This is a genomic window from Hafnia sp., from assembly GCF_036648275.1.
Taxonomy (GTDB): domain Bacteria; phylum Pseudomonadota; class Gammaproteobacteria; order Enterobacterales; family Enterobacteriaceae; genus Hafnia; species Hafnia alvei.
The window spans coordinates 1-55068 of the sequence record NZ_JAVXIQ010000010.1; the positions used below are offsets into that span (position 1 = coordinate 1).

65 protein-coding genes (1 of these 65 only partly in view) are annotated in these 55068 nt (G+C 49.8%); 34 read left to right on the forward strand and 31 right to left on the reverse strand.

The annotated features are described in order from the left end of the window. Positions 1-1018 (reverse strand): phage major capsid protein, P2 family (locus tag RSC70_RS10910; protein WP_332542413.1); only part of this gene is annotated, 1018 nt, incomplete at its 3' end. A gap of 15 nt (positions 1019-1033) precedes the next feature. Next, a complete protein-coding gene (locus RSC70_RS10915) occupies positions 1034-1861 on the reverse strand; it encodes a GPO family capsid scaffolding protein (protein ID WP_332542415.1) in 828 nt (275 codons plus the stop codon). 143 nt (positions 1862-2004) lie between these two features. Between RSC70_RS10915 and RSC70_RS10920 the strand changes: the two genes are divergently transcribed. Together RSC70_RS10920 and RSC70_RS10925 are read left to right on the forward strand one after the other, a co-directional pair. Continuing rightward, a complete protein-coding gene (locus RSC70_RS10920) occupies positions 2005-3777 on the forward strand; it encodes a terminase ATPase subunit family protein (protein ID WP_332542416.1) in 1773 nt (590 codons plus the stop codon). A gap of 3 nt (positions 3778-3780) precedes the next feature. After that, entirely contained in the window at positions 3781-4815 is a 1035-nt protein-coding gene (locus tag RSC70_RS10925) for a phage portal protein (protein ID WP_332542417.1), read from the forward strand. 49 nt (positions 4816-4864) lie between these two features. Here RSC70_RS10925 and RSC70_RS10930 read toward each other — a convergent pair whose 3' ends face one another. From RSC70_RS10930 to RSC70_RS11000, 15 genes are all read right to left on the reverse strand, one after another. Further along, complete coding sequence (locus tag RSC70_RS10930; RefSeq protein ID WP_332542418.1) at positions 4865-5203, reverse strand: STAS-like domain-containing protein; 339 nt, start codon at positions 5201-5203, stop codon at positions 4865-4867. Beyond that, positions 5203-6177 (reverse strand): hypothetical protein, encoded by a 975-nt coding sequence (locus RSC70_RS10935; RefSeq protein ID WP_332542419.1) that lies wholly within the window; start codon positions 6175-6177, stop codon positions 5203-5205. Before RSC70_RS10935 ends, RSC70_RS10930 begins: the two co-directional genes overlap by 1 nt. 263 nt (positions 6178-6440) lie before the next feature. Continuing rightward, a complete protein-coding gene (locus tag RSC70_RS10940) occupies positions 6441-7091 on the reverse strand; it encodes a hypothetical protein (protein ID WP_332542420.1) in 651 nt (216 codons plus the stop codon). A 92-nt stretch (positions 7092-7183) separates the two neighbouring features. Next, the gene (locus RSC70_RS10945; protein ID WP_332542421.1) at positions 7184-7426 is read right to left on the reverse strand and encodes a hypothetical protein; all 243 of its coding nucleotides are present in this window, start codon (positions 7424-7426) and stop codon (positions 7184-7186) included. A gap of 10 nt (positions 7427-7436) precedes the next feature. Continuing rightward, the gene (locus RSC70_RS10950; protein WP_130974404.1) at positions 7437-7676 is read right to left on the reverse strand and encodes a DinI-like family protein; all 240 of its coding nucleotides are present in this window, start codon (positions 7674-7676) and stop codon (positions 7437-7439) included. Between the two features lie 36 nt (positions 7677-7712). Then, complete coding sequence (locus RSC70_RS10955; protein ID WP_070714860.1) at positions 7713-7910, reverse strand: hypothetical protein; 198 nt, start codon at positions 7908-7910, stop codon at positions 7713-7715. Positions 7911-8083: 173 nt separating this feature from the next. Beyond that, positions 8084-10561: a replication endonuclease gene (locus RSC70_RS10960; protein ID WP_332542422.1), complete on the reverse strand. Its 2478-nt coding sequence runs from the start codon at positions 10559-10561 to the stop codon at positions 8084-8086. Next, positions 10558-11040 (reverse strand): hypothetical protein, encoded by a 483-nt coding sequence (locus RSC70_RS10965; RefSeq protein ID WP_332542424.1) that lies wholly within the window; start codon positions 11038-11040, stop codon positions 10558-10560. Before RSC70_RS10965 ends, RSC70_RS10960 begins: the two co-directional genes overlap by 4 nt. Continuing rightward, on the reverse strand, positions 11033-11944 hold the full coding sequence (locus tag RSC70_RS10970) for a DNA adenine methylase (protein ID WP_332542425.1): 912 nt from the start codon (positions 11942-11944) through the stop codon (positions 11033-11035). The genes RSC70_RS10965 and RSC70_RS10970 overlap by 8 nt, the downstream gene beginning before the upstream one ends. Beyond that, entirely contained in the window at positions 11941-12168 is a 228-nt protein-coding gene (locus tag RSC70_RS10975; protein ID WP_130974401.1) for a TraR/DksA family transcriptional regulator, read from the reverse strand. Before RSC70_RS10975 ends, RSC70_RS10970 begins: the two co-directional genes overlap by 4 nt. Next, the gene (locus RSC70_RS10980) at positions 12168-12392 is read right to left on the reverse strand and encodes a DUF2732 family protein (RefSeq protein ID WP_070714871.1); all 225 of its coding nucleotides are present in this window, start codon (positions 12390-12392) and stop codon (positions 12168-12170) included. The genes RSC70_RS10975 and RSC70_RS10980 overlap by 1 nt, the downstream gene beginning before the upstream one ends. 64 nt (positions 12393-12456) lie before the next feature. Then, the gene (locus RSC70_RS10985) at positions 12457-12798 is read right to left on the reverse strand and encodes a DUF5347 family protein (protein ID WP_131000506.1); all 342 of its coding nucleotides are present in this window, start codon (positions 12796-12798) and stop codon (positions 12457-12459) included. Further along, on the reverse strand, positions 12762-12959 hold the full coding sequence (locus RSC70_RS10990) for a phage filamentation protein Fil family protein (protein WP_227660092.1): 198 nt from the start codon (positions 12957-12959) through the stop codon (positions 12762-12764). The genes RSC70_RS10985 and RSC70_RS10990 overlap by 37 nt, the downstream gene beginning before the upstream one ends. A 7-nt stretch (positions 12960-12966) precedes the next feature. After that, on the reverse strand, positions 12967-13482 hold the full coding sequence (locus RSC70_RS10995) for a phage regulatory CII family protein (RefSeq protein ID WP_070714875.1): 516 nt from the start codon (positions 13480-13482) through the stop codon (positions 12967-12969). Positions 13483-13518: 36 nt separating this feature from the next. Beyond that, positions 13519-13755: a regulator gene (locus RSC70_RS11000; RefSeq protein ID WP_332542427.1), complete on the reverse strand. Its 237-nt coding sequence runs from the start codon at positions 13753-13755 to the stop codon at positions 13519-13521. 98 nt (positions 13756-13853) lie between these two features. Here RSC70_RS11000 and RSC70_RS11005 point away from each other — a divergent pair, with 98 nt between their 5' ends. Together RSC70_RS11005 and RSC70_RS11010 are read left to right on the forward strand one after the other, a co-directional pair. Next, positions 13854-14468 carry a phage repressor protein CI gene (locus RSC70_RS11005; protein WP_332542428.1) on the forward strand — a complete coding sequence of 205 codons (615 nt, stop codon included), beginning with the start codon at positions 13854-13856 and terminating at the stop codon, positions 14466-14468. 257 nt (positions 14469-14725) lie between these two features. Beyond that, positions 14726-15739, forward strand: a complete 1014-nt coding sequence (locus tag RSC70_RS11010) for a phage integrase (RefSeq protein WP_332542429.1) — start codon at positions 14726-14728, stop codon at positions 15737-15739. Between the two features lie 247 nt (positions 15740-15986). On the opposite strand, the gene RSC70_RS11015 is transcribed toward RSC70_RS11010, so the two are convergent. Further along, on the reverse strand, positions 15987-16517 hold the full coding sequence (locus RSC70_RS11015; protein WP_442904288.1) for an isochorismatase family protein: 531 nt from the start codon (positions 16515-16517) through the stop codon (positions 15987-15989). 203 nt (positions 16518-16720) lie between these two features. On the opposite strand from RSC70_RS11015, the gene RSC70_RS11020 reads away from it, so the two are divergent. Further along, positions 16721-16879: a hypothetical protein gene (locus RSC70_RS11020; RefSeq protein WP_332542430.1), complete on the forward strand. Its 159-nt coding sequence runs from the start codon at positions 16721-16723 to the stop codon at positions 16877-16879. On the opposite strand, the gene RSC70_RS11025 is transcribed toward RSC70_RS11020, so the two are convergent. Further along, positions 16876-17490, reverse strand: coding sequence for a Fic/DOC family protein (locus tag RSC70_RS11025; RefSeq protein ID WP_332542431.1), 615 nt, complete (start codon positions 17488-17490; stop codon positions 16876-16878). The two genes, RSC70_RS11020 and RSC70_RS11025, sit on opposite strands and share 4 nt — an antisense overlap. Before the next feature lie 317 nt (positions 17491-17807). Here RSC70_RS11025 and RSC70_RS11030 point away from each other — a divergent pair, with 317 nt between their 5' ends. Continuing rightward, positions 17808-19829 (forward strand): NADPH-dependent 2,4-dienoyl-CoA reductase, encoded by a 2022-nt coding sequence (locus RSC70_RS11030; RefSeq protein WP_332542432.1) that lies wholly within the window; start codon positions 17808-17810, stop codon positions 19827-19829. Positions 19830-19906: 77 nt separating this feature from the next. On the opposite strand, the gene RSC70_RS11035 is transcribed toward RSC70_RS11030, so the two are convergent. Continuing rightward, positions 19907-20311: a YgiW/YdeI family stress tolerance OB fold protein gene (locus tag RSC70_RS11035; RefSeq protein ID WP_103008985.1), complete on the reverse strand. Its 405-nt coding sequence runs from the start codon at positions 20309-20311 to the stop codon at positions 19907-19909. Between the two features lie 228 nt (positions 20312-20539). Here RSC70_RS11035 and qseB point away from each other — a divergent pair, with 228 nt between their 5' ends. Together qseB and qseC are read left to right on the forward strand one after the other, a co-directional pair. Beyond that, entirely contained in the window at positions 20540-21202 is a 663-nt protein-coding gene (qseB, locus tag RSC70_RS11040; RefSeq protein ID WP_149227057.1) for a quorum sensing response regulator transcription factor QseB, read from the forward strand. Beyond that, positions 21199-22554, forward strand: coding sequence for a quorum sensing histidine kinase QseC (gene qseC / locus RSC70_RS11045; RefSeq protein ID WP_234619975.1), 1356 nt, complete (start codon positions 21199-21201; stop codon positions 22552-22554). The genes qseB and qseC overlap by 4 nt, the downstream gene beginning before the upstream one ends. Positions 22555-22899: 345 nt before the next feature. On the opposite strand, the gene RSC70_RS11050 is transcribed toward qseC, so the two are convergent. Together RSC70_RS11050 and rlmG are read right to left on the reverse strand one after the other, a co-directional pair. Beyond that, a complete protein-coding gene (locus tag RSC70_RS11050) occupies positions 22900-24063 on the reverse strand; it encodes a pyridoxal phosphate-dependent aminotransferase (protein WP_332542433.1) in 1164 nt (387 codons plus the stop codon). 153 nt (positions 24064-24216) lie between these two features. Further along, positions 24217-25383: a 23S rRNA (guanine(1835)-N(2))-methyltransferase RlmG gene (rlmG, locus tag RSC70_RS11055; RefSeq protein ID WP_040046260.1), complete on the reverse strand. Its 1167-nt coding sequence runs from the start codon at positions 25381-25383 to the stop codon at positions 24217-24219. A gap of 156 nt (positions 25384-25539) precedes the next feature. Between rlmG and RSC70_RS11060 the strand changes: the two genes are divergently transcribed. Then, the gene (locus RSC70_RS11060) at positions 25540-26043 is read left to right on the forward strand and encodes a M48 metallopeptidase family protein (RefSeq protein WP_040046261.1); all 504 of its coding nucleotides are present in this window, start codon (positions 25540-25542) and stop codon (positions 26041-26043) included. A gap of 75 nt (positions 26044-26118) precedes the next feature. Next, positions 26119-27156: a Gfo/Idh/MocA family protein gene (locus RSC70_RS11065; RefSeq protein WP_234620109.1), complete on the forward strand. Its 1038-nt coding sequence runs from the start codon at positions 26119-26121 to the stop codon at positions 27154-27156. A gap of 37 nt (positions 27157-27193) precedes the next feature. Here RSC70_RS11065 and RSC70_RS11070 read toward each other — a convergent pair whose 3' ends face one another. Further along, a complete protein-coding gene (locus tag RSC70_RS11070) occupies positions 27194-28117 on the reverse strand; it encodes a DMT family transporter (RefSeq protein WP_130933335.1) in 924 nt (307 codons plus the stop codon). A 180-nt stretch (positions 28118-28297) separates the two neighbouring features. Here RSC70_RS11070 and RSC70_RS11075 point away from each other — a divergent pair, with 180 nt between their 5' ends. Together RSC70_RS11075 and RSC70_RS11080 are read left to right on the forward strand one after the other, a co-directional pair. Then, complete coding sequence (locus RSC70_RS11075; RefSeq protein WP_332542435.1) at positions 28298-29020, forward strand: glutamine amidotransferase; 723 nt, start codon at positions 28298-28300, stop codon at positions 29018-29020. Positions 29021-29427: 407 nt separating this feature from the next. Continuing rightward, positions 29428-30399, forward strand: coding sequence for a TerC family protein (locus RSC70_RS11080; RefSeq protein ID WP_025798939.1), 972 nt, complete (start codon positions 29428-29430; stop codon positions 30397-30399). Positions 30400-30442: 43 nt separating this feature from the next. Here RSC70_RS11080 and RSC70_RS11085 read toward each other — a convergent pair whose 3' ends face one another. After that, positions 30443-31303 carry a DMT family transporter gene (locus RSC70_RS11085; RefSeq protein ID WP_332542437.1) on the reverse strand — a complete coding sequence of 287 codons (861 nt, stop codon included), beginning with the start codon at positions 31301-31303 and terminating at the stop codon, positions 30443-30445. A gap of 28 nt (positions 31304-31331) precedes the next feature. Continuing rightward, positions 31332-32228, reverse strand: coding sequence for a LysR family transcriptional regulator (locus tag RSC70_RS11090; RefSeq protein WP_332542438.1), 897 nt, complete (start codon positions 32226-32228; stop codon positions 31332-31334). 110 nt (positions 32229-32338) lie between these two features. Between RSC70_RS11090 and RSC70_RS11095 the strand changes: the two genes are divergently transcribed. From RSC70_RS11095 to nrdG, 3 genes are all read left to right on the forward strand, one after another. After that, on the forward strand, positions 32339-33031 hold the full coding sequence (locus tag RSC70_RS11095; RefSeq protein ID WP_025798935.1) for a pirin family protein: 693 nt from the start codon (positions 32339-32341) through the stop codon (positions 33029-33031). Positions 33032-33430: 399 nt separating this feature from the next. After that, the gene (nrdD, locus tag RSC70_RS11100; protein ID WP_040046268.1) at positions 33431-35569 is read left to right on the forward strand and encodes an anaerobic ribonucleoside-triphosphate reductase; all 2139 of its coding nucleotides are present in this window, start codon (positions 33431-33433) and stop codon (positions 35567-35569) included. Positions 35570-35712: 143 nt separating this feature from the next. Further along, entirely contained in the window at positions 35713-36177 is a 465-nt protein-coding gene (gene nrdG, locus RSC70_RS11105) for an anaerobic ribonucleoside-triphosphate reductase-activating protein (RefSeq protein ID WP_332542441.1), read from the forward strand. A gap of 5 nt (positions 36178-36182) precedes the next feature. Here the strand turns inward: nrdG and RSC70_RS11110 are convergent, their stop codons facing one another. Both RSC70_RS11110 and parS read right to left on the reverse strand, forming a co-directional pair. Next, on the reverse strand, positions 36183-36641 hold the full coding sequence (locus tag RSC70_RS11110; protein WP_130970631.1) for an RES family NAD+ phosphorylase: 459 nt from the start codon (positions 36639-36641) through the stop codon (positions 36183-36185). Then, positions 36638-37084 carry a type II RES/Xre toxin-antitoxin system antitoxin gene (parS, locus tag RSC70_RS11115; RefSeq protein ID WP_040046271.1) on the reverse strand — a complete coding sequence of 149 codons (447 nt, stop codon included), beginning with the start codon at positions 37082-37084 and terminating at the stop codon, positions 36638-36640. The genes RSC70_RS11110 and parS overlap by 4 nt, the downstream gene beginning before the upstream one ends. 359 nt (positions 37085-37443) lie before the next feature. Between parS and phnC the strand changes: the two genes are divergently transcribed. The 14 genes from phnC (at position 37444) to phnP (ending at position 48428) form a co-directional block, all read left to right on the forward strand. Next, positions 37444-38244 carry a phosphonate ABC transporter ATP-binding protein gene (phnC, locus tag RSC70_RS11120; RefSeq protein ID WP_040046272.1) on the forward strand — a complete coding sequence of 267 codons (801 nt, stop codon included), beginning with the start codon at positions 37444-37446 and terminating at the stop codon, positions 38242-38244. Positions 38245-38279: 35 nt separating this feature from the next. Further along, positions 38280-39296: a phosphonate ABC transporter substrate-binding protein gene (gene phnD, locus RSC70_RS11125; protein WP_282807426.1), complete on the forward strand. Its 1017-nt coding sequence runs from the start codon at positions 38280-38282 to the stop codon at positions 39294-39296. A gap of 75 nt (positions 39297-39371) precedes the next feature. Next, positions 39372-40166 (forward strand): phosphonate ABC transporter, permease protein PhnE, encoded by a 795-nt coding sequence (phnE, locus tag RSC70_RS11130; protein WP_025798923.1) that lies wholly within the window; start codon positions 39372-39374, stop codon positions 40164-40166. Between the two features lie 20 nt (positions 40167-40186). Further along, complete coding sequence (phnF, locus tag RSC70_RS11135) at positions 40187-40912, forward strand: phosphonate metabolism transcriptional regulator PhnF (protein ID WP_025798921.1); 726 nt, start codon at positions 40187-40189, stop codon at positions 40910-40912. After that, complete coding sequence (gene phnG, locus RSC70_RS11140) at positions 40913-41386, forward strand: phosphonate C-P lyase system protein PhnG (RefSeq protein ID WP_332542443.1); 474 nt, start codon at positions 40913-40915, stop codon at positions 41384-41386. It begins immediately after the preceding gene. Beyond that, positions 41386-41985 carry a phosphonate C-P lyase system protein PhnH gene (phnH, locus tag RSC70_RS11145; protein ID WP_332542444.1) on the forward strand — a complete coding sequence of 200 codons (600 nt, stop codon included), beginning with the start codon at positions 41386-41388 and terminating at the stop codon, positions 41983-41985. Before phnG ends, phnH begins: the two co-directional genes overlap by 1 nt. Then, positions 41969-43054: a carbon-phosphorus lyase complex subunit PhnI gene (locus tag RSC70_RS11150; RefSeq protein WP_332542445.1), complete on the forward strand. Its 1086-nt coding sequence runs from the start codon at positions 41969-41971 to the stop codon at positions 43052-43054. Before phnH ends, RSC70_RS11150 begins: the two co-directional genes overlap by 17 nt. Further along, on the forward strand, positions 43047-43910 hold the full coding sequence (locus tag RSC70_RS11155) for an alpha-D-ribose 1-methylphosphonate 5-phosphate C-P-lyase PhnJ (protein ID WP_332542446.1): 864 nt from the start codon (positions 43047-43049) through the stop codon (positions 43908-43910). Before RSC70_RS11150 ends, RSC70_RS11155 begins: the two co-directional genes overlap by 8 nt. Continuing rightward, positions 43907-44713, forward strand: a complete 807-nt coding sequence (phnK, locus tag RSC70_RS11160) for a phosphonate C-P lyase system protein PhnK (RefSeq protein WP_046359410.1) — start codon at positions 43907-43909, stop codon at positions 44711-44713. Before RSC70_RS11155 ends, phnK begins: the two co-directional genes overlap by 4 nt. Before the next feature lie 10 nt (positions 44714-44723). Next, on the forward strand, positions 44724-45413 hold the full coding sequence (gene phnL, locus RSC70_RS11165) for a phosphonate C-P lyase system protein PhnL (protein WP_332542447.1): 690 nt from the start codon (positions 44724-44726) through the stop codon (positions 45411-45413). A 12-nt stretch (positions 45414-45425) separates the two neighbouring features. Further along, positions 45426-46562 (forward strand): alpha-D-ribose 1-methylphosphonate 5-triphosphate diphosphatase, encoded by a 1137-nt coding sequence (gene phnM, locus RSC70_RS11170; RefSeq protein ID WP_332542448.1) that lies wholly within the window; start codon positions 45426-45428, stop codon positions 46560-46562. After that, entirely contained in the window at positions 46562-47119 is a 558-nt protein-coding gene (gene phnN / locus RSC70_RS11175) for a ribose 1,5-bisphosphokinase (RefSeq protein ID WP_332542449.1), read from the forward strand. The genes phnM and phnN overlap by 1 nt, the downstream gene beginning before the upstream one ends. Before the next feature lie 32 nt (positions 47120-47151). Further along, on the forward strand, positions 47152-47610 hold the full coding sequence (phnO, locus tag RSC70_RS11180) for an aminoalkylphosphonate N-acetyltransferase (protein ID WP_332542450.1): 459 nt from the start codon (positions 47152-47154) through the stop codon (positions 47608-47610). Between the two features lie 2 nt (positions 47611-47612). After that, on the forward strand, positions 47613-48428 hold the full coding sequence (gene phnP / locus RSC70_RS11185) for a phosphonate metabolism protein PhnP (RefSeq protein ID WP_332542451.1): 816 nt from the start codon (positions 47613-47615) through the stop codon (positions 48426-48428). 76 nt (positions 48429-48504) lie between these two features. Here phnP and RSC70_RS11190 read toward each other — a convergent pair whose 3' ends face one another. Further along, positions 48505-49137: an NAD(P)H-binding protein gene (locus RSC70_RS11190; RefSeq protein WP_130985449.1), complete on the reverse strand. Its 633-nt coding sequence runs from the start codon at positions 49135-49137 to the stop codon at positions 48505-48507. 116 nt (positions 49138-49253) lie between these two features. Further along, positions 49254-49694: a YhbP family protein gene (locus RSC70_RS11195; RefSeq protein ID WP_332542453.1), complete on the reverse strand. Its 441-nt coding sequence runs from the start codon at positions 49692-49694 to the stop codon at positions 49254-49256. 68 nt (positions 49695-49762) lie between these two features. On the opposite strand from RSC70_RS11195, the gene RSC70_RS11200 reads away from it, so the two are divergent. From RSC70_RS11200 to RSC70_RS11215, 4 genes are all read left to right on the forward strand, one after another. Then, positions 49763-50062, forward strand: a complete 300-nt coding sequence (locus RSC70_RS11200; protein WP_332542454.1) for a GIY-YIG nuclease family protein — start codon at positions 49763-49765, stop codon at positions 50060-50062. A gap of 343 nt (positions 50063-50405) precedes the next feature. Further along, on the forward strand, positions 50406-50816 hold the full coding sequence (locus tag RSC70_RS11205; protein WP_025798895.1) for a GNAT family N-acetyltransferase: 411 nt from the start codon (positions 50406-50408) through the stop codon (positions 50814-50816). A gap of 25 nt (positions 50817-50841) precedes the next feature. Next, complete coding sequence (locus RSC70_RS11210) at positions 50842-51531, forward strand: helix-turn-helix transcriptional regulator (RefSeq protein WP_040046285.1); 690 nt, start codon at positions 50842-50844, stop codon at positions 51529-51531. Positions 51532-51552: 21 nt separating this feature from the next. Then, a complete protein-coding gene (locus RSC70_RS11215; protein ID WP_332542456.1) occupies positions 51553-52857 on the forward strand; it encodes a cytosine permease in 1305 nt (434 codons plus the stop codon). A 59-nt stretch (positions 52858-52916) separates the two neighbouring features. Here RSC70_RS11215 and RSC70_RS11220 read toward each other — a convergent pair whose 3' ends face one another. Both RSC70_RS11220 and ubiT read right to left on the reverse strand, forming a co-directional pair. Then, positions 52917-53420 carry a GNAT family N-acetyltransferase gene (locus RSC70_RS11220; RefSeq protein ID WP_043490735.1) on the reverse strand — a complete coding sequence of 168 codons (504 nt, stop codon included), beginning with the start codon at positions 53418-53420 and terminating at the stop codon, positions 52917-52919. Then, entirely contained in the window at positions 53414-53935 is a 522-nt protein-coding gene (ubiT, locus tag RSC70_RS11225) for a ubiquinone anaerobic biosynthesis accessory factor UbiT (RefSeq protein WP_025798883.1), read from the reverse strand. The genes RSC70_RS11220 and ubiT overlap by 7 nt, the downstream gene beginning before the upstream one ends. A 301-nt stretch (positions 53936-54236) precedes the next feature. On the opposite strand from ubiT, the gene ubiU reads away from it, so the two are divergent. Then, positions 54237-55068, forward strand: partial view of a ubiquinone anaerobic biosynthesis protein UbiU gene (gene ubiU, locus RSC70_RS11230; protein ID WP_040046288.1) — the 5' portion only. The gene runs 164 nt beyond the window's last position; 832 of the gene's 996 nt are visible here — the first part of the coding sequence; the start codon lies at positions 54237-54239; its stop codon lies off the right edge, out of view.

The window sequence follows — 55068 nt, forward strand, 5'->3', positions numbered from 1 at the left end:
TCACGATATTTTCAATCAGCGCCACGCAGCGGTAATCCTCTACCACATAGGCTTCGTTGACCGATTCAAGGTTTTCGATACGGTCACGTTTTGGATTATCAATCACCGAGCGGCGGCGGGTGTCTTCTTGCCAGTAGATAGACAGGTTATCCAGTCGGGTGATCATCAACGCATTCGGCGGGAAGTATGGCGCACGTACCGCTTGCAGTCCGCCCATGCGTTTCTGGCTAATGATCATATCCGCGGCTAGCGCTTCACTGTTTTCCTGCTCTTTGTTGACCAGCGGGAAATACTTGTCAGCAAGTAGAGCACGGCCACAAATCACCACCAGACCATCATCATCCTGATAAACCGGATCGATAATCTCATCAACGGCGTTCATCACCAGCGCGTCAAGGTTGGCATAGGTGCCACCTTTACCCACATTAATGACGTCCTTCACGCTGCCATCTTCGTCCGTCACGCCTGCCATGACGTGCGCCGGTGCGTCTTTGCGGATCTTTTCCAGCCAACCCACGTTCACATCCTGCAGCATGGTGTTTTCCGCACGATTAGAGGTTTTTTCGCGCTTCAAGCCGTTAAACCCGATCATGATGCGGTCCAGTGCCTGACGCTTGATAATGGCGTTACGGATACGCAGCTGGAAGTCTTGGAACTTGGCCCACATATCCAATTTGGCGTAAGTCAGCGCGGTGTCGAAATTGGTCTGCTCACACTTGTACTCAATATCACTGAACGCCGTCGGGTCGGTGGGTTCGCGCTCTTTGTCTGCGGTATTGGTGGTGCCTGCAATGGTGGTCCCGACGCCCAGACCGAGCAGCTGGCCCGATTGTTCCGGCACAGGGACAACATTGACCAAGGTCAGGAAAGCGGCGGACTGCTGGATCTCATCTTCCAGCGTCTGGTTCACCGTCGGCTCTACGGTGAACTTGGCGGACAGGTCGTCCATTGCCACACCGTTGAGTTCCGCCAATCGGCTTAGAAAGGCGTTAAAAGCAAAGCGGGTATTCTTTTTCATGCAGATGTTGCTCCGTTAGCAGTTAGTTTGTTCTGACGCGGAATGACTGCCACCGGCAGAGAATGGACGGCGATTTTGATTGCCGTCTTCGTTACTCAGGCGCGTGGTCAGGTCGTCCAACTTCTGGCCGTACTCCGCCAGCCGTTCTTCCAGCTCGCCCACTTTGGCAACCTCTGCGGATAAAGTGGCGACCTGCTCCGCCGTTCCCTGCGTTTCCTTCGCGCACAGCTCTACCGCCTTATGCACGTTGTTAAAGCGGGCTTCGTCGCTCACCTGCTTTTTACTAAAGATGTCCATAACGCGGTTGAAGATGTTGGGCTTCGATTCCCCCACCTCTTCGAACTCAATCACGGTTTCTTCTGCCACGGTGAACAGGTTGTGCGGGTTGGCTTTACGCTGGGCTAGCGTGCTTTCACCGCTGGCGCTAAAGCTCAGACGCTGGGTGCCAAGACTGGCGGGATCGTCAGTGACGGCAAGGCCGACCAAGTAAGCAAAGCCAAAGTCTGAAAACTCGGGATCAACCTCCATCGAGGTATAAACCTTTTGGCTTTTCTTATTGAGTGCGACCAGCTCCGGCGTGGGTTCGATTTCGGCATACAGCGCCATGCGTCCAGCCAGCGCACCGTCTTCAATCTCTTCGGCAAAAAGTCCGGTGACATCGCCATAACGGCCAAATGAACCATCGGGGGAATAGGATTTGATGTGCTCAACGTTAACCCGTGCGCCATAGACCTCTGGGTCATAGTTTTCCGCCATCTGGGTCAGCCATTCGCGCTGGATTTTGCGGCCGTCAGTGGTTGCCCCCTCCACCCCGACACGAAAACGCTTTGATTTTGTTGCCATCTGTCAGGCTCCATTCTTGTGAACGTATTAGAGCCACTATGTTTGCGGTGATGGGGGTATGGAGACAACGCGGGGGAATTGTGGGGACGCTGGCACAATCAGCGGCAGCGGTGCAGGCGTGATTGGGTCGGTAATCTGGCCGCATGAATACAACAACGGTAAAAACTGACCTCGATCCCCGCCGTCAGGCTATGTTCCTGTACTTTCAGGGGTTACGCATCGCCCGCATTGCTGAAATGCTGGGAGAGAAGCCTGCAACCGTACACAGTTGGAAAAAGCGTGACAAGTGGGGCGACATTGGACCACTGGATCAGATGCAGCTGACTACCGCCGCACGCTATTGCCAGCTCGTTATGAAGGAGCAGAAAGAAGGAAAAGACTTTAAAGAAATTGACCTGCTGGCGCGCCAGTCCGAGCGCCACGCCCGCATTGGTAAATTTAACAACGGCGGTAATGAAGCCGATCTGAATCCCAAAATCCGTAGCCGAAATAGCGGCGAGCGCAAGCAACCTGAAAAGAACGCGTTCACTGATGAGCAGTTGGAAAAGCTGCAGCAAATATTCCATGAAACGCTGTTTGATTACCAAAAGCACTGGTATCGAGCAGGTATCGATCCCGATATTCGTATTCGTAACCTGCTCAAATCGCGCCAGATTGGAGCCACCTACTATTTTGCCCGTGAAGCGTTACTGGATGCGCTGACCACGGGCCGCAATCAGATTTTCTTGTCCGCCAGTAAAGCGCAGGCGCACGTATTTAAACAATACATTATCGAATTTGCCCAAGAAGTGGACGTGGAATTGAAAGGCGATCCCATGACGCTGGGCAATGGGGCCTGCCTGTATTTTCTCGGCACTAACGCCCGCACCGCGCAGAGCTACCACGGCAATCTGTATCTGGATGAGTATTTTTGGATACCGAAATTCCAAGAGCTACGCAAAGTGGCATCGGGCATGGCGTTGCATAAGAAATGGCGTCAGACCTATTTTTCTACCCCTTCCAGCCTCACCCACAGCGCCTACCCGTTTTGGTCGGGTGCCTTGTATAACCGTGGGCGCGCAAAAGCAGACCGCGTAGACATTGACCTAACCCACAACCATCTGGCGCGCGGCGTTCTCTGCCCTGATGGGCAATATCGTCAGATTGTCACCGTAGAAGATGCGGTAAACGGCGGTTGTAACCTGTTCGACCTCGACCAGCTGCGCCTTGAATACAGCCCGCCAGAATATCAAAACCTGTTGATGTGCGACTTTATCGACGATCTGGCCTCGGTGTTTCCGCTGGCCGATCTGCAGGCGTGCATGGTGGACAGTTGGGAAGTGTGGGACGACGTACAGCCGCTGGCGATCCGGCCCTTCGGTTATAACCCCGTATGGATCGGCTATGACCCCGCCAAAGGGACGGCCAACGGTGATAGCGCCGGTTGCGTTGTCGTGGCTCCGCCACCTGTTGCCGGTGGCAAGTTCCGCATTCTGGAGCGTTTCCAATGGCGCGGCATGGACTTCCGTGCACAAGCTGAATCTATCCGCCAACTGACTGATATCTATAACGTGACCTATATCGGCATTGACTCCACCGGCATCGGTCACGGGGTCTATGAAAACGTGAAAGCCTTCTTCCCTGCCGCGCGGGAGTTTGTTTACAACCCGAATGTAAAAAATGAACTGGTCCTGAAAGCCTACGACGTGATAAGCCACCGCCGTCTGGAATTCGACGCTGGACACACCGACATAGCCCAATCGTTTATGGCGATCCGTAAATCCGTCACCGCCAGTGGCAACCGCCCGACCTATGAAGCAAGTCGCAGTGAAGAAGCCAGCCACGCCGATCTGGCGTGGGCCACCATGCACGCCTTACACCATGAACCGCTGGAAGGCATGACCGCCACTAACACCAATATTGTGGAGATTTTCTAACTCATGAGCCGTAAGCATAAAATCAAAACCCAGCCAGTGGTCACCGCCACCCAGCAAGCACCGGCAGCAGAAGCCTTCACCTTTGGCGACCCGATCCCTGTACTGGACCGCCGAGAATTATTGGATTATCTGGAATGCTCCCGCGTCGAACAATGGTATGAACCGCCGATTAGTCTGGATGGGCTAGCACGTACGTTCCGCGCAGCAACACATCACAGCTCGGCCATTTACGTAAAACGCAATATTCTGACCAGCACCTTCATTCCGCATAAGCTACTTAGCCAGCAGGCATTCAGCCGCTTTGCGCTGGATTATCTGGTGTTCGGCAATGCCTATCTGGAAAAGCGGAAAAATCGACTTGGTGACACGCTTTCGCTAGAGCCTACGCTGGCAAAATACATGCGCCGAGGTGTCGATCTCGATACTTACTGGTTTGCCCAATATGGCTTTAACACCCAGCCGTACTCGTTTGAAACCGGCTCAGTATTTCATCTGTTCGAACCCGACCTAAACCAAGAAATTTATGGACTACCCGAATATCTGGCAGCTATCCCGTCGGCGCTGCTCAATGAGTCCGCCACCCTATTCCGCCGCAAGTATTACCTGAACGGAAGCCATGCAGGCTTCATCATGTATATGAGCGACCCCGCACAAAACCAGTCTGATGTGGACAATATCCGTACCGCATTAAAGCAGTCGAAAGGACCCGGCAATTTCCGTAATTTGTTTATGTATTCGCCCAGCGGGAAAAAAGACGGCATTCAGATCATCCCACTCAGTGAAGTGGCCGCAAAAGATGAATTCCTAAACATCAAGAACGTCAGCCGTGACGACATGCTGGCCGCTCACCGCGTTCCACCGCAAATGATGGGGATAATGCCTAATAACGTAGGAGGATTTGGGGATGTTGGTAAAGCCAGTAAAGTATTTGTGCGCAATGAACTGATGCCACTGCAGCGGCAAATGCTAGAGCTAAACACATGGGTAGGGGAAGAAGTGATCCGCTTTGAAGCTTATGCCTTAAATATTCAGGAATAAAATAGAAAAAAGGCGCCCATCTGGGGCGCCTTTTCATTCTGATAAAGTATCAGCAAAGAGCATACAGGCTATCAAATCCAACAGAATGCACCTTCTTTGATGCTATCTCATTACTACGACGTTGAATCACTTTTGCAATACTTTTCAAAATTGAAGGGGATGCGTTCCGAATTTTTACTTGACTCAAAACCTTGGTAATACCGAACTTAACAACCAGTACACCAAAAATCTCATCAGAGTATGACTCGGAAATTGAATAAACTCCGCTTAAATCTAAATCGACAGAGTCCCCATCATTTATAAAAACTTCAATCTTGTGCCGTTGGTGGATAGCCTGATTGCGCGAAGCCAGGTCACCCTCGGGCAACTTGTATGCGATTTTATTCATTACTCTCCTCCTAACGCCCGCAGGATTTCCATAAGCTGAGGGTCATTCTCTTCGTTATCTTTATCAGCTGCCAGTTCATGAATCTTAAAGCGGCACGAAATAGCTACACCCTGCCACTCGTTACGTAATTCAGTGTAGCTCACTTCATCACCAGTTGCCTCTAAGCATACATTTCCTGTAGCCAGTTGCAATTCCCCATTATAAGTTTTTACCAATTTCATCAAGTGATACAATCCAAGCCCTTGATGATTATTGTCTTTTTCTTTTACCGCAACACCGTTACCAAACATATTTCCCCCGATGAAGTCTTGGGGGAGCTGCTGCGCCCAATCGTCCTGTAAGTCAGCGTGCTTAGAGGAATGCCCTTCCTGAATACACCATTCGATCGCATTCTGATGCGTTTCAATATTGGGTATACCTGCACGCCGCAATTCCCTTAGAAATCCGAATCCACAATCAGCCAAAGAGAACTCTAAAAAATGCTCTCTTTTTTGCGTATAGGGCACTGCATACCGCTGTGCAAAAGAGAAGCCAGTCGATTTGCCATGCGACCATACGTTGTCGTGAAGTTCACCGATAACATGCGTAAGATCCGTAAGTCCTTTAGGGTACTCAGTTGGGCCACGATCAGGGAACGTTAATTTCCTCACGCAACTGTTGATGCTGCTAGTTGCAATATCAACAGCTTCTACGTTTGTTAACGCAGTGACAAGGCTATAATTTCGTCCGACGTTAACACGCTCTTGCTGGTATTGGTCTTCCCCCCAAAGCGCCCCCTGCAGATTTATAGCGCGCATATAATCAGGAGAAGGTAACGTGCAATCATCTTCTGTAATTTTATGGTGATTCACATACGCAGCTAAAACCGTTATGAAACCGGGATGGCAATGATTATTCGGCAAATGCAGCATGTTAGTTTCTTTTTGATGGAAAGCAGCTGTATGCAAAATACCATCCTTTAATCCTAATCCCATTCGCTGAGCCTTTTTTGATCATTTTTGCTCATGATATAACTTAGGCGTTTACAGGGCAAAGCTAAACCGTAGATATTGTCGGAGACGGCAGCTGATTTTCATCATTTCTACCGGTTGCGCGCTCTCGTATCCCCGCCACGCCTGCCCGCTTGATCTATGGCTTTTCATGCAATTGCATGAACTCTGCCAGCCCGCACCAGCAATGGAGCCTGCAGACGTTTTAGATCCATTTTCGCTCATGCAGATCCATGCAGGTAAATGCGTTATTGTATTTTTCTATCTTGTAAAAAATCTTGGTAAGCTTTTAGAATAAGGTGTTGAACATCTGCAGAAAGACGAACTTTATATTCTTTGGTTGTTGAATAGATAACAAGTTCAGGAACTCCTATATTCCCATCCTCGAATTTTTCCTCTACCAAGGTGAAAAAAGCCCAATTATGCGGAATGTTAAAGCGGAAAAGGAATGAATGGTTTTGACCTCTATCTGACAGAACTACCCTTTCACGTCTTACGTTTATGTTAATCAGATCCATATCAAATTCATGTGCTTTATTCGTTGAAAAACGCATAAACACCCCCTGAATTTCACACCTAACATTATTAACATTGACAACTTTAGCTTCTATTATTTTGATTTCAGTTCCGAACTCATAGAGGCTTTGTGCTGGGGCACGTTTAACGGTAGTGCTTATCTGTTCTGTATTTTCTCTACGGGCCTTCATAGCTAAGAAGAGGGAAACAACGACGGCCAAAATAGTACCAAAAGCAGAAAACCACGAGCCAAGCATTGATAGAAAAGGGATTGTGATATCCTTAAACTCAGGTACATCAACTATGCCAAACCTAACGTATCCCAACAAACATCCGGCAGCAAACGCTGCAATAATAGCTACTAACCAGATAATGATCTTCAAACTAATTTCCTACCTTTATTTTTTATAACTAAATATTTTTCTGACATCATATACATTAAGGACCGCTATATGCAGTCCTTATTTTCAGTAAGTTACCATGCGGCACGGTTAAATTGGTGATAAGTGTGCAGCCCGTTTTTGTCCTCTTCGAAAATCGCCCATCCTAATTTATATTGTCGAATGTAACCATTAACAATCGCAGGACTCACATCCTCATAATCCAAGTTTCGTGCAGCATTCAGGATTGATTTAATTTTTACTACTCTGCGCCCATTACTTTGGTGCTCGATAACAGAGTTAAAAATCATCTCAATACGGTCTAGATGTCTCGGCATAAATTCCCCACTAATTCACCGGCACCCAGCTGTCATCCTCCCAAATTTCTTGGATTATCGACTGGATAGATTGATATTCTGTTTCGTCTTTGGTGCCCGTCACCTGCAGCAATGTGCTGCTACTGCTGGCAACACGAAAACGCGCATTTGGGAATTGCGGACTAATTTTCTTTTGTAGTTCATTAGCAAGCGCGGCCATAACAGGCTGCGACACCTTAGCCTGTTTATCAAAAAGGACCTCTACTCTCATGCTCCCCCCTCGATTTATTGCATAGCATATTTGAATTTACTGGTACGACACTGGCGCTCTTCGGCGTTCTTCATCGTCATAATTATCCAGCTTGTCGATCAGCTGCGTGGTCAGTTCATTAATCCAGACCAGTGCCAGTTCTTTATCATCCCCACTACATACGTCCATCGACACAACCCGTGCGATGAGTTGGATACGCTGCAATGCGAGAGACTCCGTGAGAAGATCAGACACAATTCCTCCCTCTTCACTATTTACTGTGTATTTATACAGTATATCAATAGATTTTAAACGGGAAGAAGTTTTTGACCAAAATATGATACCGATTAAGAGTTACCGTAAATAATCCCCATCTGTTCACGGGGATTTAACGAATAGACAACGTAATAGCCTGTTAGATAACCGCTTTATCTTCGGCTACATACTATTAGCTTTTGAATTTTGCTCAGATTAATACGTGCTTTCTCTAACCTTTCTTTATCAGCAACACTTTGACTCTGTTCTGCTTGTTCCCTGACATAATCGGCCAAATAGCGTTTAAGACATTTTTGTTGATGGCGCATATTAGCGACATTGCCGCGCTGGTCGATCATCTCAGCAATCTTGAGAGTTTGCCGTTTATCTTTCGCCTTGCGCTGAAAAATTGCCCCCGTACTATCTCCTCGATAGATTGCATCCCCCACCTGAACGGTGTGGCCTGATGCCATGCGCCATGCTTCTGTTTGTGTCAGTTCTATGCCGTAAATCGCCATATCCTCTGTAATTCTTCCCATGGCATCACCTGCAGCGGCCAATGCAGCCGCTCTTTTTTTCATACGGCGTTGAATAGTTGCGGCGGATTTACGGTGCGCCTCTTCCAAGTCAGGGCTATCCGTAAAGCCTTCACGCTGATTTTTCGGTTTAATTCGACCTTCGGCCCTAATTCTGCGCAACATCTGCCGCCGTTCTTTCGGGGTAATGTTGTCAAAATCCAGCGTTATCGGTTCTGTTATGTCCGGTGTCGGGTCTAGCGATCCAGATCCTCCCGTACAGTTATTGACAGAACTCCGAGAGGGCGCAGGAGCGCCCAAAAGGTCAACGGCCAAATCAAGGGCACGCTTCGGCACAATCTTCCACTGCACCGTGCGGGTAATAATTGGGATGTCCATGCCAACAGAAGGAGAGAAAACACCTTTAATGCGTGTCGTTTCTTCGCCGTACTCGTTCAAATCCTCAGCCTGTTCGTAATAAGTACGCACCACCAGATCGTCACGGCGAACAAATGGACCACCCTGCGCGTTGATATATCCCGCCCAGTCGCCCACATCAGCCGCATCATGCACAGCCGCAAACTCAACGCTTAGACCAAGCGCAGTTTCAGAATCAGCCATGCGACGCAGTTCACGATAAACCGATACCGGCGCACCACCGATAAACTGAAACTGACGGATACGCCAACGTGTAGCCCAAGCCGATACGGCGGGGGCCATTTCTTTTAACGGCTGTTTGGTTTCGTCGTCCAGCTCATCGTCTAGCGCGAAACCATCAATGTTTTTACTGATGTATTTCGCCACATAACCGGTAGCACTGCCTTTATTAGGGTCGATGGCTTCCGCATGAAAACGGGCTTTTCTGGCTTTATCGCTGTTCAGTTCTTTGCTGTCTTCTTTAAGGGCATAATCACGCAAAATCTCACGCACGCGATCCACGTTTTCTGGCTCCATAAACATCAACATGTGCCAGTGTGGGGTCCCATCATGATGGGGTTCGGCAACGCGAATGCCGAAAATCCGCAAGTCTTCACGATGCAACTTGGCTCGTACACGTTCCCATACGCTACGTAGATAACGCTGCGTATCGGCAGGGCTTGAGCCATCCCACTTACTATTGCTGTAACCGGCCTTGGTGGTAGCGTGATACTTAGACGGCGCTGTCAGGGTGTAAAACTCCCCGATATAACCGAGTTGATTGCAGATGTTTTCAAAACCACGGATACGCGTCATAAGCTCACAGCGTTGCACCGCAGGGTTAGACACACTCGCATCATATTTGTCGATCAGGCTGATGCGGTTGCCTACTTCATCTTCTAACTCCATACCCTTCAAAAACTCTCGGGTACGGCGCTTCTGCTCGCGCCATTCACCAATCGTGGTACGGCTAGCATAAGGACTGCCCTTCTTACTGACGTTACGCAGTGCGATCTGCAGGTGTTCACACCATTCATTCGCCTTACGCCGCAAGTGACTACGCCACCATGTCGGTGACGTCATTTTGTAAATGGCTGTACTGGCTTCTGCTTCAATGAACACTTTATTATTGATGCGATCCCACAGCGGTGGTGTTCGTCCCAACTGAAAAGTGATCGCCGCTGCACGTTGATACATCGCCCAACCCAGACGCAGATCACTGGCCTCTGGCATTTGGTCACTAATAAATCCCAGCTCAAGCCGCATATAAGTAGCCGTGTCTTCCGCCAGCAATTCAACATCTGCGCGGGACATATCAGGGAGTTTATTAAAACGGCCAAACAGGGAGGCATTCCCCTCCATCATTTTTGGCAGGCGGTAGCGCTTAGTGACTAATTCAAGGCGTGGCAATGTGCGCTTAACAAATGAATTGATTAAGTACGCATTGGCTCGCTGAATTCCGTGCAGGCGTTCAAGATTATCAACACGGCGGGAAATATCCCTGCGCACGCAACTGGCCTGCTTCTCCAGTTTTTTATGCGCATGTGACAACGCCGCGATCAGGCGATCACGGCGGTTAGCTTCTTCAATAGCAAGTTCGTAGGCTTCGCTTTGGCTCAGCGGCTTATTTCTAAGCCGCTGGTAAAACTCGTAATACGGTGACTCAATGGCTGGACGTGGTGCGTTCCACGGGTAAGGCCATTCAACTGCATCTTTCATTCAGATTCACCAAAGCAGACAGCAACACGGTGCATAAGTTGCCGCCGCATTTCTTCTGGTGTTGTTGGTTCGCTTGGCTGTCCGAATGCAGAAAAAAAATCATCAATTTCACTCATCACCAAAAACTTCGCATTGGATTGTTGCGGTGCTAAAGGCGCTATGGTGAATAATTCTTTTATTAATGAATCGCGCCATACCCAACTAGATTTATTTGGCTTAGTCAGAAATAGAGGTACCAAACCCGACGCATTTTCTGACGCCCATGCGTAAGGTTTAGATAGCGCTGATACTTCCCCCTTTGCTGCTGACTCAAGACAAACACAAGCAGACTCTAGGAAATAAATGGCACGTTCCATCTCCTCACAATATTTTTCATTTCCAGATTCACCAATAACTGAATTGATGCGCTGAATAGAACTTTCTATATCTAGTCCAGTTTTATCTGCAAACTCAGCTAGTTTTCCAAAATAGTTATCCATGGCATTTCTCTCCTTTAGCAAAATCCACGCCCACCCAAACTTCATCGCCATTCATGTCAATATGCAGAGGCTCAAGGCCTAGCTTAATAATCAACTCGTCAGCAGACTTTCGGCTGCTCCCAACTCCGCCACAGCTACGGCGTACTGTCAGTGGCTGTAAATCACAGTCGGAATAAAGTGACCTTACAGACTGATTATCATTGTTGGACGCAACACAAAAACAGCCAGAGTAAGACAAACGGCGCAACTCACCAGCCAGCTGTGAATGCTGGTCATAATCAAATCCATCTTTGGTGTAAGCAGTAAATTCTTGAGAATGGTTAGAACCGACACTTGAAACAGATGCAGGGAGATAAGGCGGATCGCAATAAACTACATCCCCACTTTTTGCCATCTGCAATGTTTCTTCAAAGCTGGCACAGATAAAGGTGGCCCTCTTTGCTTTCTCTGCGAATGCGCGGATCTCAACTTCTGGGAAGTAGGGATTTTTTAATTTTCCGTAAGGGGTATTAAATTCACCTTTTTTGTTATAGCGACACAGACCATTAAAGCAGTGACGATTTAGATATAAGAAATAAACCGCGCTGGTAAATAAACAGCCGCGATCTAAATTGAATTTATTTCGAACCTTATAGTAAGAAACATCATCCGTGTTGCTTTCGAAAACGCTTTTTAGTTCTTCAATAAAGAACTCCGTGTTTTCCTGAATGACCTGATACATATTAATAAGATCAGGATTCACATCAGCAATAAGATATTGCTCATAATCTGTATTCATCATCACTGAACACGAACCTGCAAACGGCTCTATTAAGCGCTTACCAACAGGCAAGTGCTTTTTTAATTCAGCCATCATGCGGCTCTTACTACCAGCCCAGCGTAAAATCGTTGATTGGGTGCTCATAATGCGACCCCTTTATAGTGTTTACCTTTCAGTTCGTTAATCTCCTGACAAGTCACACAGCAAGAGACTCCAGCAACCGCCAAACGGCGCTGCTCTGGGATAGGCTCGCCACACACTTCACAGATGAACGCAGACGCGCCAACCGTCCGAGCAGTAGCGCTTTTAATCTGGCGTTCTAGGATTTCTTGTTGGCGCTCCTGCGCCATGTCCATTTGGTCAGCCATTAGTGCAACTCCTGCGCCTGATGCTGGATTAATTCACTTTCTTTACGCAGCAGCTCGGCCACCTCAACGTGGTTTAGCTCCTTGCCCTGAATATGGTTTGCCAAGTTCTGCAGACGCGCGGCCATAACTTCGCCACGGTTGCGACGCTCATCCATACGGGCATTGGTCAGTAAAGCTTCCAAATTGAGTTCCACTTTCGTTTCTCTAACTTCTATATTTTTCATTGGTCAATCCTGTTTTTAGATAAAGGGAAGTCCGGCGGGTTTACGCCAGTTTTTTCTTTAAGAGTTAATTAGGCATTGCGAGACGCTTTGGAAATAAACTCACGATTGCCTTTAATTGATTCATTGCACCAATTAATGATTTAATCTCGGCAGACGTCAGTTCACTAAATTCGACATCATGACGATCAGCCGGAATCTTAGCTAAATAAAATATTGCCCCCAATCCGCGCTTATTATCTAAATAGCAGGCATCTGTGGTATCGCGCATATTTAAAATAAAACGCTGCAAATCTTTGCCACCATCATCACCAAATAATTTTCCGCGAATCGCCGCAACATGATTCAAACCTTTAAAGCGATCACCGGCATTTATTTGTACAGTGCGCGCAGCTTCTGTGTTAGCCATGTAACCCCCTTTGTCTTACTTTTCATTGCATCAAGCAGTGACTGCTGATTTCTTGAAGGATGCCAGTGCGTGCCGTTCTGTAATTCAACCCAGCCATGACTTGCATGACATTGACGCGATGGACTCTGACGCTTCAATAATGGCGCTACTGAAATAGTCATAATCACCTCAGTTCATGCCTAACGTCGCACCGATGCCAGTTAAAGCATCAACAGCAGACGATAAGGTGGGATTAGACTGGACACGTGCCTGCATAGTAATTCCGGCCAGCGTTAAGCAGCGAACAGCTGAATTTACAGTGCGCTTAAAGTCAGCAATACGCGCCATATTCATATGACCGCCAGCAACTGTTTCGGCTGCTAATTTGCCTACTTCTGCCGTTGCACTCATCACGTAAACAGGCATTTTTTCGTTTGATATTTCGTTAACCGGCACTGATGGCTGACATTGCATCTGGGCAAGCCATCCATCTAAAAGGGTCGGGTCTTCGGTTTCATCAGTCAGACGCATAAGATCGACGCATGTCAGCTGATGTGGTTGCTCTGGATTTAGTTTGTTGCGCAGCATTTGCTGGCTCATGCTGATACGTTCGGCAATATCGGCAATCTTGCCTTTATGCGTATTGGCAAAAGCCCGACATGCATCATCAAAATGAGATTGTTTGGATTCGCGAAAATCAAACATGGCAGAAGCCTCCTTATCATCCCAAAATGGAACTTATTAGGCTTGCATTGCGACTTCGCAGCCAGAAGCGGCTTCGATTGTCAGCGCAAACATGTTGATTTCGATAAGGCTGTTTACACCGGCTTTTTTCCTGATTGGCAGGCGGTTTTCCTTAATCATTTGGCGAACGTACTTTGGTTTATACCCAGTACGGCGGCAAAACTCTTCAACAGTAATATACGGGGCAGAGACAACCAGATTGATACTGGGCCGCATTGAAATTTGACGACTCATGATGCACTATTCCTCAGTTTGGTATGAAACAACACTATTTGGCACTATAAATACATATTCGGACATCACAAGACCGATGATAGGATCACAAATTAGATATGTCAAACACAAATGAGCTGCAAAAGGGTACCACAAAATTCAACTTTTCATCACAAAGTGGTGGTAGGGACGTTATTACGCGGATTCTAGATGCCTATGGATTCAAAAGCAGACAATCCCTGTGTAATCATTTGGGCGTATCTCAGAGCACAATGGCAAATCGCTGGATGCGTGACACGTTTCCCCATGATTGGGTCATTGCATGTCACCTTGATACAGGCACCTCCGTTTTATGGCTTTCTACGGGATACGGCGACACATCCAAAGTGGATACATCTCCGCAAGAAACCCATTTAGAAATCAGAAACATCACAGATGGGGTTTTAACGAATGGGGGCTACATCACCTATGATCCCACACTGCTTCCCAAACATACTTCATCTCTTTTCGCTGTCACTTTTGAACGTCAGATGTTCATACTCGAAAAATATTCTGGCGAAATCAATGATGGAATGTGGCTAATAAAAATCGACGGCCTCGCAAGCGTAAGGCAGCTATACAGATTCCCGAAAGGTCGCGTAAGAATCGAAAATGGGAAGGCTTCATTTGAGTGTGATGTATCCGAGATACAAATTTTAGGTAAGGTCCTTAGCCAAACAACTTACATGGAGTAATGATGCTAGTTTTTATCGAGATATTGATAGTTCTCATCTGTGGATTTGTAATGGCATATGTGACATCAAAGACAGAAAGTCGCGGGGCAGCATACACATTTATGGCGCTGTGTTTTGGCGGTGCTATCACTATTATTCTATTTTTGTTAGCCCTTTATATTTCGCCATGGGTACAACACATTTATGTTGTTGCTCTTTGTCTAGCGGCTCTATTCAAGATTCAGTCCTATATAAAGTTTGTAGAAAAGAATTAGATTATGGCCGTAAGCAAACTAGCATCAGGCAAATGGCAGGCCCAAATATTTCCGAACGGTAGAGATGGCAAACGTATCCGGCGCCAATTTGCAACCAAGGGAGAAGCCCAAGCCTTTGAGCGGTTCATAAAAGAACAATCTCAGGATAAACCATGGCTTGGCGAGAAATCAGATAAACGACGCTTAATTGATTTAGTCTACACATGGTTCAATGCACACGGTATCACCCTCTCTGATGGAGAAAAGCGAAAATCTTCTATGGAGTTTGCATGTGCAGCAATGGGCAACCCACTAGCCACTGAGTTCACAGCTAAAATATTTTCTGCATATAGAGAACAACGCCTATCAGGCCGGATCACACGTTCAAATAGAGTCAAAACAGTAACACCAAGAACAGTGAATCTTGAGCTAGCATATTTCCGAGCAGTATTTAACGAACTCCGCCGGTTAGATGAATGGACTGCACCAAATCCCCTCGATAACGTTCGAGAGTTCAGGATCGCAGAGTCCGAAATGTCATATCTCACTATGGATGATATTAGATCACTGCTAAATGAATGTGAAAATAGCAGATCTCAGGATTTAGTTGCTGTTGTTAAAATATGTCTAGCTACTGGTGCTCGTTGGGGAGAAGCAGAAAGCCTCAAAGGGAACCAAATCCGCGCTGGAAAAATTATTTTCATCAAAACTAAGGGCAAGAAAAACCGAGCAGTTCCAGTCACTGACGAATTACTTGAGCAACTGCCTGCGACGCGAAGAGCCAAACCACTATTTGGCTCCTGTTACGCAGCTTTTCGTTCCGCGCTAAGAAGAGCTGGAATTGAAACACCCGCTGGCCAACTAACACACATTTTGCGGCATACATTTGCGTCACATTTTATGATGAACGGCGGAAATATTTTGGTTCTCCAGAGAATACTTGGTCATACAGATATAAAAGTAACTATGCGCTATGCGCACTTCGCGCCAGATCATCTTTCAGAAGCTAAGGCACTGAATCCATTATCACGACTATAATTGGCAGCAAAGTGGCAGCAGAGCGCGGTACTATATGGATATATTAAGACCTATTCAGAAACATTAATTAGTTACAAATCAGTAAGTTATTGATTTATATATATCAAATTTCGGACTCATAATCGCTTGGTCGCTGGTTCAAGTCCAGCAGGGGCCACCAAATTTTAGCTTTAGATTCAGTCATTTAGGCCACTTCTTGCGAGGTGGCTTTTTTGTATCTGGAGAAAAGTGTCGCAAAAGTGTCTCTTCAGCTATTTTCTTCGCGCCATTCTTGCAAAATTTCCTGAGCGCTTTTCACTCTGACATCATTTCCAGGAATAATAAGGTTTGCCCATACTTCGTTATAATGCTGAATCAACAGCTCTGCTTTTAACGGACCACGATTGGCGGTGGTGTGAGCATCGGCGGCAACAGTCACTTTATATCCGTTGCTTGCCGCGACTTTTATCGTAGTATCCACGCAGTAGTCGGTCGCACAGCCGCAAATCGTGATGTGCGCTGCTTTGATTTTGGCGAGTTCATCAGTCAATGAAGTTTGGTAGAAAGCATCGCAGGCTGTCTTTTCGACATAGAGGCTATTTTCAGGCTGGTTTAATTCCGGCAATAGCATCCATTCAGGGCTGTTTTCCGGCATATCTTTTTCTTGATGACGAATGAAAATAACCCGATCTGCTGCTTGCGATAGTTGGTTGATCTTCTCCACTCGGCCTGTGCGATCAAAACGTGGATTTACAAAAACACCATTTTGCATATCAATAACTAATAAAACTCGCAGCATAAAGATTCCTAAGTTAGCAAAGGCAAGTGGAACAGGGAGTTTGTCGCATAGAGCAACTGGAAACATTGATTGAAATGAGCTTATTTTCCGCTTATCTGGCCCATTCTGGTATGCGAGACTTAGGGATGTCTATAGCTGTTAATAGCCTTGCTAGCGCCCTCTAACCAAACTAGAATCAAAACTGAAACAATGAGGATCTCAAAATGACAAAAAATTCAGCACGAAGTCAGACCACTAAGGATCAAATATACCGTGCCGTAGCCAGTTCAACAGCAATAGAAACAGGCGTTTCTGTACAAAAAATTGAACAAGAACTCAAACAAAATCATGCGCAAGCCAAAGCCGTTGGCCTAGCCCGCTAATCTGGCAAGACATCACTCATCAGTTGCATCATAGGGCAATAGTTCCCCGATATACCCGCCTGAATGGCCTTGAAGTAAAACGCCTTATGTTCATCCCATAAGCTGTAATCCAGTAAACTTTTTCCCGCCAGAACCGATAGCACGTCGCAAAGCAATCTAGACAGGCGCCCGTTACCTTCCCTAAATGGATGGATCAAAATAAATTCTACGTGACATCTAGCCAGATAGCTTACCAGCTCTGGACGTGGCAAAACCCTCAACTCACCACTCCTTGAGAGAAACCGTTTATCAAAGTCAGCAAGCAGAAGCGGGATTCTATTGGCAGCAGCAAATTGAAAGCCCCCTTTAGTCAGATTAACGTTACGCAACCTTCCTGCCAAGCCGTACACATTCCCTAGCCATTGTCGATGCCACTTACGAATATGGTCAAAAACCAGCAGAGCAGGCGGCTGGCCTTCGATAAATAGTTGCTCATGCAACATCAACAGTAGCCCAGACTCCAACGCCTCCATTTCCTCTGCATCAGTAATCCCTAGCTTATTCGCTAATACCAAATTACCAGAGCCAGACTGATACAGCTCCTCTGATGAATTAAGTTCATATTTAGACAAGCACTTACCTCCATCTAAACAAATCCACCGCTTTGTTTTTATGCTTAAACTTTGCCGTATAGAGCAGCTGGAAACATTGATTAAAAATAGGCTTAATCCCTATTAGGTTAGATGCTTTTGTAAACAGTAAACCCAGAAAATATCCCCCTTCATTATCCAAACTAAGTCACGCTTCTCAGCTTTCTACCAGCACAATGTTGCGGTAAATCACAGTTCATTAACATATTACTTTCAAAGCCCCACAGAGAGACTAGATTTAAAAAACTCATCCGACCAGAAAACTGCTGCTTCAGCCTGTGCTAACAAGGAAAGCCCGAATGAATCAATACTCTCATCTGCTCGCACCACTAGATCTCGGGTTTACTACCTTAAAAAATCGCGTCCTGATGGGATCGATGCACACGGGGTTAGAAGAACATCCTGACGGCAGCAGGCGTTTGGCAGAATTTTACGCGGAGCGCGCTCGGGCCGGTGTTGGGCTCATTGTGACGGGTGGCATTGCGCCAAATCAGCATGGCGTGGTTCATGCTGGCGCTTCCGTATTGGATCACGAAAACCAGATCCCACATCATAAAATCATTACCAGCGCGGTACATCAGGCCGGTGGGAAAATAGCGCTGCAAATTCTGCATACGGGGCGCTACAGCTATCAACCGCAGCCTCACGCGCCCTCTGCGATACAGGCCCCCATCAACCCTTATCCGCCGATAGAAATGACCGAAGACATGATTCAGCAAACGCTGTCTGACTTCGCCCAGTGCGCACGCTTGGCGCAGCACGCAGGATATGACGGCGTTGAAATCATGGGCTCGGAAGGCTATTTGATTAATCAGTTTCTTGCCGCCAGAACCAACCAGCGCGACGACGATTGGGGTGGCGATTTCATGCGTCGTATGCGTTTTGCCGTGGAGTGTGTTCGCCGCGTGCGCGCCGCCGTTGGGCAAGAGTTCATCATCATTTATCGCCTATCAATGCTAGATCTCGTTGAGGAAGGCTCTGATTGGAAAGAGATCGAACAGTTGGCGATCCAAGTGGAGCATGCCGGCGCGACGCTGATCAATACCGGTATTGGCTGGCATGAAGCGCGTATTCCTACCATCGCAACCATGGTGCCGCGCGCAGGATTTAGCTGGGTTACACGTCGTTTGATGGGCAAGGTTTCAATCCCTCTCATCACCACCAATAGAATTAATCACCCCGACGTTGCCGAGGCCGTGCTGGCGGACGGATGCGCCGATATGGTGTCTATGGCGCGTCCATTTTTGGCCGATCCGGCATTTGTGCAAAAAACGGCCAGCGGCCGCGTCGATGAAATCAATGTCTGCATCGGCTGTAATCAGGCCTGCCTTGATCAAATTTTCGAGCATAAACTCACATCATGTCTGGTCAACCCACGCGCCTGCCATGAAACCGAGCTCGTACTGACCGCCGCAGAAAAACCTAAGCGCCTTGCCGTGGTAGGCGCTGGCCCCGCTGGTTTAGCGTTTGCGACTACGGCGGCACAGCGAGGCCATCACGTCACGCTGTTTGAAGCAGACAATCAGATTGGTGGTCAATTTAATATCGCCAAGCAGATCCCTGGCAAAGAAGAGTTTCATGAAACGCTACGCTATTTTAAACGCTTGTTGATTATCCATAATATTCAACAGCGGTTAGGCCAGCGCGTCGAGGCTCAAGATCTGGCTGAATTCGATGAAGTTATTTTGGCGACGGGAATTATCCCGCGCTATTTAGATTTACCCGGTAGCGATATGCCCCACGTGCTGAGCTATGCACAGGTTTTACGTGACAAACTTCCGGTTGGTAAACGTGTGGCCATTATTGGCGCTGGCGGCATTGGTTTTGATACCGCCGAATACCTCAGCCAATACGGTCAATCCACCAGCCTAAACAGCGTCGCCTTTGCCGAAGAATGGGGCATCGATCTACAGTTAAAACAACGCGGAGGATTAGCCGCAGGCGGAATGCATTCCCCACATAACCCACGCAAAATCTATTTGCTGCAGCGTAAAACCAGCAAAGTGGGCGAAGGACTCGGAAAAACAACCGGATGGATTCATCGCGCGAGTTTGCAAAAACGCGGCGTGACGATGATAAACGGCGCCCATTATCATCATATTGATGAACAAGGCCTGCATCTGATGCGCGATGGACAAATTGAATGTCTACCGGTAGACAACATCGTTATTTGTGCTGGGCAAGAATCGCAGCAGGCATTGCTGGCGCCATTACAGAAGATGGGTAAAACCGTGCATTTGATTGGCGGCGCTGATGTCGCACGTGAGCTCGATGCACGGCGTGCGATAGACCAAGGAACCCGACTCGCGCTGGCAATCTAAACGCATCCATTCGTCATCCTCACTTACGCCTCACTTCCGCGAGGATGACGAATGCCAAGCACCTTGGGATTTGAATCTTATTTCACTTTAGTGATCTGTTTGACGTCCAACTCAACTGAGTTCCAGTCTTTATCGATTTTCCCCTGCAGTTCCACGGTATCTTTCGGGGTGATGGTCTGCCCATTCCAACGCTTATGGTCGATATCTACGTTCATGGTGCCGGTTGCATCACGGAAAGTGTAGTGCTCACCACCAATGCGCTGCTCAATGTTTCCACGCAGGGTAACCCAAGTATCATCACTCATGGTTTTGGCTTTCTCGACCGTCATCGCGCCCGCATTCGGGCCATTGAATCCACCGGCAGCTTGCGTCTGCGTCGTTTGAGCAACAGGCGCATTAGGGTCAGAAAAACCACCGTTTTGCGCTAAAACAGGAGCACTGCAAACGGCAAGAATGGCGAATAGAGCGGCTACTTTTTTCATTATTTTTCTCTCTCTTAATGGGATTAATGTCAGCATCAACAGTTAGCTGTTTCTGCTCTTCGGAATGCATTACACCAAAGAGTTCTTAACAAGATCTTAAGCGCATAGTTTAACCAACTTTATTTTTTAAAACTGCCTACGGCGCTGGATCCGCACGGTATTACGCTGTACAAAGCCCTTGCCAAATAGTTAGATAAAACCATGCAGCACAGCATAAAGGACGCAGTTATGCGGGTATTACTCATTGAAGATGACAAACTGATCGGCGACGGTATTAAAGCCGGTTTGATTAAAATGGGGTTCAGCGTTGACTGGTTCACCGAAGGGAAACAGGGACTCAGCGCGTTGGATTCAGCCCCTTACGACGCCGTCGTGCTCGACCTTAGCCTGCCTGGCATGGACGGGCTCGATATTTTGCGCTCGTGGCGTCAAAACGGCCATGATGAACCAGTGCTAATCCTTACCGCTCGCGATGCGCTAGAACAGCGCGTGGCCGGTTTGCAGCAAGGGGCGGATGACTATCTATGTAAGCCGTTTGCGCTCATTGAAGTCGCCGCACGTTTGCAGGCGCTCATCCGCCGCCGTCATGGGCAGGTGCAAACAACGTTGAATCACGGCTCGGTTTCACTCGACCCCATCAATCTTACCGTGACCTATAACGACGAACCGATATACCTGAAACCAAAAGAGTTTGCGTTGCTGGAACTGTTATTGCGCAATGAAGGTCGCGTGCTGCCTCGCCCGCTGATCGAAGAGAAAATCTATAACTGGGACGACGATGTTTCCAGCAATGCCATCGAGGTGCACATCCATCATTTGAGGAAAAAATTCGGCAGTAGCTTTATCCGCACCGTCCACGGGATCGGCTATACGCTAGGGGAAGCGTCATGAAGGCACTAACGCTTAGCCTTAGACTGAGGCTCATTTTAGGTTTCATTGTGCTTATCGTCATCACGTGGGTTTGCGCCAGCGCATTAGCGTGGAATCAAACCCGAGACACCGTCGATGAGCTATTTGATACCCAGCAAATGCTATTCGCTAAGCGTCTAACCGCGCTTAATATTGGCGATCTGGCGGTTAAAAGCCCTCAACTACCGCGTAGTAAAAAAATGGTTCGCCACAGCCACGGCGACTTAGATGACGATGCGCTAGCCTTCGCTATTTTTACCGTAGAGGGGAAAATGGTGCTGAACGATGGCGATAACGGACCTGATTTACAGTATCACTATCGACGCGACGGCTTTACCGAAGGAACGCTAAAAGATGATAAAGATCTCTGGCGTTTAGTATGGCTAACCACGCCTGATGGGAAGTATCGCGTGGTGGTTGGTCAAGAATGGGATTATCGCCAAGAGATGGCTATCGACATTGTGAAGGCTCAGCTTTTGCCGTGGTTAATCGCATTACCGATCATGGTGTTACTGCTGATTTGGCTCGTCACTCGTGAATTAGCCCCAATGAAAAGGTTAGCCAAACGCCTTTATCAACGCCGCCCCGATGACGAAACGCCGCTCCCGCTGGATGCGATTCCTAGTGAAGTAAAACCGTTGGTTGAAGCGCTTAACAGCCTCTTCACCCGTACCGGAGATATGCTAGTGCGCGAACGCCGCTTTACCTCCGATGCCGCGCATGAGCTGCGCAGCCCGCTCGCGGCGCTCAAGGTACAAACCGAAGTCGCACAGCTCGCGCAAGACGATACCGAAATGCGCGAACACGCATTAACCAATCTCACGGAAGGCATAGAACGCGCCACTCGCCTTGTGGATCAGCTACTGACGCTTTCGCGGCTGGATTCGCTGTCAGGCTTAGACGACGTGCAGGACATTGCTCTGCAAGACGTTCTACAAACTGGCGTGATGGACCATTACCACAAAGCACGAACCAGCGGCGTAGAACTGATGCTGGATATTCGCCAAACGCCACCGCCTCGACGGGCACAGCCACTTTTGCTCGCCTTGCTGGTGCGTAATCTGTTGGATAACGCGATTCGATACAGCCCACGCGGCAGCACCGTCACCATTACCTTAGATGCCCACAGTTTTAGTGTGGAAGACAACGGCCCCGGCGTTAGCCCTGAATATTTAAAACGCATTGGCGAGCGCTTCTTCCGTCCACCGGGACAAGAAAAAACCGGCAGCGGTTTAGGCCTTTCTATCGTACAACGCATCGCCACTCTGCATGGCATGACCACGCATTTTAGCGATGGAGAAAATGGGGGATTTAGGGTGGAAGTGAGATGGTAACAAGATCGATGTAAGACCCCCTCCCAGCCTCCCCCTTCATAAGGGGGAGGAGCATACTGCACTCCACGCCATCGCCACACTGCATGGCATGACCACGCATTTTAGTGATGGAGAAAATGGGGGGTTTAGGGTGGAAGTCAGATGGTAACAAGATGAATGTAAGACCCCCTCCCAGCCTCCCCCTTCATAAGGGGGAGGAGCATACTGCACTCCACGTTATCGCCACCCTGCATCTACCAAAGCAAAGGTTGATGTCAATTTATCTGGCAACACCGTTCCGCCCCCTCCCCTGCGAGGGGGAGGGTCGGGGTGGGGGCAGATTTCCTAGGTAGCATTAAGCGATGCTTAAACCCACCCTTTCGCCCTAAACGATTTCAGCACGCTAACAAACACCTGCATTTCCTGCGGAGTGCCTAAAGTTAAGCGGTTCCAGCCCACCGCCGGTGGAAATTCACGGCCAACGTAGATATTTTGCTGCTTCATACGATCCTGATAGGTTTTCACATCGCCGTTCACTTTATGGAAGATAAAGTTTGCCTGCGACGGTACATATTCCAAATTCAACTCATCAAGCATCGATGTCACGATCTGGCGCGACAGATCGATTGATTTGCGACTCATGACCACAAAGGTTTTGTCTTTCAATGAAGCCAACGCCGCTACCGCTCCGGCAGTATTGGTGTTATCCAGCGAGACAAAGTTTTCCACCTGAGCAATAACTTCAGGCACCGCGATGCCATAGCCAATACGTAGCCCGGCCAAAGCGAAGATTTTTGAAAAGGTACGAGTCACGATCAGATTTTTTTGCCCGCTTTGTACCAGACCGATAGCGCTTTTAAATGCCGGATCGTTAACAAACTCGGCATACGCCTCATCGACAATAAAGAATGTGTCTGCCGGAGCGCTTTTTATCCAGCTATCCATGGTAGCGGCAGGCGTAATCGTAGCGGTTGGGTTATTTGGGTTGCACAGATAGACAATAGATTTACCCGCAAAGCCTGCTGCTTTTGCCTGCATAGCTGCCAGATCAAACTCAAGTTTCGCGTTCAGCGGTACTTTGACAATTTCGGCACCCAGTGGTTTAGCGTAAAGCTCCGCATAGTTAAAAGTAGGATCGGGAACGATCACCTGCACTTTTTTCTGCTGCTGTTGTGCCTGCAAAACTATCGCCTGAACCGCGGCTTGAATCGTCTCCGATGAGCCATTGCCCAAAGTAATATTTTCACTCTTCAGGCCGAAGTGTGCCGCTATCTGTTCAATCAGCTCGGCGCGTGCCGCATCAGGGTAACGGAATGCGGTCGGCAAACAATCGACAACCGCTTGCTTGGCCTGCGCAGACATCCCCAATGAGTTTTCATTGAAATTTAATAGCAGCGGATTTTTTTCAGTCGGAAACGAAATAACGGCAGCGTTTGCCGGAGTGGCCGCCTGCGCGCGATTAATCAAACCGCTGAGCGTTAACCCACCGAGAATAGCACCTGAAGATTTAAGAAGAGTACGACGATCCATGGCAAAGTCCCTGTCAACAACATTAATTATTTTAAGAAGCGTTATTTTGACCAGCCGGAAACGGCTGTAGGACTGAGCATAACCGAGAAAAAGTGCACAACACAATATGTTATGCACTTTTTGTGACTATAAATTCAAATATAGCGAATTTAACTAGCGACGCGGAGGGAGTTTAGTCGCTTTTAAAACCACAAACTTTTTGTTGGTTTCAATGGTGGTGCAGTTGCCAAACAAACGTTTCAGTTTGTGGAAGTAATCCAGATGACGGTTGCCCACAATATACAGCGTACCGTGAATTTTCAGGCAACGTTTCGCCCCAACGAACATATCCCACGCGACCTGATCGGTAATGGAATGCTGCTGATGGAACGGAGGATTACACAGTACCGCGTTTAGGCTGCCGCCGTCTACGCCAGAGAAACCGTTGCCGACGCGGAACGCACAGCGATCCATATCCTGCGGACGGTTAACTTCAACGTTCATCTGCGCTGAGGCAACGGCCATGTATGACTCATCACAAAACAGCATATCTGCGTTTGGATTCAGCTCTAACGCCTTCAAGCCAATAACACCGTTACCGCAGCCCAGATCCGCAATCGAACCTTCGATATCTTTAGGCAGATGCTCAAGGAAGAAACGAGCGCCGATATCTAAGTTGCTACGCGAGAAGACCGATGCATGGTTATGCATCTGATAAGGTTCATCAGTGCCGCAAAGATCCAGAGGCCAAACGGTTGTTGGCTGTGCCGGCGCTGGGTTACGTTCAGCCACTTTGCAGTGAATTAAACGGGCTTTTTTCCATGCCAGCGAAGTATGGGTATCACCCAAAATAGTTTCGAACAGCTGTAGCGTTGAGGTGTGAATATCACGCGCTTTTGCCGCCGCGACAATCACGGTATCGGGCGCAACCACATCACGCAGCGCACGCAGCTGGTGTTCCAACAATGCCAACGCCTTTGGCACTTTGATTAATACCAAGGCAGGCGCTTGCGGCAGGGGCGCAAGGCTATCAAGCAACGTGACCGTGTCGTCATCCATGCCGTTCAGGCCAAGATTATGACGCGTTGCCAACTGGCTCACATAAGAGTCACTCACGCTGTATAACTGCTGACCATGCAGTGCACAAGCCAACGCGCCAAAGGCGTCGTTGAACACAATCACCGGACGACCTTCTGCCTGCGACAGATCGAAACTCTGCAACAGATATTCATCGGCGGCTTCCCACGCCTGTAGCGTTGGATCATCAGACTGCTGTGGGTAGCGTTCTAGCTCAAGGCCATTTTCTTCAAAAAAACCGGAGATCGGTTCGAGTTGGCTCATCGCCCCTCCAAAATCTATCCGCTTGATTAAGCGGCAGAATAAAATAAATTATCGTGCAGATGTGACGGTCTTCACCGCCCGAGCACCGTGCTCAAGAATTGTTATGTCACGCGCATGACGTACAATAGCCCGCTATTGTACCTGAAGGAATTGAATATGACGTCTTTGACTTATCTGGCCGGCTATCCTGAACATCTGCAAACGCAGGTTCGCCAGTTGCTCGACCAGCAACGTCTGGGGACTGTTTTATTGCAGCGTTACCCGCAGCCACACCAGCTCACCACCGATCGCGCACTCTATCAATACACTACCGATCTCAAAAATCAGTATCTGCGTAATGCGCCGCAAATTAATAAAGTGGGCTACGACAGCAAAATTCAGGTTCTCAAACATGCATTAGGGCTTCATACCGCCATTTCGCGCGTGCAGGGTAGCAAGTTAAAGGCAAAAGCTGAAATCCGTGTTGCGACCGTCTTCAAAAATGCGCCCGAGGCTTTCCTACGTATGATCGTCGTTCACGAACTGGCGCACCTGCGTGAGAAAGAACACAACAAAGCATTTTACAACCTGTGCTGCCATATGGAACCGACCTACCACCAGCTTGAGTTCGATACCCGCATGTATCTCACGCATTTAGAACTGGTTGGCGCGCTGTATTAATTTGCCCAGCGCCACCGAATTAATCCAAGAAATGCTACTCTGTGAAAAATCTTATTTTCCCAATCGGAGACGCCCATGATTCGCTTTGCCGTTATTGGAACCAACTGGATTACCCAGAGCTTTATCGACGCCGCGCATGCCACGGGGAAAATGCAGCTGACCGCTGTATATTCACGTCATTTAGCGCAGGCATACGCTTTTGGCGAGCCAAATAAAGCCCAGTATTTTTTCGATTCGCTCGACGATCTCGGCAATTGCGCTCAGGTTGACGCGGTTTATATTGCCAGCCCAAACTCTTTCCACTATCCACACACTTTGGCAATGTTGCAGCATAAAAAACATGTCATCTGTGAGAAGCCGTTAGCGTCTAACGTGCATGAAGTCGAAAGTATGATCGCCTGCGCGCATGAGAATCAGGTTGTGCTGTTTGAAGCCTTTAAAACCGCATACCTGCCGAACTTCTCAGCAATCCAGCAGGCGCTGCCGCGTTTGGGCAAACTGCGTAAGGTGTTCCTGAACTACTGCCAATATTCCTCTCGCTACCAGCGTTATTTAGACGGCGAAAACCCAAATACCTTTAATCCCGCGTTTTCAAACGGTTCGATTATGGACATTGGCTACTATTGCTTGGCAAGCGCGGTGTCTCTGTTTGGCGAACCAAACAGCCTTAACGCCAGCGCTACGCTGTTAGATTCCGGTGTGGATGCCCATGGGCACGTCAGCATGAACTACGCAGGCCCTAACGCAGACGACGGATTCGACGTGGTTCTTTTCCACTCCAAAGTCAGCAATTCAGATATCCCAAGCGAGATTCAGGGGGAAGACGGCACGTTAGTTATCGAAAAAATATCTGAATGCCAGAAAGTGACATTTACACCGCGCGGTGGGCAGCCTGAAGTCATCAGCCAAACCCAGCAAGAAAACACCATGTATTACGAAGCGGAAGTGTTTGCCAAACTGGTCCAATATCAAAGCATTGAGCATGCGGGGATCACCGTATCGCGCAGCACAGCGAAGATCCTAACGCAGGTTCGCGCCCTGACCGGAGTTGAATTCCCTGCCGATGCTGCTATTCCACCGGAAACCGTGGTTGTGCCAAATACTCGCGGGTAATCATGAAAAAAGGCCTCTGTTATCAGAGGCCTTTTGGCTAACGAGCAGGCTTAACCTGCTGAATTTGGGCTTTCGCCGCGCGTTTACCGCCGAAGCTTAATGCCGCTAACGCCAGCACGATTAACACAATGCCAGCCCCTTCAACCGCCCCCGGATTTTCACCCAGTAGCCACCAAGAGAACAGTACGCCACATACTGGTACTGCCAAGGTGCTCAGGCCTGCAATGCCCGCCGGTAAGTTTTTCAACACGAATAGCCATAGCGTCCACGCCAGCGCGGTGGCCAAAATGGCGCTGTAAGACAATGCGAAATAAACATACGGATCCCACACAATTGGGCGCTCTGGAACCAGCCACGCAATCACGCTCATAATGATAGCGCCGTACACCATTTGCCATGTGGTCAGCGACAGTAAATCTACTTTAGGATGACGTTGGTACAGGCGTTTAGCGACAATAGCGCTAGCCCCCCAGCTTATGCCGGACAAAATGGCCAGCACCGCGCTTTTCAGTGATTCTCCCGTCAACTTCCACGGCTGTAATACCAGACAGAGTCCAATCGCCGCCACCACAATTGCCAGATACTGTACGCGACGCATTCTTTCACCCAAGAACAGCGCTGCCATGATCACCACCCAAAACGGCATGGTGTAAGTCAGTATGGCGACCTTACCGGCCCCACCGCTAATCAGTGCCCACTGAGCCAGCCCAACCATGCCGCAGGTTTGCAGCACGGCAATCGCCAGCGTGTAAGCAAAAGGCGTTGGTTTCATCCCGCGGCCACGCAGTTTTAACACCACCAAGAGTAATAAGGCCCCAAACACACAGCGCAGCGCGGTAAAATCAAAGGCGCCGATGTAAAGCGTGACCTGCTTCATCGCGATCCAGCTATAACTCCAGATCAACGTTAATAACACCAATCCACCAAACGCCAACGGATCGGTTTTCCCTGCTACGGCCATTTCAATGTCCTAATCATTATCAATCGTGCTTATTATCACTAATGCCATTATCTCATTACTCTCTCTTATATCCACCTTCTATATTTCACAACGGCATTAGAAAAATGTGTGAAAAGCGTCTAATTTGAAAGCTTCAATTAATTTGAAAATATCCAACGGCGGCGGTACTCAGGAGATTCTATGGCGGAGTTTGAGACAAAACCCTTAGTCATTTTACAAACCGGTGATGCACCGGATGTTATTCGCCATCAGCACGGCGGTTTTACCGATATGTTTTTGCAGCAGGGCGATATAGATCCGTCCAGCGTAGTGATTGTGAATCTTCCTGCAGGTGAACAACTGCTCAGCCCCGAACATTATCGCGGTGCGGTGATTACGGGTTCAGCAGCGATGGTGACCGAACTATTGCCGTGGAGTGAATACGCTGCGATGTGGCTACGCGACGCCATCGGTATGGGGCTGCCTATTTTCGGAGCCTGCTATGGTCATCAGCTATTGGCTCACGCGCTCGGCGGCGAGGTGGGTTATCATCCTGAAGGGCTGGAAATTGGCACGCTAGAAATTGAGTTGTTACCTGAAGCTCAACAAGATCCGGCACTGCAAAACTATCCGCCGCGCTTCTATGCCAACCTCATACACTCGCAATCGGTGCTTCGCTTGCCCGAAGGCGCGGTTGCTTTAGCCCGCTCACAGCAAGATAAGCATCAAATCATCCGCTATCGCGATAACGTGATCAGCACGCAGTTCCATCCTGAATTTAACGGGCCGGTGATGCATTGCTACATGAGCTGGATCGCTGAGCTAGAACCGCAGCATCAGGCTAAATACCTCGATATTCAACGCCGTACTAGCAATACTCCGGTCAGCCAATCATTGCTGCGCGAATTTGTTCACGGTTTATAAACTTCAACGAGCCATGGTTTACAAGATGTAAAACCCTGGCTCAAGTTTTCTCTTTGTTAAACCACGCCAAATATTGACCTTTGAAATATTTTGCATTATTTTCTTACATGCAAAGGGGAGTAACTTCATTGCTGGTTAATCGTCATTACGGTGCGTGCTGCGTACCCGGTTGCCAGGCAACGCATTTTGGCTTTACGCTAAAATGTATCTAAGCGCCCTGCTTAGATGTATACCAGAGTCATTGAGCGCGGCTAATTCCGCTGTCGCATGATGATGCAGGTATCGAGTTGTAAGTGAGACCTTGCCGGAAGGCGAGGTGCGCTTAAAACTCAGACAAGAGTCGTCGCTGTCGTCCTCCGTCATCGTGATTTTTGTATTTAATGAGTGTTACGAAGGATACTCCCATGATCAATTCCATTGGCTCTCCCCTGCTCTGGGGTAGTTTTGCCGTCATCGTCGTCATTATGCTAGCCGTCGATCTGCTGTTGCAAGGGCGTCGCGGTGCAACCACCATGACGCTGCGCCAAGCCGCCATCTGGTCGCTCGTATGGGTCAGCTTATCCCTCTTGTTCAACGCAGGTTTGTGGTGGTATCTCAGCGAAACCATGGGGCGCGTCGTTGCCGACAAACAGGCGCTGGCGTTTCTGACCGGTTATCTCATTGAGAAAGCGCTGGCCGTCGATAACGTGTTCGTTTGGCTGATGCTATTCAGCTACTTCTCGGTGCCGCCGAACCTGCAACGCCGCGTACTGGTTTACGGTGTTTTAGGCGCGATTGTGTTACGTACTATTATGATTTTCGCGGGTAGCTGGTTAGTCACCCAGTTCCAGTGGATCCTATACGTATTCGGTGCTTTCTTGCTGTTTACCGGCGTGAAAATGGCCTTGGCAAAAGATGACGACGGCGATATTGGCGACAAACCGCTGGTACGCTGGATCCGCAGCCATTTGCGCATGACCGACAAGATTGAAAATGAGCACTTCTTTACTCGCAGAAACGGCGTGTTGTTTGCCACACCGCTGCTGTTGGTGCTGATTCTGGTTGAGCTTAGCGACGTTATCTTTGCCGTAGACAGCATCCCAGCAATCTTCGCGGTCACCACCGATCCGTTCTTGGTATTAACGTCTAACCTGTTTGCGATTTTGGGTCTGCGTGCGATGTACTTCTTGCTGGCAGGCGTGGCAGAACGTTTCTCAATGCTGAAATATGGTCTGTCGGTGATTCTGGTGTTTATCGGCTTTAAGATGCTGATTATGGATCTGTACCACATCCCAATCGCGGTATCGTTAAGCGTAGTGGCTGGAATTTTAGTGCTGACGCTGGTGATTAACGTCTTTGTTAACCGCCGCAACGACCGTTTGAAATCACAAAGTGAATAACCGTTAAACTGAATGCCCCGGACTGTCCGGGGCATTTTTTTGCTTAGAGCCGTTCACTTCTGCGCCTTGCAGACCAAGCCACCGCAAAGATAATCAGCAAGCCACCTGAAACCATCCTCAGGCTTGGTACCTCATGAAACAGCGCCCACGCAATCAGAATGGCATACACCGGTTCTAGCGCAATAATCATCGCGGCCACACGCGCTTTCAGCGCCTGTAAACTGCTGATAAACAAACTGTAGGCTAAGCCCGTGCAAATCAGCCCCAAGCAGGCAATCCACATCCAGTCCATTGCGCTAACCAGCGGCAGTTCATGATAGGTAAACGGAAACAACAGCACGATAACGGCAAGGTTTTGCCACCAGCAGACCTGAGTTCCGTTCACGCTAGCGGCTGAATGCCGATTAGCCAACGCCAGAATCGCATAAATCAGGCCGGATAAGATGCCCCACAGCAGCCCTTCCGTTGCGCTGTTCTCGAAGTTAAAGCTCGGCGTAACCAACACCAATCCCACGGTAACCAGCAGAATTAACACGTATTCCGCTGACGACAGCTTCTCTCGATACAGCAGCCCTTCCAGAATCGCCACAAAGGCAGGGAAGCAGGCAAAGCCTAGCGTACCGACCGCAACCCCACCTACTTTCACCGCGATAAAAAACGTAACCCAGTGCGCGCACAGCAGGGCACCACAGGCGCACAAACGCCCCACGCCGCGAGCATCAAGCTCACGCCACGGTAGGCGTTTTAGCTTTATCAATAACAGCGACATGGCCGCTAACGCGAAAATCGCACGGCCAAAAACCAAGACGGCGGCACTGCTGGCAATGAGTTTGCCGAAGATACCTGAAATACCAAATAGCACGGTAGCCCCGTGCATCAGCCATAGCGCACGGCGACGATCCATGCTCACTCCTCAAAAAATCACTGAAGGATCAGCGGTTCATAAACAGCTTAGGGATCTCGCGCAGAAGCCAAGACTTTGCCTCACCCATGCTGTCGCGACGCCACGCCATAATAATATCGGTTTCATGACTGTATTCGGCGCTCACCACCCGCAGGCGGCCTTCGGCAATATCCTGTTCGACCAGCGGATAAGGCATCGTAGCAACGCCTAGCCCATCGATAAGCGCCTGACGTTTATACGCAATGGTACTCACGGTCAAACGCTGTTGCTTATCAAGCAGCTGAACCGTCAAAACGGGCCGTTCACGCGCGGTATCCGCCACGGCAATACCACGATATTTCACCCGAACGGCGTCGGATAAAGGCTCAGGTTCTAAATGAATAGGATGATCAGGGGCGGCAACATAAACGCTCATCACCTTATAGAGCTTACGCACGTTGATCTCAGACGAAGAGCGAAAATGCATATCGGGTGCAATCACAATATCCGCACGTCCTTGCTCAAGACGTTCCCATGCCCCCGCTAAAACTTCGGTCATGAGAGACAACTGCGTATTGGCTTTTTTCGAAAGCTTATCCACCAACGGGAAAAGCTGCGTGGCGGGCACTAACGCTTCGCATACCACCGTAATGTGCGTTTCCCAACCGCGCGACAACGCTTCAGCGTCTGTCGTCAACTTATCGGCCGCTTCGAGAAGAATGCGCCCACGTTCGAGCAACATACGTCCCACATTGGTAAATTTCGTACGATGACCAGAACGGTCAAACAACACCACATCCAGCTCTTCTTCCAGCTTTTGCATGGTGTAGCTTAAAGCTGAAGGCACTCGGCCTAATTCGTCTGCCGCCGCTGCAAAACTTCCACGACGATCGATGGCATCCATGACCCGCAATGCTTCCAATGTCAGCGCGCGATCTTTACTCATAGCATCCTTCTATTCAGGAAATTTGAATATGGCGACCAGATTAACTGGCTAACAATCTCACGTCCAGACGCTTACCATGGTTATATCGATTATTAAGAGCCTTGAGCGCCATGATTACACAACGAAAAGCCCAAAACTGCGGACACGCTGACTATGGTTGGCTCAAGTCCCGCTATACATTTTCCTTCGGCCACTATTTTGACCCTAAGCTGATGGGATATGCGTCACTGCGCGTTCTCAATCAGGACGTACTGGCACCCGGTGCGTCATTGCAGCCACGCACCTTCCCACGCGTTGATGTATTGAACATTATTCTTGATGGTGACGTAGAGTACCGCGACAGCGAAGGCAGCCATACACAAGCCCATACGGGCGATGTAGTGTTACTCGCCACGCAGGGAAACATCAGCTATAGCGAACATAATCTGAATAGTGACAAACCGCTTACGCGCATGCAGCTATGGCTAAACGTCTGCCCTGAAAGGGAAAACGACGAGATCCAACGCCTCACGCTGGTGGAAGAGCCTTATCGATTGCTCGCTTCGCCCGAAGGCGACAACGGCAGCCTACAACTGCGCCAGCAGGTGTGGATCCATCATTTAGACCTGAAACCGGGCGAGCAGCACACATTGTCTTTGCACGGTTCGCGCGCCTATGTGCAGTCGATTCATGGGAGCTACAAAACGCAGGATAGCGCCGAACTGCTGGCCTGCGGCGACGGTGCCTTTATCAATGATGAAGAAAGCCTAACCCTCACCGCCGTCACACCGCTGCGCGCACTGGTGATTGATTTGCCGGTTTGATTAAATTTCAGCATCTTTAGCATCTGGATCTTTTATCTCTAATATCGGGTCCAGATGTTTATCTCAAAAAAACCAAAAACTAACAAAACGCCTCTTGTAAGATCAGCTTCATCACCCCCTATTAACTAGCCAATCACCGCCTGCAAACAACTCTTGTTGCATTAAGAAAAACGACCTCGCTCTCGGTTTGTATAACGTTTCTACCGAAAATAAAAATCTTTGCGCTATGTCAAACTACTGCGCTTTAACTCAAATCAAATACCATATATAGTGTGTCTCACTTTAGAACATACCCATATGTAGTAGTTATCCACAAAACATCCACAAGACTGCGTCAAGCCTTATGGCACGCGGATTGTGGCTGTGGATAACATACAAAACGGGAAAAGGAGCGACGCGGTGAAACCAATAGTGATTAAACGGGACGGTTGTCAGGTACCATTTGACGAACAGCGAATCAAGGAAGCTGTGGTGCGTGCTGCCCGAGCGGCAGGCGTTGATGATACTGATTATTGTGCAACCGTAGCCCGCGTAGTCGCTATGCAGATGGCCGATCTCGAGCGTGTTGATATCCATGTGATTCAAAACGCAGTAGAAAACCAGCTGATGGCAGGCAACTATAAGCAGCTTGCGCGTGCATACATTGAGTATCGTCACGACCGTGACGTGTCTCGTGAACAACGTGGCCGTCTTAATCAGGAAATCCGTGGCCTGGTTGAGCAAAGCAATGCCGCTTTGCTGAACGAAAACGCTAACAAAGACAGTAAAGTCATCCCAACCCAGCGCGATCTGTTGGCGGGTATCGTGGCGAAACACTACGCGACGCAGCACATTCTGCCGCGCGACGTGGTGCTTGCGCATGAGCGCGGTGAAATTCACTACCACGACCTGGATTACTCTCCGTTCTTCCCAATGTTTAACTGCATGCTGATTGACCTTAAAGGCATGCTGACTAACGGCTTCAAGATGGGTAACGCAGAAATTGAGCGTCCTAAATCTATCTCGACCGCAACCGCCGTAACCGCACAGATTATCGCTCAGGTCGCCAGCCATATTTATGGCGGCACCACGATTAACCGTATTGACGAAGTTCTGGCACCGTTTGTTACCTCAAGCTTTGAAAAACATCGTAAGACCGCAGACGAATGGAACATTCCAGACGCAGAAGGCTACGCAAAAACTCGCACCGAAAAAGAGTGCTACGACGCATTCCAATCTCTGGAATACGAAGTCAACACGCTGCATACCGCTAACGGTCAAACCCCGTTTGTGACCTTCGGTTTTGGCTTGGGAACCAGCTGGGAATCTCGTCTTATCCAGCAATCGATCCTGAAAAATCGCATCGCGGGCTTGGGTAAAAACCGTAAAACTGCCGTATTCCCTAAACTGGTCTTCGCAATTCGCGATGGCCTGAACCACAAGTTTGGCGACGCTAACTACGATATCAAACAGTTAGCGCTAGAGTGTGCCAGCAAGCGTATGTACCCAGATATTCTTAACTACGATCAAGTGGTTAAGGTTACCGGCTCGTTCAAAACCCCTATGGGCTGCCGCAGCTTCTTGGGTGTGTATGAAGAAAATGGTGAGATGATCCACGAAGGGCGTAACAACCTTGGCGTCATTAGCCTAAATCTGCCGCGTATCGCTTTAGAAGCCAAAGGTGACGAAGCTGCATTTTGGAAATTGCTGGACGAACGTTTAGAGCTGTCTAAGAAAGCATTAATGACGCGTATTGCTCGTCTGGAAGGTATCAAAGCACGCGTTGCACCGATCCTCTATATGGAAGGTGCATGCGGTGTTCGCCTGAAAGCCGACGACAATATCGCTGATATTTTCAAAAATGGCCGTGCATCAATTTCACTGGGCTACATCGGTATCCATGAAACGATGAATGCGCTGTTTGGCAACCAAACTCACGTCTTCGACGACGCAACCCTGCGCGCGAAAGCCGTGGCAATTGTTGCACGTTTACAGCAAGCAACCGACAGCTGGAAAGAAGAAACCGGCTACGGCTTCAGCTTATACAGCACGCCAAGTGAAAACCTGTGTGATCGTTTCTGCCGCTTAGATACCGCTGAATTTGGCGTTGTGCCGGGCGTGACCGATAAAGGTTATTACACCAACAGCTTCCACTTGGACGTTGAGAAAAAAGTTAACCCATACGACAAGCTGGATTTTGAAGCGCCATACCCGCCATTGGCGAGCGGCGGCTTCATTTGCTACGGCGAATATCCAAACTTGCAGCACAACCTGAAAGCGCTCGAAGACGTCTGGGATTATAGCTATAGCCGTGTCCCTTACTACGGCACGAATACGCCAATTGATGAGTGCTACGAGTGCGGCTTCACCGGTGAGTTTGAGTGTACCAGCAAAGGCTTTACCTGCCCGAAATGTGGTAATCACGATTCGGCTAAGGTTTCCGTGATCCGCCGCGTCTGTGGCTATCTGGGTAGCCCTGATGCTCGTCCGTTCAACGCCGGTAAGCAAGAAGAAGTGAAACGCCGCGTTAAGCACTTGAACAACGGGCAGATTGGTTAAATACAACGAATGACCCCACCCTAACCCTCCCCTTACCAGGGGAGGGAACCATTCGGAGCGGATGAATAACGATCCGCTCCTCCCCCTGCCAAGGGGGAGGCTGGGAGGGGGATTCCCTCCGCATTTCTTATAGATAAGCAGATATGAATTTCCATCAATATTACCCCGTAGACGTCGTCAACGGGCCGGGTACTCGCTGCACGTTATTCGTTTCCGGTTGTGTGCATGAATGCCCAGGTTGCTATAACAAAAGTACATGGCGACTGAATTCAGGCATGCCGTTTACGCAAGAAATGGAAGATCAGATCATTGCCGATCTGAATGACACACGCATTCCGCGTCAGGGCTTATCCCTTTCTGGTGGCGATCCGCTACATCCGCAAAATGTGCCGTTTATTCTAAAGCTAGTACAACGCGTGCGTGCGGAATGTGAAGGCAAAGATATCTGGGTTTGGACAGGCTATAAGCTAGACGAACTTAGCGAGGCACAGCGTGAAGTGGTGGATTTGATCCACGTACTCATCGACGGAAAATTTGTACAAGATCTCAAGGATCCGATGCTCATCTGGCGCGGCAGTGCGAATCAGGTTATTCACAAGCTGCGGTGATCGCGTCATTTCAGCCGCTCATCAAAAGCATGCGGTATTTCAGCTACCGTAGTTAGGTAGCGTTCAAACTTTGGATGCTGCGGATTCAGTAAGAGATTATTTTCCTGTGGCACAATCACCGAAGGCACCCGTAATCCTACGGATACCTTCGATGCTATCCACTGTGAACCCATGTCGGCGGTTACCGGCGAGATCTCATCCTGACGCCAGTCAGCAGGCAATACGCTGACGTCCAGCGAACTAATATCACGGTCGTCAATTTCTATCGAAAAAAGCGAGTAAAACTCGGTTAACCGCGCGCTTTCGAGGTGAACCAAACATTCCAGCATCGCAAGCGAGATAGAACTGGCCAGATACACCATTGGGCTACCCATGCGGTTCCAGCGCCCGCCAAACTGCTTTGCTCCCTGCCCCGTGAATGCGCTGTTTGCAAATTTGGTTTTAACAATGCGATAGCCCATCATGAGAATACACCGTGCTCCAAGCGCCCAATCAGGTTTAATACCGCAATAGCTCCACTCTCCGTGCTGATAAGGCTCGCGGGGGCAGTCTGCCCTAAAGCACGCACGGGATGTGTTAGCCAGTGGATAGCCTGCTCTTTATCATCCTCAAAAAGGGCAATCGCCGCGTTCATCACCCGCACCAAACGAGCAATGCTTTCACTCTGCTCGGGCGATAACGTTTTAGGCCCATTCTTTCGACGAGAAACCTGACGGCCGCTGATCCCCGCGATCTGGACGATATCGGCCTTATTAATCCCCGTCCATTGGTGAATATTTTCAATCACGTCAGTAGGTAATCCCTGTTTAAGCAACTCAAGCAACTGAATACTACCTTCTGGTGGAAAACTCACTACGCGCCAAAGTGTGCTTTCATCCCGCTGCTGAGTTGGTGTGAACATACGCATACTTGCCTCCTGCCACTTAGCCATACGTCTATGCTCAATATAGACCTATGACCCACAGTCGACAATCCTATCGTGCAAATAACAACCACGCATCGTGTTATATAAAAATGCTCAACGCATGTCTTCATGAGTTTTCAATGTCTTGCCAAAACTGTATTACGCTGTCCAGAATGCGCTGTAAGACAAGGCTCAATGACACGCTTTATGTAATCTGCTTCGCATCCCTCCTGTTTACTGCTGTCATCCTAACGCCTTCAACTATTCATATTTCTGCAACATATAAATAACCATTTTGTCATTTTCAATCGGCACCATGAGCGCAACTTAATTTTGACCACCTCAATAAAGAGGGTTACGCCATGTCGATTATTCGAGTTACGAACCTCAGTAAAACATTCGCCGGTCAGCAGGCGCTGCACAGCGTTGGCATGGAGGTTCAACAAGGACAGATGGTGGCCTTGCTCGGCCCTTCTGGCTCAGGGAAATCTACGCTGCTTCGCCACCTAAGCGGACTTATCACCGGCGACCGCCATGACGACTCCCATATCGAATTATTAGGCCGCACCATTCAAAAGCAGGGGCGTCTCGCGGCAGATATTCGCCGTAGTCGCAGTGATATTGGCTATATCTTCCAGCAATTCAATTTAGTTAATCGCCTGACGGTTCTCGAAAACGTGCTGATTGGCGCGCTAGGCGCAACGCCATTTTGGCGCACCTGTTGCGGTTGGTTCACTCAAGAACAAAAACAGCAGGCCATGCAGGCTCTCACTCGCGTGAGCATGGCCTCCTTCGCCCACCAGCGTGTATCCACGCTTTCCGGTGGCCAGCAGCAGCGCGTTGCCATTGCGCGTGCGCTGATGCAAAAAGCCAAAGTTATTCTCGCCGATGAACCCATTGCGTCACTGGACCCTGAATCCGCCCGTATCGTGATGGAAACCCTGCTCGATATTAATCAAAAAGACGGCATCACCGTGGTGGTCACACTGCATCAGGTGGATTACGCCCTGCGCTATTGCCAGCGCGTCATAGCGCTACGTCAGGGACATGTTTTCTACGACGGGGAAAGCGCGCATTTAGAACGCGAACAAATTGAACATCTCTATCGCGGCGTAAACCGCGTCAATGTTTCTACCCCTGAAACCGAAGCCGTTGCGGCTTAATTCGAACCTTCAACATGCTCATAGGGAGTCATCACATGACTTACAAAACGGTAGCCGCGCTGGCTTTCACCAGCATGTTCAGCGTCTGTACCCTGCTTGGCACAGCACACGCTGAAGAACAGGCTCCGGCGCTCAACTTCGGCATTATTTCGACAGAATCCCAACAAAACCTAAAACCGCAGTGGGACCCGTTCCTCAAGGATATGGAGAAAAAGCTGGGTATGAAGGTCAATGCCTTCTTCGCCCCAGACTATGCGGGCATCATCCAAGGCATGCGCTTTAACAAAGTCGATATCGCGTGGTATGGCAACCTCTCGGCGATGGAAGCCGTGGATCGCGCCAACGGACAGGTCTTTGCTCAGACCGTGGCTGCAGATGGTTCACCAGGCTACTGGAGCGTGCTGATCGTGAATAAAGACAGCCCGATCAACAACGTTCAAGAAATGCTGGCCAAGAAGAAAGATCTTACCTTCGGCAACGGTGATCCTAACTCGACCTCCGGTTATTTAGTCCCTGGCTATTACGTTTTCGCCAAGAACAATACCGCCGCCAGTGACTTTAAACGCACCGTTAACGCCAACCACGAAACCAACGCGCTCGCCGTGGCGAACAAGCAGGTTGATGTCGCGACCAACAATACCGAAAACCTCGATCGTCTGAAGCTCACGGCACCGGAGAAATTCAAAGATCTGAAAGTGATCTGGAAATCCCCGTTGATCCCTGGCGACCCTATCGTATGGCGTAAAAACTTGTCAGAGGATGCCAAACAAAAGATCTACGGCTTCTTTATGAATTACGGCAAAACGCCGGAAGAACAGCAGGTTCTCAAAGGCCTGAGCTGGGCACCTTTCCGTCCATCCAGCGATCTTCAACTGGTTCCCATCCGCCAGCTCTCACTGTTCAAACAAACTCAAACGATTAAAGCCAACGAAGGTTTAAGTCCAGCCGACAAAGCAACAAAAACCGCGGCGCTACAGGCTCAAATGGACGATCTCGATCGTCTGAGTTCGGCGCTAAACGCCATGAACAGTTTGAAAACAGCCACTCAGTAATTTGGCCGTCGCCTCCTAGCTCTGCATACAGAAAAGCTGAGCTAGGAGAAAAGCGACGCCAAATTGGAGATACAGATGCAAACCACTCAATCCACCGCAGCCTTAGTGCCCGAGCAAAAGCGTAGCTGGTTTAGCCTTTTCACCGGCGCCATTCTACTTGCGGTTCTCGCTTGGTCTTGGCACGGCGCGGAAATGGCTCCGCTCACGCTGTTTCGTGATGCAGGCAATATGGCGACCTTTGCCGCCGATTTCTTCCCGCCCGATTTTAGCCAATGGCAGCAATATCTTGGCGAAATGCTGGTAACGCTCCAAATCGCCGTTTGGGGAACCGCACTTTCCATCGTGCTATCTATTCCGTTAGGGCTGATGAGCGCTGAAAACCTTGTGCCATGGTGGATCTACCAACCGACTCGCCGACTGATGGACGCCTGCCGCGCCATTAACGAAATGGTATTCGCCATGCTGTTTGTGGTGGCTGTCGGTCTTGGCCCATTTGCTGGGGTGCTGGCGCTGTTTATTCATACCACCGGCGTTTTGGCGAAGCTGTTTTCAGAAGCGGTCGAGGCCATCGAGCCGGGCCCAATTGAGGGCGTCAAAGCCACCGGAGCCAACAAGCTGGAAGAGATCATCTACGGCGTTCTTCCTCAGGTTATGCCGCTGTGGATCTCTTATTCACTCTACCGTTTTGAATCCAACGTCCGCTCCGCCACCGTGGTGGGTATGGTCGGTGCAGGTGGTATCGGCGTCACCTTGTGGGAAGCCATCCGCGGATTTCAGTTCCAGCAAACCTGCGCACTGATGGTGTTCATCATCGTCACGGTCAGCCTGCTGGATTTCATGTCTCAGCGTCTACGCAAGCACTTCATCTGATTAAAGAGGCTTTGTTTGTTATGCACTTATCTAGACATCCGACCAGCTTTCCAACCCGCTACCAAGAGATTGCGGCGTTATTGGAACAAGACCTTCGCCAACATTATCAGTGCGGAGACTATCTTCCCGCAGAGCATCAGCTCGCTGAACGTTATGAGGTGAATCGCCATACTCTGCGCCGCGCCATTGATGAATTAGTCGTTCGAGGCTGGGTGCAACGTCGTCAAGGCGTAGGCGTTTTAGTGTTGATGCGCCCGTTTGATTATCCGCTGCACGCACAGGCTCGCTTTAGCCAGAATCTATTGGAACAGGGCAGCCATCCCACCAGCGAGCGGTTGATCTCGGTGCTTCGCCCTACCGTTAGCCATATTGCCGATGCGCTAGGGATGGAAGAAGGCCAACAGGTTATTCATCTGCGCACCCTGCGTCGCGTCAACGGCGTGCCGGTATGCGTAATCGACCATTTCCTACCGGATCTCAGTTGGTGGGGCACGTTGCAAAACTTCACCAGCGGTTCGCTGCACGGCTACATCCAGCAACATCTTGGCCGTGAACTCAGCCGAACTCAAACCCGCATTAGCGCACGCCGCGCACAGGCCAAAGAGAGCCGACTGTTAGAAATCGCCACTCATGCACCGCTGATGTGTGTTCGTACCTTAAATCACTGTGAAGGCCAGTCACAGCCTGCGGAGTATTCCGTTAGCCTGACGCGTGCCGACATGATCGAACTGACCATGGAGCACTAAATGGACGCCACACCGTCTCACTCTCATTTTTCAATCGCTGAGCGCCAACGCTGGATGGCAACGCTGGCGCACAGCCAGCCCGACGACCTTAATCCGCTGTGGAATGCCCTGCATCTGAACGCTCTGGAGTGGAAAAATATTCGCCCCGCAGAAACCGGCCTCACCCAAATACAGGCGCGTACCGGCGGGAGCGGCCAGCGCTTCTACCTCGGCGATGCCACGCTCACTCGCGCAGTCATTCAGCTCAGCAGCGGCACCTATGGCTACAGCTATCAGCTTGGCCGCGACAAATCTCACGCCGAGCGCTGCGCGTTAATCGACGCCCTGCTGCAAGAACGCGAGCACAACATGACTTTGCTGGAAAACCTGATTAACCCACTCGCCGCACTGCAACAAGAACGACACCAGCAGCGCGCCCAAGAAATTGCAGCTAGCCGAGTGGACTTCTTCACTCTGGTTCGCGGAGATAACTAATGACGTTAATGACCGCTTTTACATTGCCCGTGCATGATGCACAAAACCATTTTCGCCGCCTGCTGAAAGCCATGAGCGAACCCGGCGTGATCGTGAATTTGAATAACACGCCAGAAGGCTGGCTGCCGCTCAACAGCGCCACCACCAGCGTGCTGTTAACCCTGAGTGACCAAGATACGCCAGTATGGCTCACGCCCGAGCTAAGCTCGGAAACCGCGCAGCAAAATCTGCGCTTTCATACCGGCACACCACTGGCCATCGAACCTTCACAGGCAGCCTTTGCGGTCGTGAATGAACAGGTTACCGCTGAACAACTGACTGATTTCGCACAAGGTGAAGATGTTTCACCGGAAACCAGCGCCACGGTGATTGTGCAGGTAAAAAGCCTCAGCGGTGGCCACATGTTGCGCCTGACCGGCCCCGGTATTTTAGAAGAGCGCATGATTGCGCCTCAAATTTCAGACGTCGTGCTCAACGCTTTAACCGAACGTTCGCACAACTTCCCGCTGGGCTGCGATTTCATCTTTACCTGCGGCGAACGTCTGCTTGCCATACCACGCACTACGCTCGTGGAGGTGTTCGATGTACGTAGCCGTTAAAGGGGGCGAAAAAGCCATCGCCGCCGCCCACCGCTTGCAAGAACAGAAGCGCCGCGGATCGACTCAGCTCAATGAGCTCAGCGTGGATCAAATCGATCAGCAACTCACGTTAGCCGTCGATCGCGTGATGACCGAAGGTGGGATCTACGATAGACAGCTTGCCGCACTGGCGATCAAACAGGCCAGCGGCGATCTGGTGGAAGCCATCTTTTTACTGCGCGCCTATCGCACCACCCTACCGCGTCTGGCGGTCAGCGATGCCTTGAACACGCAGGATATACGTTTAGAGCGCCGCATTTCGGCGGTGTATAAAGACCTTCCCGGTGGCCAAGTGCTCGGCCCAACCTATGACTACACCCATCGGCTATTAGATTTCACGCTGTTAGCCAACGGCGAAACGCCAGAAATCAACCGCGATGAAGCGATGAACGAATCGCATAGCCCGCACGTCTTCAGCATGTTGGCGCAGCAAGGGCTGGCACGCGCGGAACACGACAACGGCGCTGAACCCGATGACATCACCCGCACACCGCCGGTTTATCCCTGCTCTCGCTCTTCGCGTTTACAGCAGTTGGTACGCGGTGATGAGGGCTATCTGCTGGCGCTGGGCTACTCCACCCAGCGCGGCTATGGGCGCAACCATCCGTTTGCGGGAGAAATTCGCAGCGGTTATGTCAGCCTGAGTATTACGCCTGAAGAGCTGGGCTTTTCCGTTGATATTGGCGAGCTGTTGCTGACCGAATGCGAAATGGTCAACGGCTTTGTTGCCCAACCCGATGATGCCCCGCATTTCACGCGCGGCTACGGCTTAGTGTTTGGCATGAGCGAGCGCAAAGCGATGGCGATGGCGCTGGTCGATCGTGCGCTTCAAGCCCCCGATTACCAAGAGCAGATCAACGGCCCCGCTCAAGACGAAGAGTTCGTGCTGGCGCACGCCGATAGCGTAGAAGCCGCCGGTTTTGTCTCCCACCTTAAATTACCGCACTACGTTGATTTTCAAGCCGAGCTGGAATTACTCCACCGTTTACAACAGGAATTCAATGACCGTCAGGAGAATGCACATGACTAACGTGCTAACCGGTTACAGCTTAGCGGGCTATAACTACGGCTATCTCGATGAGCAGACCAAACGTATGATCCGCCGCGCGATCCTCAAAGCCGTGGCGATCCCCGGCTATCAGGTGCCCTTTGGCGGACGAGAAATGCCGATGCCCTATGGCTGGGGAACCGGCGGAATTCAGCTTACCGCCAGCGTGATTGGTGAAGCAGATACCTTAAAAGTGATCGATCAGGGCGCAGACGACACCACCAATGCGGTATCGATCCGCCGTTTCTTCCAGCGCGTTACCGGCATTGACACCACCGAAGTGACCACCGACGCTACGCTTATTCAAACTCGCCACCGCATACCTGAAACGCCGCTGCGCCAAGACCAAATCATCATCTATCAGGTTCCAATGCCTGAGCCACTGCGTTTTATCGAACCGCGTGAAACCGAAACGCGAAAAATGCATGCGCTGGAGGAGTATGGCGTCATGCAGGTGAAACTGTATGAGGACATCGCGCGTTTTGGCCACATCGCGACCACCTATGATTATCCCGTGAAGGTCAATCATCGCTATGTGATGGCTCCCTCCCCCATTCCAAAATTTGATAATCCCAAGATGAACATGATGCCCGCGCTTCAGTTGTTTGGTGCCGGACGCGAAAAACGGATCTACGCCGTTCCCCCATACACCAAAGTGGAAAGCCTCGACTTCGACGATCATCCGTTCAGCGTGCAGCAATGGGATCAGCCCTGCGCGATTTGCGGATCGCAGCACAGCTATTTGGATGAAGTGGTGCTCGACGATCAAGGCTCCAGAATGTTCGTCTGCTCCGACACTGATTTTTGCCGCCAGCACAGCGAGGCCAATGCGCAATGAACGCCACAGACTCGATCTTCTCAGCGCCAGCCGACGATCTGCCGCTGCTTTCCGTGAACAATCTGACCCACCTGTATGCGCCGGGCAAAGGCTTTAGCGATGTCTCTTTCGATCTCTATCCGGGCGAAGTGTTGGGGATCGTCGGAGAGTCGGGATCCGGTAAAACAACGCTGCTGAAATCCATCTCTGCACGCCTCACCCCGCAGCAGGGAGAGATTCGCTATTTGAGCGCCCAAGGCGTTCAGGATTTATACGCCATGAGCGAAAGCGATCGCCGTCGCCTGTTACGTACCGAATGGGGCGTGGTGCATCAGCATCCGCTCGACGGGCTACGTCCGCACGTTTCGGCCGGTGGCAATATCGGCGAGCGCTTAATGGCCGTAGGCCAGCGCCATTACGGCAATATTCGCGCCGAAGCCATGCGTTGGCTGGAAGACGTGGAGATCCCAGCCACGCGCATTGACGATCTACCCACCACGTTTTCAGGCGGGATGCAGCAGCGCCTGCAAATAGCGCGCAATTTGGTGACTCATCCACGCGTCGTATTTATGGATGAACCCACCGGCGGGCTTGATGTTTCAGTACAGGCTCGCCTGCTCGATCTGCTGCGCACGTTGGTGGTCGAGCTTCAGTTAGCCGTAGTGATTGTGACCCATGATCTCGGCGTGGCTCGCCTGCTGGCGCATCGTTTGCTGGTGATGAAGCAAGGCAAAGTGGTTGAGAGCGGACTGACGGATCGCGTATTAGACGATCCTCATCATCCGTATACCCAGTTGTTGGTTTCTTCCGTTTTACAAAATTGAGCAAAAAATCATGACCATAACAACACGCTTGCGCGTAGAGAATCTGAGTAAAACCTTTGTCCTGCATCACCAAAATAGTATTCGTCTGCCGGTGCTTTCAGACGCGTCATTGGAAGTGAACGCCGGTGAGTGCGTGGTTTTGCACGGTCATTCAGGCAGCGGGAAATCAACGCTGTTGCGGTCGCTTTATGCCAACTATCTACCCGATGAAGGCAGCATCTGGGTACAGCATCAGGGTGAATGGCTGGATATGGTGCAAGCCCCAGCAAGGCAGATCCTCGCCGTGCGTCGCAAAACGATCGGCTGGGTCAGCCAGTTTCTGCGCGTGATCCCACGCATTAGCGCATTAGACGTAGTGATGCAGCCGATGCTTGAACTGGGCTACGAACGTCAGGCCTGTGAACAAAAATCGGCGGCGTTATTAACCCATCTCAACGTTCCCGAACGCCTCTGGCATTTGGCACCTTCCACCTTTTCCGGCGGCGAGCAGCAGCGCGTAAATATCGCTCGTGGATTCGTGGTTGATTATCCGATTTTGTTGCTCGATGAACCGACGGCGTCGCTCGATACCACCAATAGCGCCGCGGTGGTGAGTTTGATCGATCAAGCCAAAGCACGTGGTGCCGCTATCGTCGGGATCTTCCATGATGAAGCCGTGCGCGACCATGTTGCAGATCGTCTGCATGTGATGACTGAATAGCGGAGCAAAACCATGATCGTGAACAATGTAAAACTGGTGCTGGAAAATGAAGTGGTGGCAGGTTCGCTTGAGGTTCAAGACGGTGTGATCCGCGCCTTTGCCGATAGCGATAGCCGTTTACCCGAAGCCATCGATGGCAACGGCGGCTGGCTGCTGCCTGGCTTGATTGAGCTACATACCGATAATTTGGACAAGTTTTTCACTCCACGACCTAAGGTCAGCTGGCCTGCGCATTCTGCCATGAGCAGCCACGATGCGCTGATGATTGCCTGTGGGATCACCACGGTGCTGGATGCCGTAGCTTTGGGTGACGTGCGCGACGGCGGCGATCGCTTAGATAATCTGGAAAAAATGATTAACGCAGTGATCGACAGCCAGCAGCGCGGCGTCAATCGCGCTGAGCATCGCCTACACCTGCGCTGCGAACTCCCTCATCACAGCACGCTTCCCCTGTTCCAACAACTGGTGGAGAAACGCGGCGTGTCTCTGGTGTCATTGATGGATCACTCTCCCGGCCAGCGCCAATTCGTTAACCCGCAGAAATATCGCGAATATTTTCAGGGCAAATACCATCTCAGCGATGAGCAGATGGATGCCTATGAACGTGAACAGCTGGAGAATGCTGAGCGCTGGTCACAGCCCAATCGCCATGCCATCGCTGATCTCTGCCGCACGCGCGGTATTGCGCTCGCCAGCCATGATGATGCCACCGAAGCACATGCCGATGAATCACATCAGTTAGGCAGCGTGATTGCCGAATTCCCCACCACGGTAGAGGCGGCACATGCATCACATCAGCGCGGCTTGCAGGTCATGATGGGCGCACCCAATATTGTGCGGGGCGGCTCGCATTCCGGCAACGTTGCGGCTCATGAATTGGCTTCACTCGGCGTATTGGACATTCTGTCATCCGACTATTATCCCGCGAGCCTGTTGGATGCCGCGTTTTGCGTAGCCGCCAGCGAGAACAATACGTTTACGCTGCCTCAGGCAATGTCATTAGTGACACGCAATCCGGCGAAAGCGTTGGGGTTGTCCGATCGTGGCGTGCTTGCGGAAGGCAAAAGAGCGGATTTGGTATTAGCTCAACGCCACGGCGAACATATTCATGTGAATCACGTCTGGCGTGAAGGGATACGGGTGTTCTAATGGCAAAATTAATTTATCTGGTAGGCGCGTCGGGCTCAGGTAAAGACAGTTTGCTTCAGGCGTTACGCGAGCAGCAAACCACGCCGTTGCTCGTCGCCCATCGCTATATTACTCGGGCCTGCCATGCAGGCTCGGAAAATCACATCGAGCTCAGTGAAAAAGAGTTTATGCAGCGGCGCAGCCAAGGACTTTTTGCGCTGCACTGGCAGGCTAATCAGCATTATTATGGGTTGGGTATAGAAATAGATCAGTGGCTAGCTCAGGGGATTAGCGTGGTGGTCAACGGTTCTCGCGCCCATCTGCCTATCGCCCGCGAGCGCTATGGCAATCGAATGCAGGCCATGTGTTTGCAGGTTTCTCAAGCCACTTTACGCCAGCGTTTATTAGCGCGAGGACGCGAAACGCCGCTGCAAATAGAGCAGCGTTTGCAGCGTGCACAGGATTATCAATTACCGGAAAGCGTACGCTGTGACTATCTGAATAATAATGAAGATTTGCAGCATACGCTGCAGGAGTTTTTGCGCCTCGTAGAGCGCACTATTGCCGTTTCCGTTTAATTTTTTGTTTCGTCATCACGTAGAGGTTCTGTATGCCAGAGACGACTTCTCCCCATATCATTTTACGCCCCGCCACCGCGCAGGATGAAGGCACGGTGTATCACCTGATGTATGAGCTTGAGCAATGTGAGTTTGACCGCCTCGCTTTCGCCAAAGGCTATGCGCTCAATTTGGCCAATCCGAATATGCACTATGCGTTAGCCACGCAGAACGCCGAGGTGCTGGGTTTTATTAGCCTTCATCTGCAATATCATCTGCATCACGTCAACTGGATTGCCGAAATTCAGGAATTGATCATTACGCCGCAGGCACGTGGCGCTGGCGTGGGTAAACGGCTGTTGCGTTGGGCAGAAGATACGGCGCGTGAATTAGGGGCGGAACAGACCGAACTCTCCACCCGCGCAACGCGTTATGACGCGCATCGTTTTTATCAGCGTGAAGGCTATCTTCACACGCATTTTCGCTTCGTTAAGCCGCTGTCGGATCAGTAACGATGTCCAAGCTTACTCTCACATTTTTAGGCACCGGCGGAGCACAGCAGGTGCCCGCTTTTGGCTGTCAGTGTATGGTCTGTCTGCGCGCCAGAGAACAGCCGCAATATCGGCGAAAACCTTGTAGCGCCATGCTGGAGTATAACGGCAGCCGAACGCTGATTGACGCAGGTTTGCACGACCTAACTGAACAGTTTACACCTGAACAAATTAGCCAGTTTTTGCTAACGCATTACCATATGGACCACGTTCAGGGATTATTCCCGCTGCGCTGGGGCGTGGGTGAACCCATTCCCGTTTATGGGCCGCCGGATGAAATGGGCTGCGACGATCTGTTTAAGCATCCCGGCATACTTGATTTCAACCATACGCTTACGGCGTTTGAAACCATCCAGCTGCAAGGATTGAGCATCACACCGCTTCCGCTCAACCATTCAAAACTCACTTTTGGTTATCTATTCACAACGCCCCATCATCGAATCGCCTATCTGACAGATACCGCAGGCTTGCCCGAAGCTACCGCAGATTTTTTGTGCCAGCAGTCGCCGGAAATCATGATTATCGACTGTAGCCATGAGCCACGCCCAAGCACGCCGAAAAACCACAGCGATCTCAATACGGTGATAGCGTTAAAACAGCGGATAGGCTGCGAGAAAATTTGGCTGACCCACATTAGCCATCAGTTTGATGCGTGGATGCTAGAGAATTCGCTGCCCGAGGGTATTGAAGCGGCCAGAGATGGATTAACGCTGACCGCAGATGAGGGTAACTATGATTGTAATGTCGATCGTTTAAAAGACCGAGATACACGGGTCTAGCATACCGCGGGGCACTCCGGCGGCTTACGCCGCTACGACCCCATCGGCATGCTCCCCCTAAAATCGGGCTTAAGCTCTATTGAGAATATTTTTGAATCTGTTCTGACTCGATGATCTGCAAGCGATAAGGCGCTGGATTACGTGCAGATTTCAGCATCGCCATTGCTACGGCTGAAGCCTCGACGGCTTTCCATTTCTCGGGCAACAGCTTAAAGATGGGTTCTGAAATTTGCTCTAACAATCGTGGTTTTGGCCTATCGCCTTGTAACATTGACGGACGCACTATCGTGAGATGCTGCCACGCTTGCAGCTCCAACGCTTTCTCCATTTCCCCTTTCGTGCGGCTATAAAGGAACGAAGACTGTGGATTCGCGCCAAGCGCACTCACTACTGAATAGTGCTGGCAGCCATTTTTTAGCGCCACCGACCCACACTCAACCACCAGCGTGTAGTCTACATAGCGGAATGCGGCATCGCTGCCGGCATCTTTGCGCGTGGTACCCAAGCAACAAAATGCGATATCAATAGGGGTCGTCCATGTTGCCATCGTCGCGCATAAATCATCTGCAACCGGATTCACCAGTTTTTCTGACGGCGGTAAGGGCCTACGCGTTGGGGCATAGATTTTGCTGATGCCTGAATCTTGTTCTAGAAGTTTGAGTAATTCACTTCCGACTAAACCCGTCGCGCCTAACAATAAAATTTTCATCCGTTTTCCTCCCTGTCTTGAGTATAACGCGAGAAAAGCAGGAGGTAAGGACTTCAAGCAATTAGTTTCAGTGATATATATCTAACTTTTCCGTCGTCATAATGATTATGTCGCCATTATTCCTGCGCAGGGGTTCGCTCCCAGCGAATTTTCTTCGCAAAGCCTAATTTATTGTCCGTCATTTTTATCTGGTTGAGCGAAAGCTGCCAAATAGGCGCAGACATTAAACGGGCGGCGGGAAATTGCTGGTAATAGCGGCTTCGGGCTAGATGCTCATTTTCACCTTCTAATATCATGGCCTCACCCGAAAATTGCAGCCCACGGATCAGCGCAATAGTTTTGGTTTGATGCGCGATGGTTCCCGCGACCCGAGGATTTTTAAGCAACATCCCTCCGTGACGGGTGCGCGTTTCCGTCATGAAATAGAGCGCCATACGCTCTTCATCAAAGACGTAGAAACAGTTGGCACACCACATTTCCCCCTCCCAACAAGTTCCAAGCGTTAACACATGCTGGGCATGCAGGAAGCGGCAAATATGCTCTTTATCAGTCGTCATGGGTGGGTCTCACAGGCCGTGATGGATAAGGGTATAATGTCATGAAACGGCTAACCGATTAAATCCTAATGACTACCGAACCTCATGAAACCCGTTGGTATCTTTATCTCATACGCACCGCATCAGGCGCGCTTTATACCGGTATTACCACCGACGTAGAACGCCGCTACCAGCAGCATCAGAATGGAACAGGTGCGAAGGCATTACGCGGTAAGGGACCATTACAGTTGGCATTTTCATGCTTAGTGGGTGAGAGAGGACAAGCTTTGCGATTGGAATATCGTATCAAGCAGCTAAATAAAGCACAGAAGGAGAAATTGGTGACGGAAAGACCAGAATTGCTAGAGGAATGGTTTAGGATCTCGTAATTAAACAAGAAAGTTTATTAATGCAGGAAAAAATATGCGGCTCCCCTTTGGCAATTTACTGTTGCTCTAGCGGTGGAGCCGTAAAGAACGGCTGGTTTTTCTTTATAGCGCCCTGGTGAGGCGAAATCAGCATCTTCAGACAGAGCGCCACAAACAGCGAAGGTTTACGAGGCACGTTGTTATTTGTTTAACTCTGTCACATTCAATATAAACACTGTGCGTCAATGTGGGAACGGGTGAAAACCACCCTTGAAACACTTTAACAAAAGTGATACTAAATTTGGTTTAGCTCAATTCCTTTAATTACAACCCTAATTATTTACATGCAAAGGTATATTTCACCATGAACATCAATATTACGGATGCGCCAAACCCGCAGGATGAAGAGTATGTCATTGACAGTCTCTGGGCGCACAATAGCAAAACCGAAGCCGTCGATATTCATCCGCTATTTTTAACCGTCACTGACGACAAGGGAAAAATCGTTGCGGGTTTGGTTGCAAGAACCTGGTGGGGCGGGCTTGAAGTTCAATATCTGTGGGTCAGCGACGAATACCGTAAAAGTGGATATGGTCGCCAACTGATGGAAAATGCTGAAAAAGAGGCGCTAAAGCGCGGTTGTCACATGGCTTATGTCGATACTTTCGATTTCCAAGCCAGAGGTTTTTATGAAAAGTTAGGCTATCGTGTATATGGTGATTTAGGCGGATATGCTCACAGATTTACGCGGCACTATCTGGCAAAAGAACTCTAATACATTCTTGAGCGGAGAGGTTGTCATGGATTTGCCCGACAAAAATAATGAAATTTATTTCAAGGGCCTGATTGCCATGATGGAACACTTGAGTGAACCGTGGGGCATCAAAGATCTGCACTCTCGCCATGTCTATATGAATCAGGCAGCTTATCTCTATACCAATACCCCGCTTGATTTCGATATCGAAGGTAAAAGGGACGATGAATTCCCCGCCCATTGGGCTGAGCTCTCTCCTGAATTTATAGAGCACGATAAAAGAACTGAAGAATCTCAGGATCGCGTCACAGTAATAGAAACACATTACTGGTACGGGAAAGAATTCCTCATGCCTTATATCAGTGAAAAATTGCCTATTTTTAATGAGAAAAAAGAATTAATCGGTGTGATGTGGAATGCCAAACCGCTTAATAGCCTATCTCCGTTCAAATATATAAACCAACAGAAACCCAGTATCCTCACCACTGAAATTAATAATACAACGTTCACTCGTTCAGAATTAGACGTTATATTTTTAATGCTGCAACGACGTTCAGTTAAAGAAATCGCAAAAATATATAACATCAGCACCAAAACAATAGAAAACAGAATATATACCATCTACCAAAAATCTGATGTCCATACGCAGCAACAATTTGAGGAGTTTTGCAAAGTTGCGCACTTGGATAATTATATTCCCGACCGGCTAGTGGCAAAAGGGATTCAGTTTATCTAAACAACAAGGGTATACCTTATCGTGATCAAAATTGAAGATTATCCATTGAGCAGAGTGCCACAGGATAAAAGGGTTTCATTTTTAAGCGTCGCTATCGTTCATATGGGTATGTTGACCGCGCTAGATCAGTTCATGCTTGGCGCGGTATTGGGTAATTCCATGTCGCTAACGGATGCATTTACGGCCATCTTGATCGGCAGCGTCATATTTGGCGTTGTCACCTACGGCCTCGGTTTGGCAGGGATGCGCGAAGGCATATCCGGCAGCCTGTTGGCGCGCTGGTGTGGTTTTGGTCGTTTGGGTTCAGTGCTTATCGGCGTGGTTGTCGCCGTCAGTTTGCTCGGCTGGTTTGGGATTCAAAACGCCATTTTTGCTAAATCCTTGGACTTTGCACTCGGTCACAAGCTCGGCTTTGGCTGGGCCGCGGCCTTATCCGGCAGTTTCCTCACCATATTGGTCGCATTTGGTTTCAAGGCCTTGCGCATTGCAGCCAGAATCGCCGTGCCGATGTTTATTCTGCTGGTCGCCTATATATCCTTTCATGTTTTATCTGGCCATAATTTGCCTGAAATTATGCAACTTGCGCCGCATGGTGAACCGCTATCTATCAGCGCCGGTATTACGATCGTCGTGGGTGGCGCGATTGTCGCCAGTCTGATGACGCCTGATTTAACGCGTTACTCTAAAAACAAGAAGCATGTGTTGGGCGTGACTATCGCCACCATCGTTGCCGGTGAGTTTATCATCAATGGTTTGGCGATTCTGATTGCCAAGACCTTAGGCACTGCGGACGTAGTCACGATCATGGCTCAAGCTGCGGGTGGTGCCGGTCTGCTAGTCGTGGTGTTCTCGACATTAAGAGTTAACGATCTCAACCTCTACTCGTCTTCACTCGGCATCGTGAATGCGGTCGAAGGACTGACCGGCAAGAAGCTAAAATACATCTCTACCACGCTGGTCATTGGTTTTCTAGGAACCACGCTTTCCGTGCTGGGTATTCTGGATCGTTTTGTTGATTTTCTTACCGTTCTGGGCGTGGTTTTCCCACCGATTATCGGCATTATGTTGGTGGACTATTTTATCCTGCGTTCTCATCGCCATATTTTGGACAAGACTCGCGCGGCAGGGAAACTGCCGAATGACAGCCAAACGCCGGTTATTGGTTGGGCTGCTATTATCGCCAGCATTGTCGGGAGTGTTGTGGGGCTGGTTACCGAATGGGGCATTCCAACGATCAATTCGTTGCTTGCCGCCAGCTTGATATATTGGCTGTTTAAAGTCGCGGTCAATCGCAATCAAAAACCCGTTGAGACAGAAGCCGCCTAGTTTTGCCTTATAAACTCTGGATACTCCCTGAAAATGGGGAGTATCCAGAGGTGTCAAACTCAGCCGCGTCCAAACGGGGCTGAATACTCAACCACCCCTTTGCAGTTTTCCATTTCACCATCGGCTAATGGGTAAACCTGAAACGACGCTTCAGTGCCAGGAAGTCTGCTACGCAAACCATGTTCTGCGGCATTCTGAAAACCAAAACGACTGAAATAGGCCGGTTCACCAAGCACGACAACGGCGGAATAACCAAATTCATTCAGAGAGTCTAAACCTTCATAAATGATTTTTTCTGCCAGCCCCTGACGGCGGTGGGCTTCATCCACCACTACCGGTGCCAAACCTACGCATTGGCGGTCTTCACCATCAACATAAACCGGGCTGAAAGCCGCGTATCCAACCACGCCGCCCTCTTCATCGGTGGCAACAACGCCTAGCGTTAGCAGGCCATCCTCACGCAGACGATGTACAAGCTCTGCTTCTTCACTGGTTGGGAACGCGTTGCGTAGCAGCTGATCGATACCAGCAGCATCAACAGGAATTTCAACGCGAATTAGCATGGTGAAACCTCTTGGGTAGCGGGCGGTGATGCTTCTTTCATGCCTGCATCAACGAATTCAGCCAACTGTAACAGACCAAAACGCAGCGGCTTAGGCATGGCATCTAAATCTATCGCATCCATCAAGTTTTTGACATATAAGCCAAGCTCAGTATCACCTTCGATACGTAAGCGACGTTGGAAAAACAGCGTATCAGGATCTTCTTTACGTGCCGCAATCAGAATCAAATCGTTGGCATCTGCGCTGAAGCTTACGTCGGCCTCTTGATGCTGGCTGACCTGTAATTTGCCTTGGTTAACGGTGACAAACCACTTTAAGCCAAGATCGCGTACTTCGACCTTCAGCCAACGATCTTCCAGAAATTCAAGCTCATCATCCTCAAGCGCCTGACGAAATTGCCAGCCCAGCAGTTGTTCCAGCACCTGTCGTTGTAAAGCAAACGGCGTGAATTTTAACGGGACGCTTAAAAACGCCGGGCCTTGACGCACTAAACGTGCTCGTAATTTTTCCAACACTGGAATGACTCCTTTTGATACGGGTGCGGGTATTTTGCCACATTAACAGCGCAAGACAGCGCGCTATATCAACAAAACGAACCCTTATTAGTTTGGCACGCATAGAGCGTGAAAATAATTTGGGTAAAGAATAACCGCCATGTTGCTGCTGTCAACACGCGAGAAACTGCCTCAAATCAAAACGGCTGATGAATGGGTTATCTAGAATGATCGCCATTAAAATTATCACTCAGGGTTCAACCGATCACCTGTTGTCATTAATTGCCACTCATCGCTAACGTGGCTTGTTCAGGAATGATATATGGAGTTGCTTTGCCCCGCCGGAAATTTACCTGCCCTGAAGGCAGCGATCGATAACGGCGCAGACGCCGTTTATATCGGTTTAAAAGATGATACCAATGCACGGCATTTCGCTGGCTTGAACTTCACCGAGAAAAAACTTCAGGAAGCCGTTAGCTATGTGCACCGCCACAACCGCAAATTGCACATCGCGATTAACACCTTTGCCCACCCTGACGGCTATGCCCGTTGGGAACGTGCCGTAGATATGGCCGCGCAGCTGGGAGCTGACGCGCTCATTTTAGCCGATCTCGCTATGCTCGAATATGCCGCCGAGCGCTATCCGCACGTGGAACGTCACGTGTCCGTTCAGGCTTCGGCAACCAATGATGAAGCCATCCGTTTCTATAAACAGCACTTTGACGTGTCGCGTGTGGTACTACCGCGCGTACTGTCGATCCATCAGGTGAAACAGCTGGCACGCACCAGCGAAGTTCCGCTGGAAGTCTTTGCTTTTGGCAGCCTGTGCATTATGGCTGAAGGTCGCTGTTACCTGTCATCTTATCTCACCGGTGAGTCACCAAACACCGTTGGAGCCTGCTCTCCAGCTCGCTACGTGCGCTGGCAGCAAACCCCTCAAGGCATGGAATCACGCCTGAATGACGTGCTTATCGATCGCTATGAAGATGGCGAGAACGCCGGGTATCCAACGCTGTGTAAGGGTCGTTATATGGTTGATGGCGAGAAATATCATGCGCTTGAAGAGCCTACCAGCCTGAATACTCTCGAGCTTCTGCCTGATTTGCTGGGCGCAAATATTGCCTCGGTGAAAATTGAAGGCCGCCAGCGTAGCC

What these genes read in the sequence shown, in the direction of transcription:
- RSC70_RS10915 (WP_332542415.1), bottom strand. Translation starts at nt 1,861, where the DNA reads ATGGCAACAAAATCAAAGCGTTTTCGTGTCGGGGTGGAGGGGGCAACC.
- RSC70_RS10920 (WP_332542416.1), top strand. Translation starts at nt 2,005, where the DNA reads ATGAATACAACAACGGTAAAAACTGACCTCGATCCCCGCCGTCAGGCT.
- RSC70_RS10925 (WP_332542417.1), top strand. Translation starts at nt 3,781, where the DNA reads ATGAGCCGTAAGCATAAAATCAAAACCCAGCCAGTGGTCACCGCCACC.
- RSC70_RS10930 (WP_332542418.1), bottom strand. Translation starts at nt 5,203, where the DNA reads ATGAATAAAATCGCATACAAGTTGCCCGAGGGTGACCTGGCTTCGCGC.
- RSC70_RS10935 (WP_332542419.1), bottom strand. Translation starts at nt 6,177, where the DNA reads ATGGGATTAGGATTAAAGGATGGTATTTTGCATACAGCTGCTTTCCAT.
- RSC70_RS10945 (WP_332542421.1), bottom strand. Translation starts at nt 7,426, where the DNA reads ATGCCGAGACATCTAGACCGTATTGAGATGATTTTTAACTCTGTTATC.
- RSC70_RS10950 (WP_130974404.1), bottom strand. Translation starts at nt 7,676, where the DNA reads ATGAGAGTAGAGGTCCTTTTTGATAAACAGGCTAAGGTGTCGCAGCCT.
- RSC70_RS10960 (WP_332542422.1), bottom strand. Translation starts at nt 10,561, where the DNA reads ATGAAAGATGCAGTTGAATGGCCTTACCCGTGGAACGCACCACGTCCA.
- RSC70_RS10965 (WP_332542424.1), bottom strand. Translation starts at nt 11,040, where the DNA reads ATGGATAACTATTTTGGAAAACTAGCTGAGTTTGCAGATAAAACTGGA.
- RSC70_RS10970 (WP_332542425.1), bottom strand. Translation starts at nt 11,944, where the DNA reads ATGAGCACCCAATCAACGATTTTACGCTGGGCTGGTAGTAAGAGCCGC.
- RSC70_RS10975 (WP_130974401.1), bottom strand. Translation starts at nt 12,168, where the DNA reads ATGGCTGACCAAATGGACATGGCGCAGGAGCGCCAACAAGAAATCCTA.
- RSC70_RS10980 (WP_070714871.1), bottom strand. Translation starts at nt 12,392, where the DNA reads ATGAAAAATATAGAAGTTAGAGAAACGAAAGTGGAACTCAATTTGGAA.
- RSC70_RS10985 (WP_131000506.1), bottom strand. Translation starts at nt 12,798, where the DNA reads ATGGCTAACACAGAAGCTGCGCGCACTGTACAAATAAATGCCGGTGAT.
- RSC70_RS10990 (WP_227660092.1), bottom strand. Translation starts at nt 12,959, where the DNA reads ATGACTATTTCAGTAGCGCCATTATTGAAGCGTCAGAGTCCATCGCGT.
- RSC70_RS10995 (WP_070714875.1), bottom strand. Translation starts at nt 13,482, where the DNA reads ATGTTTGATTTTCGCGAATCCAAACAATCTCATTTTGATGATGCATGT.
- RSC70_RS11000 (WP_332542427.1), bottom strand. Translation starts at nt 13,755, where the DNA reads ATGAGTCGTCAAATTTCAATGCGGCCCAGTATCAATCTGGTTGTCTCT.
- RSC70_RS11005 (WP_332542428.1), top strand. Translation starts at nt 13,854, where the DNA reads ATGTCAAACACAAATGAGCTGCAAAAGGGTACCACAAAATTCAACTTT.
- RSC70_RS11010 (WP_332542429.1), top strand. Translation starts at nt 14,726, where the DNA reads ATGGCCGTAAGCAAACTAGCATCAGGCAAATGGCAGGCCCAAATATTT.
- RSC70_RS11015 (WP_442904288.1), bottom strand. Translation starts at nt 16,517, where the DNA reads ATGCTGCGAGTTTTATTAGTTATTGATATGCAAAATGGTGTTTTTGTA.
- RSC70_RS11020 (WP_332542430.1), top strand. Translation starts at nt 16,721, where the DNA reads ATGACAAAAAATTCAGCACGAAGTCAGACCACTAAGGATCAAATATAC.
- RSC70_RS11030 (WP_332542432.1), top strand. Translation starts at nt 17,808, where the DNA reads ATGAATCAATACTCTCATCTGCTCGCACCACTAGATCTCGGGTTTACT.
- RSC70_RS11035 (WP_103008985.1), bottom strand. Translation starts at nt 20,311, where the DNA reads ATGAAAAAAGTAGCCGCTCTATTCGCCATTCTTGCCGTTTGCAGTGCT.
- qseB (WP_149227057.1), top strand. Translation starts at nt 20,540, where the DNA reads ATGCGGGTATTACTCATTGAAGATGACAAACTGATCGGCGACGGTATT.
- qseC (WP_234619975.1), top strand. Translation starts at nt 21,199, where the DNA reads ATGAAGGCACTAACGCTTAGCCTTAGACTGAGGCTCATTTTAGGTTTC.
- RSC70_RS11050 (WP_332542433.1), bottom strand. Translation starts at nt 24,063, where the DNA reads ATGGATCGTCGTACTCTTCTTAAATCTTCAGGTGCTATTCTCGGTGGG.
- rlmG (WP_040046260.1), bottom strand. Translation starts at nt 25,383, where the DNA reads ATGAGCCAACTCGAACCGATCTCCGGTTTTTTTGAAGAAAATGGCCTT.
- RSC70_RS11060 (WP_040046261.1), top strand. Translation starts at nt 25,540, where the DNA reads ATGACGTCTTTGACTTATCTGGCCGGCTATCCTGAACATCTGCAAACG.
- RSC70_RS11065 (WP_234620109.1), top strand. Translation starts at nt 26,119, where the DNA reads ATGATTCGCTTTGCCGTTATTGGAACCAACTGGATTACCCAGAGCTTT.
- RSC70_RS11070 (WP_130933335.1), bottom strand. Translation starts at nt 28,117, where the DNA reads ATGGCCGTAGCAGGGAAAACCGATCCGTTGGCGTTTGGTGGATTGGTG.
- RSC70_RS11075 (WP_332542435.1), top strand. Translation starts at nt 28,298, where the DNA reads ATGGCGGAGTTTGAGACAAAACCCTTAGTCATTTTACAAACCGGTGAT.
- RSC70_RS11085 (WP_332542437.1), bottom strand. Translation starts at nt 31,303, where the DNA reads ATGGATCGTCGCCGTGCGCTATGGCTGATGCACGGGGCTACCGTGCTA.
- RSC70_RS11090 (WP_332542438.1), bottom strand. Translation starts at nt 32,228, where the DNA reads ATGAGTAAAGATCGCGCGCTGACATTGGAAGCATTGCGGGTCATGGAT.
- RSC70_RS11095 (WP_025798935.1), top strand. Translation starts at nt 32,339, where the DNA reads ATGATTACACAACGAAAAGCCCAAAACTGCGGACACGCTGACTATGGT.
- nrdG (WP_332542441.1), top strand. Translation starts at nt 35,713, where the DNA reads ATGAATTTCCATCAATATTACCCCGTAGACGTCGTCAACGGGCCGGGT.
- RSC70_RS11110 (WP_130970631.1), bottom strand. Translation starts at nt 36,641, where the DNA reads ATGATGGGCTATCGCATTGTTAAAACCAAATTTGCAAACAGCGCATTC.
- parS (WP_040046271.1), bottom strand. Translation starts at nt 37,084, where the DNA reads ATGCGTATGTTCACACCAACTCAGCAGCGGGATGAAAGCACACTTTGG.
- phnC (WP_040046272.1), top strand. Translation starts at nt 37,444, where the DNA reads ATGTCGATTATTCGAGTTACGAACCTCAGTAAAACATTCGCCGGTCAG.
- phnD (WP_282807426.1), top strand. Translation starts at nt 38,280, where the DNA reads ATGACTTACAAAACGGTAGCCGCGCTGGCTTTCACCAGCATGTTCAGC.
- phnE (WP_025798923.1), top strand. Translation starts at nt 39,372, where the DNA reads ATGCAAACCACTCAATCCACCGCAGCCTTAGTGCCCGAGCAAAAGCGT.
- phnF (WP_025798921.1), top strand. Translation starts at nt 40,187, where the DNA reads ATGCACTTATCTAGACATCCGACCAGCTTTCCAACCCGCTACCAAGAG.
- phnG (WP_332542443.1), top strand. Translation starts at nt 40,913, where the DNA reads ATGGACGCCACACCGTCTCACTCTCATTTTTCAATCGCTGAGCGCCAA.
- phnH (WP_332542444.1), top strand. Translation starts at nt 41,386, where the DNA reads ATGACGTTAATGACCGCTTTTACATTGCCCGTGCATGATGCACAAAAC.
- RSC70_RS11150 (WP_332542445.1), top strand. Translation starts at nt 41,969, where the DNA reads ATGTACGTAGCCGTTAAAGGGGGCGAAAAAGCCATCGCCGCCGCCCAC.
- RSC70_RS11155 (WP_332542446.1), top strand. Translation starts at nt 43,047, where the DNA reads ATGACTAACGTGCTAACCGGTTACAGCTTAGCGGGCTATAACTACGGC.
- phnK (WP_046359410.1), top strand. Translation starts at nt 43,907, where the DNA reads ATGAACGCCACAGACTCGATCTTCTCAGCGCCAGCCGACGATCTGCCG.
- phnL (WP_332542447.1), top strand. Translation starts at nt 44,724, where the DNA reads ATGACCATAACAACACGCTTGCGCGTAGAGAATCTGAGTAAAACCTTT.
- phnM (WP_332542448.1), top strand. Translation starts at nt 45,426, where the DNA reads ATGATCGTGAACAATGTAAAACTGGTGCTGGAAAATGAAGTGGTGGCA.
- phnN (WP_332542449.1), top strand. Translation starts at nt 46,562, where the DNA reads ATGGCAAAATTAATTTATCTGGTAGGCGCGTCGGGCTCAGGTAAAGAC.
- phnO (WP_332542450.1), top strand. Translation starts at nt 47,152, where the DNA reads ATGCCAGAGACGACTTCTCCCCATATCATTTTACGCCCCGCCACCGCG.
- phnP (WP_332542451.1), top strand. Translation starts at nt 47,613, where the DNA reads ATGTCCAAGCTTACTCTCACATTTTTAGGCACCGGCGGAGCACAGCAG.
- RSC70_RS11190 (WP_130985449.1), bottom strand. Translation starts at nt 49,137, where the DNA reads ATGAAAATTTTATTGTTAGGCGCGACGGGTTTAGTCGGAAGTGAATTA.
- RSC70_RS11195 (WP_332542453.1), bottom strand. Translation starts at nt 49,694, where the DNA reads ATGACGACTGATAAAGAGCATATTTGCCGCTTCCTGCATGCCCAGCAT.
- RSC70_RS11200 (WP_332542454.1), top strand. Translation starts at nt 49,763, where the DNA reads ATGACTACCGAACCTCATGAAACCCGTTGGTATCTTTATCTCATACGC.
- RSC70_RS11205 (WP_025798895.1), top strand. Translation starts at nt 50,406, where the DNA reads ATGAACATCAATATTACGGATGCGCCAAACCCGCAGGATGAAGAGTAT.
- RSC70_RS11210 (WP_040046285.1), top strand. Translation starts at nt 50,842, where the DNA reads ATGGATTTGCCCGACAAAAATAATGAAATTTATTTCAAGGGCCTGATT.
- RSC70_RS11220 (WP_043490735.1), bottom strand. Translation starts at nt 53,420, where the DNA reads ATGCTAATTCGCGTTGAAATTCCTGTTGATGCTGCTGGTATCGATCAG.